The organism is Streptococcus mitis, assembly GCF_002005545.1.
Taxonomy (GTDB): Bacteria; Bacillota; Bacilli; order Lactobacillales; family Streptococcaceae; genus Streptococcus; species Streptococcus mitis_I.
This window is the reverse complement of record NZ_LBMT01000001.1, coordinates 814227-871897: the sequence shown is the minus strand read 5'-3', so window position 1 is coordinate 871897 and position 57671 is coordinate 814227. Positions and strand designations below refer to the sequence as shown.

Here is a 57671-nt window from a genome sequence, read left to right as displayed (position 1 = left end):
TCCGTAATATCGGGTGGTGAAAATGGAATATTGTAATTTGGCATTGATTTGCTCCTTTTATCTGTACTCATTTTCTTATGACTACTTTATTTTAACACTTCAAACACGGTTTGAAACATGATTTTGATGTCTCCAAGGAAACTAAACTCTCGGAGATAGGCGAGGTTATAGCGCATCTTTTCAGGAAGAACATGCTCTACATAGGCTTGGTCAACTGACAAGCCTTTCTCCGTCATTTGACTGATGATGGTGTCCTCATCCTTGTAGTTGATGCTGGCTGGAGAAGTAATTCCTGCTGGCAAAAGCAAGGTCGCCATCATTTCAGGGCTATACTGCTCTGTGTAACGTGGCACTTCAGGTCTTGTCCCAACAAAGGACATCTCACCTTTAAGGACATTGATCAACTGAGGCAGTTCATCCAAACGCACACGGCGGATAAAATTGCCAACCTTGGTAATGCGACTATCGTTAGCAGAAGTCACCAAACTTCCTTTTTTGTCTGCATCCGTCACCATGGTACGGAACTTCCAAATCTTGAACCGACGGTTGTACTGGGTCACGCGCTCTTGCTTGTAAATAACTGGCCCCTTGCTATCCAACTTAATCCAAATGCTCAAGATCAGAAAGATGGGAGAGGTTAGAACTAGTAAGACCAAGGCTAGAACCCAGTCCAAGCAACGCTTGAAAATCAGCGAACCCTTCCTTTTAGAGACAAGCTGGTAGTAAGACTCAACCTCGCTTGATTTCATTTCCACGGGCAAGTCTTCCCATTTCAGCATGCTGTTTCTCCTTTGTTTTTATTATACTATTTGTCAACATTTTTCATTATACCACAAAATGGAAAAGGCGGTGAAAGAAATCTGTAATTTGAAGGATTTCCTTCTTACACTCAATGAAAATCAACGAGTATTAGGCCATGGCTCCTGCCTGCAAGCTATACATCTTGTGATAGGTTCCTCCCAAGGCCAAGAGTTCTTCATGAGTTCCGCTCTCGATAATGCGCCCCTTGTCCAAAACATAGATACAGTTGGCATCTTGGATGGTAGAAAGGCGGTGAGCGATGGCAATGGTTGTCCGTCCCTGTCTCATCTTAGCCAGAGAAGCTTGAACCAAACTTTCTGTTTCAGAGTCAATATTGGCTGTCGCTTCATCCAAAATCAGGATTTTAGGCTGACTGGCGACTGTTCTAGCAAAGGCAAGAAGCTGACGCTGACCAGTAGAGAAGCTCGAACCACGCTCAGACACAGGTGCATCATATCCCTGAGGAAGTTCTTGAATAAAGGAATCTGCATCCACGAAAGTTGCCGCAGCCTGAACCTGCTCATCACTGATTTCTTGGTACATGGCGATATTGGACTTGATTGTTCCATGATAGAGGAAGGGATCCTGCAAGACCAGACCGATGTTTTTTCTCAACTCTTCCTGACTGTAGTTCCTGATATCCACATCATCCAAGAGAACTCGCCCTGACTGGAATTCATAAAAGCGCATAAGGACATTGATAATAGACGATTTCCCAGAACCTGTATGACCCACAAAAGCTATGGTTTCACCCTTGTTAACAGAGAAAGAAATATCATCCAGAATCTGATGTTTACCGTCATATGAGAAACACACATGTTCAAAACGGATATTGCCTTCTTGGACTTTGGATTGCACATTTTTTTGAAGAGGCTCATAGGTCGTCTCGTCAATCAAGGCAAAGACACGGCCAGCAGACACCATAGACGTTTGAAGGGTTGAAAAGTTTTGCGTCACCTCAATCAGGGGATCAAAGAGACGATTGATATACTGGATAAAGGCATACATGGTTCCTGCCGTTATCCCGATAGAAAGGCCACGGTAGCCAAAATAGGCCATTAGAACTGCATATCCTAGGAGTTTAAGCAAACTCATGGCAGGGCGCAAAAAAAGGGCATCCAAGGCTACAGAACGGTTGGCAAAGACCAAGTGTTCTTGGTTGATTTCATCAAACTCTGACTGTAGACGTTTCTCTTGATTAAAGGCCTGGATAATCCTGATTCCTTCGATGTTTTCGGCCAGCTTACTATTGATATCTGACAAGAGACTTCTGGTTTTCTCAATGATTTTCACTGATTTTTTCCGATAGAGATTGACCAAAAGGAAAATCAAGGGGAGAAAGAGCAAGACTAAAGCAGTCAAACGAAAATCCAGCACCAACATAGTATAAAGAGTTGTCAGAAAGATGAAAACTGCTGAGATAAAGCTGGATAAAATTCCCGAAAACATATCACTAATGGTCTCGGTATCATTTGTCAAACGAGAGACAATCGAGCCTGCTGGTGTCTTGTCAAAATAAGACATGCCCAGCTTCTCCATATTGTCAAAGGCATCCCGACGAATATCCCTAACAATACTGTAGGACACCCTCGCAAAAAGAAGATTGCCGACATACTGGACCAGAGTTTGTAGGATATAAAGGCCATAATAGACCAGCAAAACGGTCACAGCGAGTTGGTTGAGATTGCTGAGATACTGGTCGATAAAGTGGGAAGCCACAAGGGGAATGACACTTTTAATGATCGTAGTCGCTAGGAGAAAACTGAGGGCCAAAAAGGTCAGGAGTCCATAAGGCTTGAGATAAGACATCAAGCGCTTCAATACAGTCCATTGTTCTTTCTTATTCTGCATCTTCTTCTCCCTTCATTTCCAGCTGCTGAGACTGGTAGGTTTGGGCATACCAGCCATCCAAAGCTAGCAAGTCTTCGTGCCTGCCTCGTTCGATGATTTGACCATTTTGCAGGACTAAAATCAAATCTGCATGAACAACCGCACTGAGGCGATGGGCTGTGATAATGGTTGTTTTGTCCTTTCGCGTCTCCTTGAGGTTGTCGATAATCGCATACTCCGTCTTGGCATCCACGGCTGACAAAGAATCATCCAAAATCAAGATATCAGGGTCTAAAATCATCGCCCGACTCATGGCCAGACGCTGCTTTTGACCACCAGAAAGACTGACTCCCTTTTCACCAATCAGCGTATCAAATCCCTGAGGCATGGCTACAATGTCTTGGTAAACTTGGGCTAGCTTGGTCGCTTCCTCGACCGCTGAAAGTGGTAAATCAGGATTCCCAAAGCGGATATTGTCTAAGATTGAAGTCGCAAAGAGGAACTGGTCTTGAGGAACATAGCCCATAAGACTACGAAGATCTGTCAGACGATAGTCCCGAATATCGTGACCGTTTAGGTAAATGGTACCCTTATCCACATCGTATTCACGCAAGAGGAGCTTGAGCAAGGACGTTTTCCCAGAGCCTGTCTGCCCGACCAAGCCCAGAGTCTGCCCTTTTTCTAAACTAAAGTGAATATCCGTCAGTGTTTCCTCATTTTCAAAGGCAAAGCTGTCAATAGCGTACTCCAAACGCCCATTTTCGATACCATCTAAAGGAAACTCAGGGTCTTGTACAGGTGATTCCTGAGACAAAAGTTCCTCAATCCGCTGATAGGAAACCTTCCCTCGCTGAGTAATATTAAAGAGGAAACCGATGGCCATAAGAGGCCAAACCAGCATATCCAAGTAGCTGATAAAGGTAACTAGATTCCCAACCGTGATTTGCTCTTTCTGAACCATCAAGGAGCCGACCAAGAGCGTTAAAACATAGGAGGAACCAACAAATAAGAGAACCATAGGGTCAAAGAGACTATCGTATTTCATGGTTTGGAGGTTCTTTTGGAAGGTCAATTCATTGACTGCCTGAAAGGACTTCAACTCGTCCGCCTGATACCCGAAAGACTTGGTCACTTTAATACCTGATACAGACTCCTGCACCTTGTTATTGAGTTCAGAAAAGGCAGCCTGTGATTCGCCAAAAGCCTTGTGGGTCTTTCTCCCTAGACGACTGGTCGCATAAGCCATGAAAGGTAAGGGTAAAATGGCAACTAGGGTCATTTGCCACGAAATGCTAAAGAGCATGGTCAGCAAGGTCACCAAAGCCGTGATAGACGCATCAACTGCAGACATAACACCGCCCCCTGCCAGACGAGTCAAGGCATTGATATCGTTGGTTGCGTGCGCCATCAGGTCCCCCGTCCGATAGGTCTGATAAAAGGCTGGAGACATCTTTGTGAAATGCTCAAATAATCGAGAGCGCATAATCTGTCCCAAACGGTAGGAAGTCCCAAGGATATACATACGCCAAACATAGCGCAGATAGTACATCCCAAAGGCTGCAAGAAGCAAGTAAAATAGGGCAAGAAGGAGGTCCTGCTGGGTTAATTGCCCCGATGTGATGGCATCAATGACCCTCCCCATAACCATTGGGGGAATGAGGTTGAGGACGGAAACCAAGACCAGAGCCACAATCCCGACTAAATAACGGCGTTTTTCTAACTTGAAAAACCACCAAAGTTTTTGAATAATGGACATAACATCCCTTTCTGATTGCAAATAGAAACCTGAGGCCAAGACCCCAGGTTTTTCTTATTCATAGGTTACGACTGTGACCGCACCCTTGTCATACTCAGCGATAAAGATATTGGCTACATTGTCATGCCCTTGCTTGCTGAGGTTATCAAGCAACCACTCTTCGTTACGACCAATCGACTCCAAAACATCGACTTGTATCACACCGTCAGTCACAACTGGATACTTAGGATTTTCATCTCCCATTTGGACCACGATGAGTTGGCCATTTTGCTCCTGCACAGCGCGTTTGACCTGCTTCATCTGGAAAATCCCTTGGCTACGAAGCTTGAGGGCTACTTCCGCTGCAGACAAACCAACTGAACGACAGGCTTCTGGGTCAATCTGACCATTTTTGATGAGGAGAGTTGGCTTACCATCAATCAAGCGTTTGACAAAATGAACATTGTTACTAAGCCACTTGAGGGTCAAAACCAAAATCGTCCACATCATCAAAATCACTGCGTACTGGAGAATGCTAATAGAACTATTGTAAATCACCCCACCGATAATACCACCGAGAACATAGTTCTGAATTTGGTCTGTCGCAGAGTTAGGTGCTAGGTTCCCCTTTCCTGTCACATTGATAACAAAAACAAGCGAGAAAAGACCCAAGGCCAGTTTGATTAAAATTTCCATATAATTGAGTGTCATTTGTTTACCTCCACCAATTCAATAGCGTCTGTTTGATGCAATTCTAATTTCTCTAAAAGATACTTGTCTGGTTGGCTCCCGTTCATGGCACGATAGAAATTTGAACCTACCTTGATAAGTGCTCCATCAGTGGCTGCAGAAGTATTGACATAAACTTCTGATTTATCCACTCCCAAGTCTTTGGAAACAACCTCTATGAAATGAAGTGAAGTTTGAAATTGGTTGTTAGAGGCTTGATTGGTCTGGTATTTTGAGATTGTCACCAAAAGCATGGCCACCAAGGTCAAGGCCAAAATCATGACCAATTCCCGAAACTTAGTCCCCTTTTTATCTCGATAGGCTTTAAAAGCAAAAAATCCTGTGATAGCTAGGAGCACAATCCCAAAGCCAATCATCATTCCATTTTGCTGACTGATTTGGCTAAGTACATAGTCATATGAGTAAAATTTCATTTATTTTCACTCCCTTTCATAAAATCATTCTTAATTATAAACGAAAGAGAGTGATTTTTCAAGCCATACGTTGGGGAAATGGACCTTTTTTTGGTATAATAAAATCTATAATCTGAATGAAAAAGGTAACTTTATGAAACTTATCTCATGGAATATTGATTCCCTCAATGCTGCCCTAACTAGTGACTCAGCTCGTGCCAAATTGTCCCAAGAAGTCCTACAAACCTTGGTCGCTGAAAATGCTGATATCATTGCTATCCAAGAAACCAAGCTTTCTGCCAAAGGGCCTACAAAGAAACACTTGGAAATTTTAGAAGAACTCTTCCCAGGCTACGAAAACACGTGGCGCTCTTCTCAAGAGCCCGCCCGCAAAGGCTACGCTGGTACCATGTTCCTCTATAAGAAAGAACTCACACCCACTGTCACTTTCCCAGAAATCGGTGCCCCTTCTACCATGGACTTGGAAGGTCGTATCATCACTCTAGAATTTGATAAATTTTTCGTGACCCAAGTTTACACTCCAAACGCTGGAGACGGCCTCAAACGCTTGGAAGAACGCCAAGTCTGGGATGTCAAATATGCTGAATACTTGGCTCAACTAGACAAAGAAAAACCAGTCCTTGCGACCGGTGACTACAATGTAGCCCACAATGAAATCGACCTTGCAAATCCTGCCAGCAACCGCCGTTCACCTGGATTTACCGACGAGGAACGTGCTGGATTTACCAACCTCTTGGCAACTGGATTTACGGACACCTTCCGCCACATTCACGGCGATGTTCCAGAACGCTACACTTGGTGGGCACAGCGCAGCAAGACTTCTAAAATCAACAATACAGGCTGGAGAATCGACTACTGGCTGACAAGCAACCGCGTGGCTGACAAGGTGACCAAGTCTGATATGATTGACTCCGGTGCGCGCCAAGACCATACACCGATTGTATTGGAAATTAAACTTTAAGGATTTTCACTATGAACTACAATGCAGTTATTCCCGAGTTTGTTGTAAGTGATTTAGAACAGTCCCGCTCCTTCTACTGCGACTTACTCGGTTTTAGGATTGAATACCAACGGCCAGAAGAAAACTTTCTCTTTCTTTCTCTTGAAGAATGCCAGCTAATGCTAGAGGAAGGAACCCCCGAGGAACTGGCTAACCTTACCTACCCTTTCGGACGCGGTGTCAATATTTCCTTTGGCATTGCAGATGTTCCTCAGCTCCACCAAAAACTGCTGGAAGCTGACTATCCTATCCATCGTCCCCTGACAAAAAGAGAATTTCGAGTAGGAGATAGCTTTATATATCCCCATGAATTTGCGATTTTGGATCCAGATGGCTATTTTTTAAGATTTAGCGAGTAGAATAATAAAAATTGGGAAAAAGTCTTTAAAGTTAGAAAGGCATATTATCAAGTCTTGAAAAATCTTGATAATATGTCTTTTATGATGAAAAAATCTTCTAATACTCTTCGAAAATCAAATTCAAACCACGTCAGCGTTGCCTTACCGTACTCAAGTACAGCCTGCGGCTAGCTTCCTACTTTGCTCTTTGATTTTCATTGAGTACAAATGTTAGCTTACAATTGAAAATTTGTCTATTTTTCTTCATTTTGTTCGCTTTTAAAACCAAAACACTAACGAAATATTTGATTTTTAAAGTTTTTTGGTGTAAAATAAAAACATTGGCACAAGCCTATTTGAAATTGAATATCGTTTTACTTGTTTATGTCGTGAATTGGCACGACGTTTCTACAAGGTGCCGGAACACCTAACAATAAGTAAGTCAGCAGTGAGGTATGGTCGTTTTTGCCATGCCTATTTTGGGGACTTGCTTAGAGATTAAGTAGGTCTTTTTTCTATCCGTTTTACTGGGTAGAAATCTGAAACAAGCAAATGGATTGGCTTTTAGACTTTAGGAGGTCTTATGAAATTATTAGAAGAGCGTATCCTCAAGGATGGGCATATCTTGGGTGACAACATCCTCAAGGTGGATTCCTTTTTAACCCACCAAGTTGACTTTAGCTTGATGCGAGAGATTGGTAAGGTTTTTGCGGAAAAATTTGCTGCTGCTGGTATTACCAAAGTCGTGACCATTGAAGCGTCAGGTATTGCCCCAGCCATTTTTACAGCTGAAGCCTTAAACGTTCCCATGATTTTCGCTAAAAAAGCTAAAAACATCACTATGAATGAAGGCATTTTAACTGCCGAAGTTTACTCCTTTACCAAGCAGGTAACCAGCACCGTTTCTATCGCTGGAAAATTCCTCTCACCAGAGGACAAGGTTTTGATTATCGACGACTTCCTTGCTAATGGCCAAGCTGCTAAAGGCTTGATTCAAATCATCGAACAGGCTGGTGCCACAGTCGAAGCTATCGGTATTGTGATTGAAAAATCCTTCCAAGATGGCCGTGATTTGCTTGAAAAAGCAGGCTACCCTGTTCTATCACTCGCTCGTTTGGCTCGTTTTGAAAATGGTCAAGTCGTATTTAAGGAGGCAGATCTCTAATGCAAACTCAAGAAAAACACTCGCAAGCAGCCGTTCTTGGCTTGCAGCACTTACTAGCCATGTACTCAGGATCCATCCTGGTTCCCATCATGATTGCGACAGCCCTTGGCTATTCGGCTGAGCAGTTAACCTACCTGATTTCTACAGATATCTTCATGTGTGGGGTGGCAACCTTCCTCCAACTCCAACTCAACAAATACTTTGGTATTGGACTCCCAGTCGTTCTAGGAGTTGCTTTCCAGTCGGTCGCTCCCTTGATTATGATTGGGCAAAGCCATGGTAGTGGCGCTATGTTTGGTGCCCTTATCGCATCAGGGATTTACGTGGTTCTTGTTTCAGGCATTTTCTCAAAAGTAGCCAATCTCTTCCCATCTATCGTAACAGGATCTGTTATTACTACGATTGGTTTAACCTTGATTCCTGTCGCTATTGGAAATATGGGAAATAACGTTCCAGAGCCAACTGGTCAAAGTCTCTTGCTTGCCGCTATTACTGTTCTGATTATCCTCTTGATTAACATCTTTACCAAAGGATTTATCAAGTCTATCTCTATTTTGATTGGTTTGGTTGTTGGAACTGCTATTGCTGCTAGCATGGGCTTGGTTGACTTCTCTCCTGTTGCGGCAGCACCACTTGTCCATGTCCCAACTCCACTCTACTTTGGGATGCCAACCTTTGAAATCTCATCTATTGTCATGATGTGTATCATCGCAACAGTGTCTATGGTTGAGTCTACTGGTGTTTATCTAGCCTTGTCTGATATCACAAAAAATCCAATCGACAGCACGCGTCTTCGCAACGGTTACCGCGCAGAAGGTTTGGCCGTACTTCTCGGAGGAATCTTTAACACCTTCCCTTACACAGGATTTTCACAAAACGTTGGTTTGGTTAAATTATCAGGTATCAAGACTCGCCTGCCAATCTACTACGCAGCTGGTTTCCTGGTTCTCCTTGGACTCCTTCCTAAGTTTGGTGCCCTTGCCCAAATCATTCCGAGTCCTGTCCTCGGTGGTGCCATGCTGGTGATGTTTGGTTTTGTATCTATTCAAGGGATGCAAATCCTCGCTCGTGTTGACTTTGCTAATAATGAACATAACTTTCTTATCGCAGCAGTTTCAATCGCTGCAGGTGTCGGACTCAACAACAGTAATCTCTTCATCAGCATGCCGACAGCCTTCCAAATGTTCTTCTCAAACGGAATCGTCGTAGCCAGCCTACTCGCCATTGTCCTCAATGCCGTATTAAATCATAAAAAGAAATAAGAAAAAGAGGTGTACGCCTCTTTTTTATGTTATATCCTCACCTGTCTGTCTTCTGACCGCTGACCTGTGACAAACATGGTGAAGGTTGCTTTGCAGACGTTTCTGCCTTCTTGATTGGTGATATCCACATCCACTACACAGGTTGTGCGACCTTGATGGACACATTCTCCTTTAATGGTCAGCACATCGTCGAGTTTTCCTGCTTTGAGGTAGTTGATAGAAGATTGGAGTGTCACTCCATCAAGTCCCAGAGATATGACCACCAAACCACTGATTTGGTCACAGAGTGTGAAAAGATAACCACCATGGGCATTGCCATAGTAGTTGAGCGACGAGTCCACTACTTTTGTCGTTACTACAACGTGACCATCTCTCATTTGTTCAATTTCGTAATTTTCAAAGGCAGATATAGCGTCAAAATGAAAATCTTTCATCGTTTCCTCCTGATATTTCAAACGACACTATGATACTACTTTTTATAGGACTGTGCAAGGAGAAAGCTCCTAGTCTGGTAAAATTCCTACCTGCTCCACAAAGCGCATAAAGGCTGCCTGTCCTTGTTCCGTCTGCTTGTAGACTCCTGCATCCTCAAGTACACGCGCAAAGATAGCACCCACAGAGTCCTTGACGATTTCAAGGGCTTTTTCTTTATCTGTTAGATCTGGATATTGGGCTCTGAGTTGGTCTGCCCATTCCTGATGATAGTCGGCAACTGCATCACCATCTCCCACGAGATAGCTAGCGACTTGCTCCACTTCTTCTTTCAGACGTGGTGGCAAGATTGCCAAGCCCATGACCTCAATCAAGCCGATATTTTCTTTCTTGATATGTTGGACATCCTTGTGGGGATGATAGATGCCATCAGGATGTTCTGGTGATGTTTGATTATCTCGTAAAACCAAGTCCAACTCAAACTGTCCATCGCGTTTACGGGCAATAGGTGTAATTGTATGATGCGGTATCCCGTCTGTTTCTGCCAAGACTTGCACACTTAAATCTGAGTATTGGCGCCATTCCTGCAAAATCTTGTCAGCTAAGTTGATCAAATCTTCTTTGGAATCCGAAGTCAAACGCAACACTGACATTGGCCACTTGACAATCCCAGCCTTAACCTGCTCAAAACCAGCAAATCGGAAGGTCTCTTGCAAGGGAGCCAATTCCATAGGAAATACGTGTCGGCCGCCCTGATAGTGGTCATGAGTCAGAATAGAGCCCCCCACAATCGGCAGGTCGGCATTAGAGCCAGCAAAATATCCTGGAAACTGCTCTACGATAGCCAGCAAACGTTCAAAACTCTGACGACTAATGGCCATGGGACGATGCCGGCCATCTAAGAAAATACAGTGCTCATTAAAATAAGCATAAGGAGAATACTGGAAGCCCCACTCCTGACCAGCCATTTCAAAACGGATAATCCGGTGATTGCTGCGAGCTGGGTGGTTGATTCGACCATGGTAGCCCTCATTCTCTAGACAAAGCTGACACTGAGGATAATTACTAGCTTGCACCAACTTGGCTGCCGCAATCTCTTTGGGATCCTTTTCAGGCTTAGAGAGGTTGATGGTAATTTCAAGTTCACCGTAATCAGACGGAACACGATAAGCGATATTTTTAGCAATGGCCTTGAGTTTGATGTAGTCATTTTTCTGGCTAAGTTGGTAAAAATCCTCTATCGCTTGCTCAGGAGATTGGGCATAGGTTTCCCAAAAGTCACGATTGACCTGACTCGGACAAGGGGTCACCAAGTCCATCAATTCAGCACCAAGGATTTCACGCGCAGTCTGACTATCCTCAATCGTCTCTAATCGAACGGCTTCCTCAACCAACTGGTCCTTGAGGTCAATCACTTTATCCAGATTGGTCTCAACTTCCAAAACACCATCTCCCACTCGTGCCAAGACACTATTGGTCAGGTAGATTCGATCCATTTCCTCAAATGAACTTTCAGAAATAACATGTGTTACAAATTTATCTACTAAGGTCACCATAAAGCCTCCTTTTGACTAGTCAAGGACGCGAGTGCCACCTGCAACTTCAGCGATATAGAAGCTTGGAGCGTAGCCAACTACTTCCTCGTAGTATTTGCCAACAGCTTCCTTAAAGGCATCAACAGCATCTTTTTGCACCAAAGCAATGGCACAGCCGCCAAAACCTGCTCCTGTCATACGAGCACCGAGAACACCTTCTTGAGCCCAAGCTGTATGAACAAGAGTATCCAATTCCAAGCCAGTTACTTCATAATCATGCTCCAGAGAAACGTGAGAAGCATTCATCAAGCGGCCAAATGTTTCCAAATCACCTGCTTGAAGGGCTGCTTGAGCTTTGAGGGTACGTTGGTTTTCAAGCACAGCATGGCGAGCACGTTTCAAACGATTTTCATCTTTAATCAAATAGCTATATTGGTCAAAGTCCCACTCATCCAATTCACCCAAGGTCTGAATATCTAAGGCAACTTGCAACTCTTCCACTGCTTTTTCACACTCAGCACGACGTTCATTGTATTTAGAGTCCGCCAATTCACGGCGTTTGTTAGTGTTCATGATAACAACGACATTGTCCTTCAAATCAAGTGGCACCAAGTCGTATTCTAAAGTATTGGTATCTAGGTAAATTGCACGTTGGTCAGCTCCCATACCGATGGCAAACTGGTCCATAATGCCAGAGTTGACTCCGATAAAGTTATTTTCTGTTTGTTTTCCAATTTTAACCAAATCGAGACGGTCTAATTTTAAGTCAAAGAGATGCTCTGCCACAACCCCTGTCAAAAGTTCCAAGGATGCTGAAGAAGATAAGCCAGCTCCATTTGGAATATTCCCAAAGACATAAAAATCAAAACCTTTGTCAATCACATGTCCAGCTTCTTGCAAGAAACGAAGGACACCTTTTGGATAGTTGGTCCAGTTATGCTCCTTTTCAAACTTGAGGTCAGCTAAAGGTACTTCGATAATGCCCTTGTCCTCAAAGTTAGCTGAGTAGAAACGTAAAACTTGGTCGTCACGCTTACGAGCTGCACCGTAAGTTCCCAAGGAAATAGCAGCAGGAAAAACGTGCCCACCGTTGTAGTCTGTGTGCTCACCAATCAAGTTGATACGACCTGGTGAAAAGAAGGTTTGGTCTGCTTCTTGACCAAAAACAGCAAGAAAGTCTTTACGAAGAGCTTCAGCAGTAAGATGTTGTGTCATATGATTTCTCCTTTTACTGTCCGTTAAGTCACCTTAACGTGTAATCGTTTTCTTCTATTGTATCCAAGGCTTTTCCCAAGGTCAATCCTTTTTACTAAAATTTTACTAAACTATCGGTAAAAAGAAGAAAAATATGATATACTAACTTACAAGAAGGAGGATTTATGGCTACCTTAAAAGACATTGCACAGCTAGCCTCTGTCTCTATCTCGACCGTATCCCGTGTCCTCAACCGCGACCAGAGCCTATCTGTTACAGAAGAAACCAGACACCGTATTTTAACTGTTGCTGAAGAGTTGGACTACACTAAGCACCTCAAGACAGGCGAGTCCCACAAACCCAAGCAAAAGATTGCCATTATCCAATGGGTCAGCGAACAAGGGGAGCTGGACGACCTCTACTACTACCAGATTCGCCTAGGCATAGAAAAAAGAGCCCAAGAGTTGGACTATGATATCTTGCGCTATTTTAATGACCATCCTTTTACACTGAGCGAGGAAGTCATCGGGATTCTCTGCATCGGAAAGTTTAGCCGAGCTCAGATTTCCACCTTTGAGGAATACCAAAAGCCTCTTGTCTTTCTAGATAGTGATACTCTTTCACTAGGACACACCTGTATTATCACGGACTTTTATACTGCCATGAAACAGGTTGTCGATTATTTCCTCAGTCAAGGGATGAACCGTATCGGGATTCTAACAGGGCTTGAGGAAACAACCGATCAAGAAGAAATCATTGAGGATAAGCGGCTGGAAAATTTTAGGAACTACAGCCAAACAAAAGGGATCTATCATGATGAACTGGTCTTTCAAGGAAGCTTTACCGCCCAGTCTGGCTATGACTTAATGAAAGAGGCTATTCAGAGTTTGGGAGACCAACTGCCACCTGCCTTTTTTGCAGCTAGCGATAGTTTAGCCATCGGTGCCCTCCGTGCCCTCCAAGAAGCTGGAATCAGCCTACCAGACCGTGTCAGCCTCATTTCCTTTAACGACACCAGCCTGACCAAGCAAGTCTATCCTCCCCTCTCTAGCATCACCGTTTATACTGAGGAGATGGGTCGAGCAGGTATGGATATTCTTAACAAGGAAGTACTCCACGGTCGGAAAATCCCTAGCCTGACTATGCTGGGAACCAGACTGACTCTGAGAGAGAGTACAAAGAATGATTAGAATTACAAAACGACCGCTAGCAAGGCTGTTTCTCTAATAATCTCTATGATTCCGCTCCAACTCACACCTTTCGCTTATGTGCTTGGTGACTTTCTAGATCAACATCAACTTCAATGGTAATATTTTGAAAGCCACAATCTTTGAGGAAAATTCGAATAGATTCTTTACAAGTTTCCATATGCTCCATCTCTTTTAAACAAACATGGACAATGGCATTTTTTTCCAAACCATCCATAGTCCAGAGATTAAGCTGATTGATACTAGCGACATGATCCAATTCTGCTAAATCCGTCTTGATCTTCTGGATATCTACTCCTTCTGGCACTGCATCGAGGAATATCTTGAGCGTGCTCCAAAAACGTGGAAGGGTTTTTGACAGAATAAAGAAGGAAATAGCAATAGACAAGAGCGGATCCAAGATATACCAATCGGTAAATCGAAGAACAATGGCCATCAGGATGACAGCCACCCAACCCAAGGTATCTTCCAGAAAGTGCAGGCTGAGAATGGATTCGTTCTTGGTTTGTCCTTTGCGAATGACGAGACTCGCTAGCACATTGATAGTAATCGCAATAATTCCTAACCAGAAAATCCCCTCATCATTGACCGATTGTGGATGAAAGATTTTCGCTATATTTTCCAAAATCACTAGGATGGATCCTGTGATAAGAATCACAGCAGTCACCAGGGCCCCTAAAAGACTAAATCGCTTGTAACCCAAGGTGTAATGCCTATCTTCTTCACGATTGGAGATTGTTTCTAGAAGGGCTGATATGCCAATGGCTATAGCATCTCCCAAGTCATGAACAGAATCAGCGAGAACGGCACTCGAACCAAATATTCCTCCTGCGATAAACTCAACAATAGCATAGCTTAAATTTAAGAAAAAAGCTATCCAAACAGTATATTTTGCCTTCATCTTTCTCATTCCTTTGTTATAATAGATTTATGAACACCTTGTTCATTATCATTATCCACTAAAACTCAAAGAAAGGATAGAAGCAAAAGGTCAGCTTTATTCAGTTCTGAACAATTTGCCTCAAGTGTCTATATGACTAAGATTGACCGCCGTATCAGCAAAACAAAAAAAGCCATCTTTCAAGCTTTTCTACAACTTTTGAACGATAAGGGCTACGAATCCACTACAGTTCAGGATATCATTGAACTCGCAGATGTTGGACGTTCCACCTTTTACTGTCACTATGAGAGCAAGGAACTACTTCTGGACGAGCTTTGCCGCTACCTCTTTCATCATCTCTTTGAAAGAGAGCAACCCATTTCAACTGAGGACTACCTCGCCCACCTCTTTCTTCATTTTCAGAAAAACCAAGACCATATCACCAGTCTGCTATTTTCCAAAAATGACTACTTCCTCCGTCAACTCCATAAAGAGCTAGAACACCATGTCTATCCCATGTTGGCTGATGAGTTAAAAGAAGCCCACACTAATCTGCCTACTTCTTACCTCCAACACTTGGTCGTGTCCAACTTTATCGAGACATTGACCTGGTGGCTCAAAAAAGGACAAGACTTTACATACCAGGAAGTTGTCCAGTTTTATCTAGACCTTCTCATTCCTAAAAATTGAATACAGAGTAGAGCTCAGTTGCCTTATTTCTAGGCTACTGAGTTTTTATCTTTTCAACAATCAAAAAAGCCCAGACAACATTGTCTGAGCGTTCTTCTATATGGTCGTTTAACAAAGTTGAGTTTGACATTTTCAAACTATTTCTTCAACAAACCTTGTTCTTGTAGAAACTCCTTGGCTACTTGTTCTGCTGACTTGCCTTCAACACCGACTTGGTAGTTGAGCTGGCTCATCTGGCTTTCAGTAATTTTACCAGCCAATTTATTGAGAACTGTTTCCAACTCTGGATGTTTCTTGAGGAGAGCTTCTTTCATTAGTGGAGCCCCTTGATAAGGTGGGAAGAGTTGCTTGTCATCTTCCAAAACCTGTAAATCGTAACGTGCCAATTCCGCATCAGTCGAATAGGCATCCGTGATTTGAATATCGCCCGACTGAATAGCCTGATAGCGAAGAGCTGGCTCCATAGTCGCTACATTGAGATTGAGACCGTACATTGATTGCAAGCCCTTATTTCCATCTTCACGGTCATTAAACTCGAGTGTAAAGCCTGCCTTCAACTGCCCTTCCACTTTTTTCAAGTCCGAAATGGTCTTCAAGCCATATTCTTGAGCAATCTTTTTCGGAACAGCTACAGCATAGGTATTTTGATAAGACATGGGTTTGAGATAGGCTAGATGATCCTGTTTAGCAATACCATCACGCGCCACCTGATAAACCTGCTCTGGCTCATGACTCACTTTAGGTGATGGCTGAAGTAAACTTTCAGTCACCGTACCAGTAAATTCAGGATAAATGTCAATATCTCCCTTTTTCAGAGCTTCATAGAGGAAGCTTGTTTTCCCAAAATTTGGTTTAACAGTCGCAGTCATACTGGTATTTTCTTCAATCAGCAACTTATACATATTGGCCAAAATTTCTGGTTCCGGTCCCAATTTCCCAGCAATAACCAAGTTTTCTTTCTCTTTTTGAGCCAAGAGAGCTGGGCTATAAGACAGACCGAGCAATATGGTCACCAAGGCAAAACCAGAAAAAATCGTCCGCAATTTTGCTTTTTCCATCACTTTTAGTAAGAAGTTAAAGGCAATAGCCAGCACTGCAGAAGAAAGGGCCCCAATCAAAATCAGACTGGCATTATTACGGTCAATTCCCAAAAGGATAAAGGAACCCAGCCCCCCTGCACCAATCAAGGCAGCCAAGGTTGCCGTACCGATAATTAAGACCGCTGCCGTCCGAATCCCAGACATCATAACAGGCATAGCAAGTGGAATTTCAAACTTCTTGAGACGCTCCCACCTAGTCATCCCAAAGGCAATCCCAGCCTCCTGCAGACTCGGATCAATTCCCTTGAGTCCAGTGATGGTATTTTGTAAAATCGGAAAAATCGCATAAATCACTAGAGCTGTCAAAGCTGGCAAGGTTCCAATTCCCATCAAGGGGATAAAGAGCCCTAACAAGGCCAGTGACGGGATAGTCTGGAAAATCCCTGCAATCTGCAAGACCCAGTCGGCCAACTTCTCATGATAGCGAAGATAGACAGCCAAGGGAATCGCGATAAAGATAGCTAGCAACAAGGTCAAAAGCGACAACTGCAAATGTTGAGATAGAGCTGTCAACCAATCACTAAAACGATCTTGAAAAGTTGCAATTAAATTAGTCATGAACACTACCTCCAAACAAGTCTGCTACAAAGTCTGTGGCAGGCGCTTTTAAAATTGTCTCGGGATTCGCTACCTGGCGAATCTCCCCATCCTGTAAAACAGCAATACGGTCCGCCAATTTCAAAGCTTCATCCGTATCATGGGTCACAAAAATCGTTGTCATCCCAAACTCTTTATGCAATTCTTTAGTCAGAACCTGCAACTGTTTTCTCGAAATAGCATCAAGAGCCGAAAAAGGCTCATCCATGAGGAGAATCTTAGGCTGACCAATCATAGCACGAACAATACCGACCCGTTGCTGTTCTCCACCAGATAATTCATTAGGAAGTCGATGTCCATACTCAGCTGCTGGTAAACCAACCTTTGCCAAAAGCTCTTCTGTTTTCTGAGCAATTTCTTCCTTAGTCCAACCCTTCATCTCAGGAATCAGGGCAATATTTTCCGCAACCGTTAGATTTGGAAAGAGAGCAATGGCCTGTAAAACATAACCAGTAGAAAGACGAAGTTCACGCTCATCATAGTCTTTGATGCGCTTGCCATCCATATAAATATTTCCATCAGTTGGTTCCAAAAGACGGTTAATCATCTTGATCATGGTCGTCTTACCGGACCCAGATGGCCCAACTAAAACCATAAATTCCCCATTCTCAATCCGTAAATTAACATCTCTCAAGACATCTTTTTCTGTGTAACGTAAAGCTACATTTTTGTATTCAATCATTCTTTGTCCTCATTTAAAACTTCCCTCGATTGGTCAAGTCTTCTACCTTAGGCATGACTTCCTTATTGTCCCAATGCTCCACAATTTTCCCGTTTTCTAGACGGAAGATATCGTACTGGGCATAGGCAACTCAACCAATCCGATTCTGACCATAGCTAACCACATAGTTTCCTTGTCCTAAGAGCTGGAAAACAAAGTCAAAAGTGGCCTTTACTTATAAACAGCTAATTTGCTCCATTTTAAGCCTCATTTTCCTCCTCTTTCAGATTAGCCAAAATTCTTTCTTGAAAGGCTTCAAACTGACGAATTTCTTCCTCTGAAAACCCTTTGTAAAAGATCGTATCCAATTTCTGACTGACACGATGCCCCACTTCTTTCTGGGACTGCCCCAAATCTGTTAAAACTAAATACTTCTTACGCTTGTCTTCTCCGCATGGACTAACAGTTACAAGATTTTGTTCCTCTAATTTTTTTATCATCGTCGTCAGTGTATTATTAGCAAGACCAGTCGCAAGCGCAATATCTGTCGCAGTTGCACAGCCAGTTTCACTATTCCATAAAACCGCTAAAATCTTGCCCTGCTCACTCCGATAAAGAGCTTCAGGGTCTTGGCTAAGTAACTTTTGAAAAATCCGCCCATTCAACAAACGAATATGATGGGCTACCAAATGACTATCTTTCATGACACCTCCTTTTATTTCTACATCGAAACGAATAAAGTAATTGTAACACTCGCCATTCCATCTGTCAACTATTTCGATTTGGAAATAATTTTTCCCAGTAAAAAAACTTCTACCCAAGGTAGAAGATTTCAATCTTATAAAACTTAATCCGTCATGTCAGATACCAAGGTTCGATGCTCCAATGGAACACTGCACATAACTAATAAGAAAATAAAACCTGACTGAATCCAGAAGAGGGCCAAGTCAAAGATTCCGTGTACAGCAACCACTGTAAGGAAAGACAGATAAAGACCGATAATCGGGCGTTTCCCCGACTCCTGACTCATATCCATCATCAAGCGAACAGGAGCAACAGAAGACAAAACTAATAAAATAGTCCCCACAATTCCGTAACTCAGAATCGTATCGATATATAGACTGTGAGCATGTTCATGATAAGGAGCATTTATCCGAGGATACGAGTGCATGTAGGTCAATGGCCCTTCACCCCAGAAAGGATTTTGCTTAAATAAGGCCATCCCAGCATCCCAGATAGAAATTCGTTCTTCCATAGAAGAGTCTAAAGTCCCCATCCGAACTCCTAAATCACTGGAAAAGAGGAAACTCAAGCCAATCGCAAAGACCCCAATACTAAGCCAAAAGGCCTTCCAGTTTTTAATGGTCGTAAAGAGATAAATAATGGCTCCAGCTATAATAGCAGGAAAGGCAGTTCGATTTTGCGTAAAGTTCAAACCAAAGAGATTCACAAAGCCTGCAAACACACAGAATACTTTCAACCAATTCAACTTGGTCGTTGTAAACAGATAGAAGGCGATCATGATACAGAAACAACAAATAATTCCATAATAATTAGGATTAAAGAAGGTCACTTCTGCACGATTCTGATGCCACACCTGCATATTGGGTGAAAGAAAAGCATAGTTGAATTTCTTCACAATTTGGAAATGTTCTAAACTCGCAAAAGCAGCTGACAAGACGCTACCAAACAAGACGAGCTGCAAAATCAATCGAAAGAATTTATGTGATAAAATCGACTGATAATGCAAAAAGAAAACAGTAAATAGAAAAATTCCTACTGAAGCCACAACTCCCATCCAATTTTGTGCAAAAACGGATATAACAGTACTATAGCCAAGAAAAAGAAGCAGCATCGGATGCTCCCCCATTTTCTGAAGAATACTTTTCATGTCTCCTGTGAAAATTAAACTGATAATATATAAACAGAATACAACTACAAAAAGATAAAAGGGTAAAAAGATACTCAGGATAATTCCCAATAAAATCAGCTCTTTACTAGACAACCCTTTCAGCTTTTCAATAAAGCCTATTGATTTCAAAATGAATCCTTTCTCTCCAAATCAGTTGATTCAGATAATAGTAAGCTATCCTATATTGTACCACTTTTTTAGCAATTTGAAAACAAAGGAAACGTTTTCTAAAATAAAAACCCTATTTTATCAACCATATCAAGACTTCAAAATGTTACTTCAATTCCGTTCTCAATTACCCGATAAGTCTGATTTTGCAAATCAATTTCTGCTACTGCTGTTACGGACTTATCTTTATTTTGACGTTTGATTACAATGCTGTGGGCTGTTGGTGTCTCTATCTCAATAGTCCCTTCTAGATCAAAGGCTTCTGAACGGTTTCGGAAAGAAAATAGATTGAGAAGGGCCTTCACCACAGGGCGTTGGACTTCTTCTGCTATTTCCTCATTGCTATAGTAATGACGATTAATATTTCGACCTTCTTTAGTTTCTTCTAATAATTTCAAATCATTCTTGCCTGCTAATAGACCTACATAGTAAACCTGAGGAATGCCTGGGGCAAATGCTTGAATTAAGCGTGCAAGAAAATACTTAACATCATCATCTCCAAGCGCAGAATAATAGGTTGAATTGATTTGGTAGATATCTAAATTGTTATACTCGGCACTGGAGTACTTACGTTTGACATTAGCTCCAACCTTATAGAGTTCATTTGAAGCATAGTCAATCTCCTCATCGGTTAGGATATCCTTGACATCTACTACTCCAATCCCATCATGGGTATCTAGCGTCGTAAATTGCTTCATCGGGCTCATCTTTAACCACTTAGTCAAGCGCTCTATTCTGGAACTGTAAAGAGTATAAAGTGTTACCATTGGAAGAGCAAAATCGTAAACGTAGTAATCATGGTCCGCTATTTTAAACTGAATCGAATAATGTTCATGAATCTCAGGTAAGAGCTCTGTCCCATACTCAGCAGCGATATCTCGAACTTTGTCCAATAAATCCCAAATATCTGGTTCTACAAAGAAATCATTAGTATCCAATTTCTTCACTGCATAAGCAAAGGCATCTAGACGAATCAAATTACACCCATTACTTGCCAAGTGCTGAATGGTCTTACGGATAAATTCCATCGTTACTTTTTTGGTCACATCAAGATCAATCTGCTCCTCACCAAAGGTATTCCACAAATGTTCCACTGACCCATTTTCAAACACAATCTCTTGCTTTGGTGCACGATACTTACGCTTGTAAATTAAATCTACATCAGACTGTGTCGGACGGTTTTCTGGCCAAAACTTATCCCAGTTTAAAAAGAGATCTTTAAATTCACTGGCTTCATGTTTTTCTTGATAGTCCTTATAATACTTGGATTGACGAGAAATATGATTAATCATAAAGTCAAACATAAGATAATATTTCTCACCTAAACGCTTAACATCCTCCCAATCACCAAAAACTGAATCCACTTCGTCGTAGTCAACTGGCGCAAATCCACGATCACCTGTTGATGGGAAAAATGGTAGAAGGTGAACTCCCCCAATAGCATCTCCAAAATGCTCTTCCAAATTCTCATATAAGTCTTTAAGATTATTTCCAAGACTATCTGAATAGGTAATCAACATAGTTTTATTCTGAATTGGCATCATTACTCTCCTTTTTCTAATTGAAGCCAAGTCTCATATGACCTGGCTTCGTAAATCAAATTCATGTTATACTCTTCGAAAATCTCTTCAAACCACGTCAGCTTTATCTGCAACCTCAAAGCTGTGCTTTGAGCAACCTGCGGCTAGCTTCCTAGTTTGCTCTTTGATTTTCATTGAGTATTAAATCTCTGTTTATCATCAAACTAGTACTAATATAGACTGTGATAAACTAAGTACTACTTTCTTGTTTTCTACATAGAATTATCAACAAGTTGAACCCTTCCTCTGTGTCAAAGACTATAGATTCCATGAGTTCTTCTTACTTCACTGCTCCGTTGCTCATGCCTGAAATAATATGTTTTTGGAAGATGAGGTAGACGACAGTAATTGTTACAATTCCCACAATATAGGATGCAAAACTTGGCCCATAGTCATTAAAATACTGACCTTGGTAGTTGTACTGGAAGAGAGGCAGAGTCCACATTTTGGAATCCTTATTCAGAATCAACAGTGGCAACATAAAGTCATTCCAGAACCAGAGAGCATTGATAATCAAAGTTGTAGCATGCATTTGTTTCAGCATTGGAAAGATGATTCGACGGTAAGTTGTAAATCGATCAGCCCCATCAATTTCCGCAGCTTCATCCAAACTATCCGGTACACTGATTTTTATATAACCAACATACAAGAAGAGAGTCTGTGGAATAGCATAAGTTAGATAAAGTAGTACCAACCCCCACATATTTGCCAGGCCGAGTTTGCTCATCATAACTGTGATAGGAATCATAATCACCTGAAATGGAACAAATATCCCTAAGATCAAGAGCGAATACATAATTGCAAAGGCTTTTTTCTTGGACATATTTCGAGCAATGGAATAGGCTGCAGCTGGTATAAAGAAGGCTACTACAATCAATGATAACACCGTAATAACAGCAGAATTCCAGAAATAGCCTCCAATCCCATCCGAAACCAATCGTTCATAATTACTTAACGTAAAAGGATTGGGCAAACCAAAGAAATGATTCATGATATCCTTGGTTGTCTTGAAGGAACTAAAAACCGTTACCAACAAAGGAACAAGTATGAGAATACCACCTACTATCAAGAGGACATACTTCCAAAACTGATTCAATTTTTCTTCTTTTTTCATGTGTAAGACTCCCCTATTAGATTTCAAATTTCTTTGATAGTTTGATTTGGATAAGAGAAACAATTCCAATAATTAAGAATAAAATCAAGGCAATTGCATTCGCATATCCATATTGATTACTCTTGAAGGCATAGTTGTAGACTAAAAGACCAAGAGACGTTGTAGCATTATTTGGGCCACCACTCGTCAAGGCAAAAATTTGGTCAAAGGCAGTCAAACCAGACTTAAGAGCTAGGATAAAAACCATAGAAATCGTTGGCAACAAATATGGTAATTCAATCTTCCAAAAAGTTTGTTTGCTTGTTGCACCATCAATTGATGCTGCCTCCAAAATATCAGATGGAATACTCTGAAGACCAGCAAGAAAGAGAATAATTGGCATTGCTACTCCTTGCCATAGAAGAACAAAAATAGTTGCCACTACCGCTCCGATTGGTGTTCCTAATAGACTTTCTTGTAAAAAACTAATCCCTAAAATTTTTCCAATCGTTGGAAGACCATAGTTGAAGAATTGTTTAAAAATCAAGGAAACTGTCAAACCAGACAAAACTGCTGGGAAAAAGAACCATGCTCTAAAGAAGGTCTGCCCTTTCATCTTAGAATTTAAGGCTCGAGCCACAACCATCCCAATTGTAATCTCTCCAATAATCAATGCCAGGGTTAAAATCAAAGTAAAAGCAATGGCTGTGAAGAATTTCCCATCAATCATCAGCAATTTGTAGTTATTCAGACCGACAAATTTATAATTATAGGTCAATCCAGTCCAGTTAGTCAAACTATAGAAAGCACCTTGTACCATCGGAAAGTAAAAGAAGATAGCTTGTAATGCAAGCGGGATGAGCAAAAAAGTCCAACCCCAGTATTTATTTAAAAATTTTCGAATAGCCATATCATCTTAACTCCTATTCTAGTCCAAATCTGCCTTCATTGGATTAAAGAAAGCATTGAGATTGTTTGCCATATTTTTCAGATTTTTATCCATCAAGTAACCTGCACTTAGATTGAAAAAATCTTCTTCAGAATTCCAGTGTTGGCCCAACCAAACATAATGTTTATCCGTAAATGCTAGTTTAGAAATCTCTGCAAGTGCTGAATCTTCTTTTTCCTGTACACCTTTCACCGCAACTGGTGATCCATCCACATCATAATATGCTTGCATAGCTTTTGGACTAGTCATATAGCTGATAAATTCTTCGCTTTCTTTAGGATGTTTGGTAGTAGCTGAAGTTGATAATGCCATGTCCCCTGCACCAACAGTGACTTCTTTTCCTACTTCTTCTCCTGGGAAGGCAAACATTCCCACATCAAATTTTGGATCCTGTTGATTAATTGCCGCTAATGCCCATGATCCTTGTGGCATCATCAAGGCTTTTTCATTCGAGAATGCTACCACCGCATCATTATAAGAGGCACCACGCCATCCATCTTGAGCATTGTCTGCCAACAAATCTAGTCGTTCTGCATCTGCTTTTAAAATAGCATCATCTGCAGAAATAGCATTTGGTTTTGAAAAGCGAAGATAGTTATTAGCTGCGTCTCCACTGCCTGTAATAGTAATGAGAGAAAGTTGGTGATAACCGTTTAATGTCCATCCTTCGTTGCCTGCAACTGCAAACGGAGAATTCCCACTATCTTTTATCTTTTTAACAATCTCTTGAAACTCTTTAAAAGTCTTCGGTTCCTCAAGTCCTAATTCTTTAAACTTTGTTTTATTGTAATAGATTCCATAAAGGTTAGCAGTTAAAGGTACACTATAAATCTTGTTATTGATTGCATACTTTTCTGCATAGTCATTCTTAATATTCTCAAGATAAGATTTCCCTGTCATATCTGCAAAGTAACCTGCTTTTGCCCACTCCTGAAAATCCATATTTTGAGGATAGATATTAACAATATCTGGAACATCTCCTGATAAAATCCGAGTCTTCAGAACAATGCCAGCTGCCGGAACAGTCGTCAGTTTTACATCAATAGTAGGATGATCCTTTTCAAAATTATCTACAATTTTTTGCAAAGTATCCGCCATTTCGGTCTTCTGGTTAAAAAATTCAATCGTTACCTTTCCATCAGTCGATTGATTATTCTGACCACAAGCTGCTAGGCCTAGTAAACTAGCCCCAGCGACTAAAAGAAAACCTGCTTTCTTATACCATTTCATTGAAAAGCCTCCTTTATAAATTTATACACCTTTATTATAGTCTTCTAAAAATATACTGTCTACTCAAAAAATCTCCTTGGGATAAAATAACAGTTAAACCCGCATACATTAGTTCTGCACCTGAGTAAACTTCGCCATTTTCCTGTAATTCATATAGTCCCACTTCATCCAAATCTTTTAACTTTAAAGTTGTTTCCATGGTCTCTACAACTGACAAAACGCGAACGTAGGTTACAATCGTTTGATTTTTGTAATTAAATTGTACAGCTGCTTCATTGGATGCAGTATCAGGATTAATTAGTCTATACTGTTGTCCTAACTGAACTACTGGTCGTAATTCTTTATACAAGTTCACCTGATTAGCAATCTCAGCTTTCTCTTCAGCTGATAAACTTGTCAAATCAAGCTCAAATCCCAAATTTCCCATCATTGCTACATGACCACGTGTTTCTAATGGTGTCGTTCGCCCCATCTGATGATTCGGTACTGCTGACACATGAACCCCCATAGAAATGGTTGGATAGAGATAGGATGAACCGTATTGAATTGGTAAACGTGCAATAGCATCAGTATTATCACTAGCCCAGACTTGTGGGAAATAACGCATCATACCAAGATCATTTCGTCCACCACCACCAGAGCAGGACTCAAAGAGAATATGGCTGTGCTTTTCTGTCAGATAAGAAACGAGTTCGTAAAGCCCCAACATGTACTGATGAGATTGCATCTGTGTTTCTAGATAAGTAAAGCCATTTCCTAGGTTAGTCATATTACGATTCATATCCCATTTAATGTAATCAATCTCATGATAAGATAGGAGTTCATCTAATACATTTTTCAAGTATTCTACTACCTGAGGATTGGCAAGATTAAGTACTAATTGATTTCTAGAATAGGTATGCTCATAGCCAGGAACCTGAATGGCCCAGTCAGGATATTGACGATACAAGTCGCTATCAACAGAAATCATCTCAGGTTCTAACCAAAGTCCAAACTGCAAACCTCTGTCATGGATTGCTGAAATCAGACTTTCTAGACTTCCACCCAGTTTTTTCTCATTAACAACCCAATCACCTAAAGCACGATTATCATCAAAGCGATTGCCAAACCAACCATCATCTAATACAAAAAGCTCAATTCCAACTTTCTTAGCTTCATCAGCTAGCTCTAACAGCTTTTCTCTCTGAAAGTCAAAGTAAGTAGCTTCCCAGTTATTGATTAGAATTGGACGTTCTTTTTTAGAAAATTTACTTGGCATAATGTGCTTCAGTACAAAATTCTGACTTTCATGACTAACACCAGTTAATCCCTCATCTGAATAGGTCACTAAAGCTACCGGTGTTTCAAAGTATTCCTCAGGGTCTAACTTCCAAGAAAAGTTTTCCGGATTAATCCCAATAGCCAGCCGAACTTCATTCAATTGATTCTTTTGAACAAAAGCTTCAAAGTTTCCACTATACATTAGTTGAATAGCAAACACATTCCCTGCATCCTCTGTGATTCCTTGATCACATAGTAGAAGAGCTGGTGTTTGAGCATGCCCAGAAGCTCCACGGTTCGAACTAATCGAAAAGATTCCTTGTTCTACCTGTTGACGTCTGACAGTCTTTTCACGAGCATAAGCTCCCTGAAGAGTTACGATTTCGTAAGCTGCAGCAGGGAAATCAGCCATAAAAGAAAAGTCCTTATGGATGATAACTTCCTGATTACTATTATTCTCCAATTTGCTGTAACTAGCAATTGTCGCATCATTATCAAAAGCAGTATAATACAAAGTCAGACTAAGTTGAGCCTTAGAATCTTCTAACATTAAGACAAGAGTCTCTGTATCATCCACGCTGTGTGGAGAAGGTAAGCCCTGTGGACCATTCTGACCTTTTAAAATCTTTGCTTCTACAAATCGAAAATCTGTTACTTCAGTTGCATCATGCTGAATCTGTATAGTTGGTTGCCTAAAATCTCCTAAGCCATGTTGTCCAAAAATCTGACGTTGCGTATCCAAACTAAAGGTTCGATTAGTAGCTGTTGGATTTCCTGAAAAGGCATGGTCTCGTTCATAAACACTATTGGAACCTTTATAGTTCTTAATAGTCTTTCCTAAATGTTTCAAAAGTAAGTAGCCATTTCGATTTTCAATAATCAAACTTAGATTTTTACTCTCAACATAAAATAGATTATTCTCTATCCTAACTCCCATTTACTTCACCTCATCACTTTATTGACTCTATTTTATCATCTGAAATCGCTTTCTAAAATAGAAAAATGTCTCAAGAATATGGTAAAATGTTAGGTAGGAGGTAGCACATGTTAGTTTTTTCAGAATACCAGACTGGAACAATCGACCTTTCCCTAAGCTTTTATGGATATGAGGAATGCACACCAAATTACTCTTTTGGTCCAGCCATTCGTGATACATACGTTCTACATTACATTAGTAAAGGACAAGGAAAATTTCATTACAAGGGTAAAATTGTTGATTTAAAAGAAGGAGATTTCTTTCTATTAAAACCAGATGAACTAACCTTTTATCAAGCAGATAGTAAAGAACCTTGGGCCTACTACTGGTTAGGAATCACTGGAGGGAAAGCTCCTGACTATTTTGCTCTTTCTCAAATTTCTGATCAATCCTATCTCATCCAATCTGAAACTTGTCATACCCAGACTACTGCAAAACTCATCTCAGACATTGTCCGCTTCGCTCAGATTACCAAATCAAATGAATTAGCTCAACTCCATATCATGGGACAACTCCATGAACTGATGTTTCATCTGGGAACTATTGCTCCCAATCAGAAGAAAAAGAATATTTCATTGACCCACCAACTCTATCTTGAATGCAAAAGATTAATTGATAGCCACTATCCTCAATCACTTACAATTCAAGATTTAGCAAAAGAACTATCCGTTCACAGAAGCTACTTATCAAGCGTATTCAAAGAATTTAACACCTTATCCCCAAAAGAATACCTACTATACGTTCGAATGTATCGAGCTAAACAACTCCTCGAAAATACCCAAGAGTCAATCAAGGTAATAGCATACTCGGTAGGCTTTTCAGATCCACTACATTTTTCTAAAGCTTATAAACAATACTTTAATCAGACTCCAAGTCAAACAAGAAAAGAATATTCTCAACACCAACTAGTGAGAAAGGAAACACTATGAAATCCTACCAAGCCGTCTACCAAATTCTAGCTAAAGAAATCGATTATATCAGCGGAGAAAAAATTGCAGAAGAACTATCACTAACTCGAACATCAATTTGGAAAGCCATCAAGCGTTTAGAACAAGAAGGCATTGAAATTGATAGTATCAAAAACAAAGGCTATAAACTGGTGAATGGAGACCTTATTCTTCCAGAACTTCTAGAACAAAATCTTCCAATTAAAATCAGTTTTAAACACGAAACAAGATCAACACAACTCGATGCAAAAGAAGCAATTGATTTAGGGAATGAAGCAAACACCCTCTATCTAGCTTCCTATCAAACAGCAGGTCGAGGTCGATTTCAACGTTCTTTCTACTCACCCCAAGGTGGCATTTATATGACACTCCATCTTAAACCAAATCTCCCCTACGACAAATTACCCTCCTACACACTACTTGTAGCCGGAGCTGTCTACAAAGCCATTAAGAACCTAACTTTAATAGATGTCGACATAAAATGGGTCAATGATATCTACCTAAACAATCATAAAATTGGAGGAATTCTCACTGAAGCAATGACCTCTGTAGAAACAGGCCTAGTCACAGATATCATTATTGGAGTAGGAATCAACTTTACTATTAATGATTTCCCACAAGAATTAAAAGAAAAAGCTGCTAGCTTATTTAAAACTACAGCTCCAATAACAAGGAATGAATTAATCATAGAAATCTGGCGTGCTTTCTTCGAAACACCAGCAGAGGAGCTATTATACCTATATAAAAAACAGTCATTCGTTCTTGGAAAAGAAGTTACTTTCACACTAGATCAAAAAGACTACAAGGGACTTGCCAAAGACATCTCAGAAAATGGAAAACTTTTAATTCAATGTGATAACGGAAAAGAAATCTGGCTAAATAGTGGCGAAATTTCTCTCAATAGTTGGAAGTAGTAATAAACTAGCACAACCATAAAATCAACAATATATAAAGATTTTAGCTTTTCTGCAGCCCACTACAGTTGACAAAGAGCGCAAAAAAACTTCAGATAAGTAATCCAATTAAGTTTTACAAATCTGAAGTTTTTATTCTACTATTCTTAAAAATACAAAAAAAGAGAGTTATAAACTCTCAATAAAACGGAGAATAAGGGATTCGAACCCTTGCGCCAGTTACCCGACCTAACGATTTAGCAAACCGTCCTCTTCAGCCTCTTGAGTAATTCTCCAATTAATGGGCACGAGTGGACTCGAACCACCGACCTCACGCTTATCAGGCGTGCGCTCTAACCACCTGAGCTACGCGCCCAAGTTAAAAACTTGGTAATTTGAACAAAGTTCAAAGCGGGTGACGAGAATCGAACTCGCAACAACAGCTTGGAAGGCTGTAGTTTTACCACTAAACTACACCCGCATACATACTATAAGTAAAAATGGCGCGAGACGGAATCGAACCGCCGACACATGGAGCTTCAATCCATTGCTCTACCAACTGAGCTACCGAGCCTTATTGCGGGAGCAGGATTTGAACCTACGACCTTCGGGTTATGAGCCCGACGAGCTACCGAGCTGCTCCATCCCGCGTTAATAAAAAAGGAGGATGTGGGATTCGAACCCACGCACGCTTTTACACGCCTGACGGTTTTCAAGACCGTTCCCTTCAGCCGGACTTGGGTAATCCTCCATACTATTCAAATGGACCTTGTAGGACTTGAACCTACGACCACTCGGTTATGAGCCGAGAGCTCTAACCAGCTGAGCTAAAGGTCCAACAAGATCATTATAGCGGCGAAGGGGATCGAACCCCCGACCTCCCGGGTATGAACCGGACGCTCTAGCCAGCTGAGCTACACCGCCATGAATCGGGAAGACAGGATTCGAACCTGCGACACCTTGGTCCCAAACCAAGTACTCTACCAAGCTGAGCTACTTCCCGAATTAAATAGAAAAATGCACCCTAGAGGAGTCGAACCTCTAACCGCCTGATTCGTAGTCAGGTACTCTATCCAGTTGAGCTAAGGGTGCTCATTATATTATGCCGAGGACCGGAATCGAACCGGTACGATCGTTACCAATCGCAGGATTTTAAGTCCTGTGCGTCTGCCAGTTCCGCCACCCCGGCCTCTCTAAGCGAACGACGGGATTCGAACCCGCGACCCCCACCTTGGCAAGGTGGTGTTCTACCACTGAACTACGTTCGCACTGTTTTCTTCTATCTAAAAATGCCGGCTACATGACTTGAACACGCGACCCTCTGATTACAAATCAGATGCTCTACCAACTGAGCTAAGCCGGCTCATTTATTATATCTTAATGCGGGTTAAGGGACTTGAACCCCCACGCCGTTAAGCGCCAGATCCTAAATCTGGTGCGTCTGCCAATTCCGCCAAACCCGCAGATATGACCCGTACTGGGCTCGAACCAGTGACCCATTGATTAAAAGTCAATTGCTCTACCAACTGAGCTAACGAGTCTAAAATAACTTTCGTTATTTTAAACGGTCCCGACGGGAATCGAACCCGCGATCTTCGCCGTGACAGGGCGACGTGATAACCGCTACACTACGGGACCTTTGGGAGTTAACGGGATCGAACCGCTGACCCTCTGCTTGTAAGGCAGATGCTCTCCCAGCTGAGCTAAACTCCCTAGAGCTAAGCGACTTCCATATCTCACAGGGGGCAACCCCCAACTACTTCCGGCGTTCTAGGGCTTAACTTCTGTGTTCGGCATGGGTACAGGTGTATCTCCTAGGCTATCGTCACTTAACTCTGAGTAATACCTACTCAAAATTGAATATCTATTCAAATCAAGAAAACCTCTCGCTTTCATATTCTCAGTTACTTTGGATAAGTCCTCGAGCTATTAGTATTAGTCCGCTACATGTGTCGCCACACTTCCACTTCTAACCTATCTACCTGATCATCTCTCAGGGCTCTTACTGATATAAAATCATGGGAAATCTCATCTTGAGGTGGGTTTCACACTTAGATGCTTTCAGCGTTTATCCCTTCCCTACATAGCTACCCAGCGATGCCTTTGGCAAGACAACTGGTACACCAGCGGTAAGTCCACTCTGGTCCTCTCGTACTAGGAGCAGATCCTCTCAAATTTCCTACGCCCGCGACGGATAGGGACCGAACTGTCTCACGACGTTCTGAACCCAGCTCGCGTGCCGCTTTAATGGGCGAACAGCCCAACCCTTGGGACCGACTACAGCCCCAGGATGCGACGAGCCGACATCGAGGTGCCAAACCTCCCCGTCGATGTGAACTCTTGGGGGAGATAAGCCTGTTATCCCCAGGGTAGCTTTTATCCGTTGAGCGATGGCCCTTCCATACGGAACCACCGGATCACTAAGCCCGACTTTCGTCCCTGCTCGAGTTGTAGCTCTCGCAGTCAAGCTCCCTTATACCTTTACACTCTGCGAATGATTTCCAACCATTCTGAGGGAACCTTTGGGCGCCTCCGTTACCTTTTAGGAGGCGACCGCCCCAGTCAAACTGCCCGTCAGACACTGTCTCCGATAGGGATCACCTATCCGGGTTAGAGTGGCCATAACACAAGGGTAGTATCCCAACAACGTCTCCTTCGAAACTGGCGTCCCGATCTCTTAGACTCCTACCTATCCTGTACATGTGGTACAGACACTCAATATCAAACTGCAGTAAAGCTCCATGGGGTCTTTCCGTCCTGTCGCGGGTAACCTGCATCTTCACAGGTACTAAAATTTCACCGAGTCTCTCGTTGAGACAGTGCCCAAATCATTACGCCTTTCGTGCGGGTCGGAACTTACCCGACAAGGAATTTCGCTACCTTAGGACCGTTATAGTTACGGCCGCCGTTTACTGGGGCTTCAATTCATACCTTCGCTTGCGCTAAGCACTCCTCTTAACCTTCCAGCACCGGGCAGGCGTCACCCCCTATACATCATCTTACGATTTAGCAGAGAGCTGTGTTTTTGATAAACAGTTGCTTGGGCCTATTCACTGCGGCTGACTTAAAGTCAGCACCCCTTCTCCCGAAGTTACGGGGTCATTTTGCCGAGTTCCTTAACGAGAGTTCTCTCGCTCACCTGAGGCTACTCGCCTCGACTACCTGTGTCGGTTTGCGGTACGGGTAGAGTATGTTTAAACGCTAGAAGCTTTTCTTGGCAGTGTGACGTCACTAACTTCGCTACTAAACTTCGCTCCCCATCACAGCTCAATGTTATAGATATAAGCATTTAACTCATATCACACCTCACTGCTTAGACAGACTCTTCCAATCGTCTGCTTTAGTTAGCCTACTGCGTCCCTCCATCACTACATACTCTAGTACAGGAATATCAACCTGTTGTCCATCGGATACACCTTTCGGTCTCTCCTTAGGTCCCGACTAACCCAGGGCGGACGAGCCTTCCCCTGGAAACCTTAGTCTTACGGTGGACAGGATTCTCACCTGTCTTTCGCTACTCATACCGGCATTCTCACTTCTATGCGTTCCAGCACTCCTCACGGTACACCTTCTTCACACATAGAACGCTCTCCTACCATACCTATAAAGGTATCCACAGCTTCGGTAAATTGTTTTAGCCCCGGTACATTTTCGGCGCAGGGTCACTCGACTAGTGAGCTATTACGCACTCTTTGAATGAATAGCTGCTTCTAAGCTAACATCCTAGTTGTCTGTGCAACCCCACATCCTTTTCCACTTAACAATTATTTTGGGACCTTAGCTGGTGGTCTGGGCTGTTTCCCTTTCGACTACGGATCTTAGCACTCGCAGTCTGACTGCCGACCATAATTCATTGGCATTCGGAGTTTATCTGAGATTGGTAATCCGGGATGGACCCCTCACCCAAACAGTGCTCTACCTCCAAGAATCTTAATGTCGACGCTAGCCCTAAAGCTATTTCGGAGAGAACCAGCTATCTCCAAGTTCGTTTGGAATTTCTCCGCTACCCACAAGTCATCCAAGCACTTTTCAACGTGCCCTGGTTCGGTCCTCCAGTGCGTCTTACCGCACCTTCAACCTGCTCATGGGTAGGTCACATGGTTTCGGGTCTACGTCATGATACTAATTCGCCCTATTCAGACTCGGTTTCCCTACGGCTCCGTCTCTTCAACTTAACCTCGCATCATAACGTAACTCGCCGGTTCATTCTACAAAAGGCACGCTCTCACCCATTAACGGGCTCGAACTTGTTGTAGGCACACGGTTTCAGGTTCTATTTCACTCCCCTCCCGGGGTGCTTTTCACCTTTCCCTCACGGTACTGGTTCACTATCGGTCACTAGGGAGTATTTAGGGTTGGGAGATGGTCCTCCCAGATTCCGACGGGATTTCTCGTGTCCCGCCGTACTCAGGATACTGCTAGGTACAAAGACTATTTTAAATACGAGGCTATTACTCTCTTTGGCTGATCTTCCCAAATCATTCTTCTATAATCTTTGAGTCCACATTGCAGTCCTACAACCCCGAAGAGTAAACTCTTCGGTTTGCCCTTCTGCCGTTTCGCTCGCCGCTACTAAGGCAATCGCTTTTGCTTTCTCTTCCTGCAGCTACTTAGATGTTTCAGTTCACTGCGTCTTCCTCCTCACATCCTTAACAGATGCGGGTAACAGGTAGTACCTGTTGGGTTCCCCCATTCGGAAATCCCTGGATCATCGCTTACTTACAGCTACCCAAGGCATATCGTCGTTTGTCACGTCCTTCTTCGGCTCCTAGTGCCAAGGCATCCACCGTGCGCCCTTATTAACTTAACCTTATTTTTTGACCTTTCAGTCATAAACTCTTATTAATACTACAGCGTTTTCGGTTTATTTTCTTGTTACTATTTGATATAGATATTCAATTTTCAATGTGCATTACTTGGTGATCTCTCACCAATGGAGCCTAGCGGGATCGAACCGCTGACCTCCTGCGTGCAAAGCAGGCGCTCTCCCAGCTGAGCTAAGGCCCCACAAGACCTCTCAAGACTAAACAAGACCAATGCGCAGTTCCTTATCCTTAGAAAGGAGGTGATCCAGCCGCACCTTCCGATACGGCTACCTTGTTACGACTTCACCCCAATCATCTATCCCACCTTAGGCGGCTGGCTCCTTACGGTTACCTCACCGACTTCGGGTGTTACAAACTCTCGTGGTGTGACGGGCGGTGTGTACAAGGCCCGGGAACGTATTCACCGCGGCGTGCTGATCCGCGATTACTAGCGATTCCGACTTCATGTAGGCGAGTTGCAGCCTACAATCCGAACTGAGACTGGCTTTAAGAGATTAGCTTGCCGTCACCGGCTTGCGACTCGTTGTACCAGCCATTGTAGCACGTGTGTAGCCCAGGTCATAAGGGGCATGATGATTTGACGTCATCCCCACCTTCCTCCGGTTTATTACCGGCAGTCTCGCTAGAGTGCCCAACTGAATGATGGCAACTAACAATAGGGGTTGCGCTCGTTGCGGGACTTAACCCAACATCTCACGACACGAGCTGACGACAACCATGCACCACCTGTCACCTCTGTCCCGAAGGAAATCTCTATCTCTAGAGAGGTCAGAGGGATGTCAAGACCTGGTAAGGTTCTTCGCGTTGCTTCGAATTAAACCACATGCTCCACCGCTTGTGCGGGCCCCCGTCAATTCCTTTGAGTTTCAACCTTGCGGTCGTACTCCCCAGGCGGAGTGCTTAATGCGTTAGCTGCGGCACTAAACCCCGGAAAGGGTCTAACACCTAGCACTCATCGTTTACGGCGTGGACTACCAGGGTATCTAATCCTGTTTGCTCCCCACGCTTTCGAGCCTCAGCGTCAGTTACAAGCCAGAGAGCCGCTTTCGCCACCGGTGTTCCTCCATATATCTACGCATTTCACCGCTACACATGGAATTCCACTCTCCCCTCTTGCACTCAAGTTAAACAGTTTCCAAAGCGTACTATGGTTAAGCCACAGCCTTTAACTTCAGACTTATCTAACCGCCTGCGCTCGCTTTACGCCCAATAAATCCGGACAACGCTCGGGACCTACGTATTACCGCGGCTGCTGGCACGTAGTTAGCCGTCCCTTTCTGGTAAGATACCGTCACAGTGTGAACTTTCCACTCTCACACCCGTTCTTCTCTTACAACAGAGCTTTACGATCCGAAAACCTTCTTCACTCACGCGGCGTTGCTCGGTCAGACTTCCGTCCATTGCCGAAGATTCCCTACTGCTGCCTCCCGTAGGAGTCTGGGCCGTGTCTCAGTCCCAGTGTGGCCGATCACCCTCTCAGGTCGGCTATGTATCGTCGCCTTGGTGAGCCGTTACCCCACCAACTAGCTAATACAACGCAGGTCCATCTGGTAGTGATGCAATTGCACCTTTTAAGCAAATGTCATGCAACATCTACTGTTATGCGGTATTAGCTATCGTTTCCAATAGTTATCCCCCGCTACCAGGCAGGTTACCTACGCGTTACTCACCCGTTCGCAACTCATCCAGAGAAGCAAGCTCCTCCTTCAGCGTTCTACTTGCATGTATTAGGCACGCCGCCAGCGTTCGTCCTGAGCCAGGATCAAACTCTCATTAAAAGTTTGAGTTCTCACTCATTTCTGTCACTGACAGATTTATTGTTTTTTTCATTGTTCAGTACTACAACCTTAGTTGTAGTGCCCTGCACATTGGTTCGTCTTGTTCAGTTTTCAAAGGTCTTTGTCACTCGCTTCTCTCAAGTGACAACTATATTAGTATATCACAGTCGCTTTTGCTTGTCAACACTTTTTTGAAACTTTTTTAAAACTTTTTTCATCAAGTGTTTCAACCGCAACATACCATAGTCCGTACGGGATTCGAACCCGTGTTACCGCCGTGAAAAGGCGGTGTCTTAACCCCTTGACCAACGGACCAGAGTTGTTATTTTCAACTCTTACTATTATACCGACTTTTTAAACTTTGTCAACTACTTTTTTAAACTTTTTTTATTAATTTTACAACAGCTTCAGTTCGAGCTGTATGTGGGAACATATCGACCGACTGGATATAATGAAGATCATAGACTTCTACTAAGCGTACCAAATCACGAGCCAAGGTCGAAACATTGCAAGAAATATAAACCATTTTTTCTGGTACATAAGTAAGAATAGTATCTAATAACTTATCATCCAGACCTGTACGTGGTGGGTCCACAATCAGAGCATCTGCTCGGTAGCCTTCCTTGTACCAACGAGGAATAATCTCTTCTGCTGTTCCAGCTTCATAATGCGTATTGTCAAATCCCATTCTTTTAGCATTTCGCTTAGCATCTTCAATAGCTTCTGGAATAATATCCATACCTCTGAGTGTTTTTACTTTCTTTGCAAAGGCAAATCCAATCGTTCCAACTCCACAATAAGCATCAATCAAATGGTCTTCTTTATTTACATCCAAGGCTTTTACCGCCTCGTTATAAAGAACCTCTGTTTGTTCAGGATTTAGTTGATAGAAAGCTCGAGGAGATAGTGAAAATTCATAATCGAGTACACCTTCTTGAATACTCTCTTGTCCCCAGATAATCTCTGTCTTTTCACCATATATTTCACTTGTTTTAGCTGTATTTGTATTTACAGCTACTGTCACAACTTCTGGAAAATCTTTAACTAAATCTTTTACCAGTTTTGTGAAATTAAGCTGGCAGTTTGTAACAATAATAATCTGAACCTGTCCAGTCTTTCTTGCTCGTCGGACCATAATAGTCCTAACACCAAGAACTTTTCTCTCATCGGTGATTGGAATCTGGTGATAAGTAAGTAATTCTGCTAGACGATTAGCAATCACTTGGGTTTCCTTGTCTTGTACCAGGCAGTCTTTCAACTCTACTAAATAGTGAGAGTTTTGTGCATACAGACCTGCCTTGACCTGATTTTTAAATTTTCGAGTCTGAAATTGTAACTTAGCACGGTAGTACTTTGGTTCCTGCATTCCAATAGTTGGACGGATTTCATAGTTTTCATATCCTGCAGGGGCAAATTTTTTCAGCGCTTGGTAAAGTAAGTCCGTCTTGAATTCCAGTTGTTTATCATAATGCAGGTGCATGATTTGGCAGCCTCCGCACTCATTGTAAATAGTACAAGCTGGCACAACTCGGAATTTAGACTTCTTGTTGACCTTTAGTAATTTTGCTTCAACAAAGTTGCGTTTAATAGAAGTAATCTGACAATAGATATCTTCTCCTTTTAGTGCTCCAGGTACAAAAACTAACGTTTTTTGGTAAAAGCCGATTCCCTCGCCATTAATTCCCATGCGCTTGATTTTTAATGGTATTTTTTGTTTCACTTTCAGATTCATACCCCTATCTTATCACATTTTGAGTTATAATAGAACTATGAAAATCACAAAACTTGAAAAGAAAAAAAGACTCTATCTGATGGAGCTTGATAATGGCGACAAATGCTACATTACTGAAGATACTATTGTTCGTTTTATGTTATCAAGAGATAAGGTGATAAGTGAAGAAGAATTGAAAGAGATTCAGGACTTTGCCAAATTTTCTTACGGTAAAAATCTAGCTCTCTACCACCTATCCTTTAAAGCACGTACTGAAAAAGAAGTCAGAGAATATCTGAAAAAATACGATATTGATGAAAACATCGTTTCTCAAGTCATTATTAATCTTAAAGAAGATAAGTGGATTAATGATGGCCAGTACGCTTATGCTATAATCAATGCCAATCAACTTTCAGGAGACAAGGGACCTTATGTACTGACTCAGAAACTAGCACAAAAGGGGATTTCAAAATCTACTATAGAAGAGATACTGAAAGAATTTGATTTTTCTGAAGTTGCTCAACGTGTAGCTAATAAACTATTGAAAAAATATGAGGGAAAACTTCCAGCTCGTGCCTTGCAAGATAAGATTATCCAAAACTTGACCAACAAGGGCTTCTCTTACTCTGATGCTAAAACTGCCTTTGAGCAGTTGGATAGTCAAGTTGATGAAGAAACGACTCAAGAACTCATCTTCAAGGAACTTGATAAGCAATATGCCAAGTATGCCCGAAAATATGAAGGATACGAACTTAAACAGCGTTTAACCCAAGTTTTAGCACGAAAAGGCTACGATTTTTCGGATATAGCGAGCGCTCTCAGAGAATATCTTTAATATTTTCATGTAAAATTCACAGATTTTAGGTAATTTTATGGTACAATAGTAAACGATAAACTTATAAATTGTAGAAAGTTGGTTAGTTATGAAGCTTCCAAAAGAAGGCGACTTTATTACAATTCAAAGTTATAAGCATGATGGGAGTCTCCACCGAACTTGGCGGGACACCATGGTACTAAAAACAACAGAAAACGCCATTATTGGTGTCAACGATCATACACTTGTTACCGAAAGTGATGGTCGTCGTTGGGTCACTCGAGAACCAGCTATTGTTTACTTTCACAAGAAATATTGGTTTAATATCATTGCCATGATTCGTGATAATGGAATTTCCTACTATTGCAATATGGCTAGTCCCTACTATCTGGATGAAGAAGCACTGAAGTATATTGATTATGATTTAGATGTTAAAATTTTTACAGATGGAGAGAAACGTCTCTTGGACGTTGAGGAGTATGAGCGTCACAAACGCAAAATGAATTATTCTGATGACTTGGACTATATTTTAAAAGAACATGTCAAAATTCTTGTTGATTGGATTAACAATGGACGAGGTCCTTTCTCAGAAGCCTATGTAAACATTTGGTACAAGCGCTATGTAGAACTAAAGAATCGGTAAAGTTGTCAAACTAGGGTGAAAGCCCTGGTTTTTTTATTTTAAAAACCCAGTTTTTCAGCTGGGCTTATCCTTATATATCTAATTTTGTAACTGTAAATTTGATGTGAGAATAGTCTTTTTCAACATCCTTATCCAGTAAGAAAGCTGTGGCGTCCTTCTTAACCTGAACCAAATCAATATTCTGAGCCTGGGCTGCATAGACACATCCACAATAACATTGACGGTAGATGTCATACTCTTCACACATCTCTACTGAACGTTTGTAGCCTTGATTTTTCTTGAAATCACTTGGAAGATAATGGGTTGTATAAATTTTTTGCACATCGATTCCGATGCTGTTGATGGTTTGAGAATTCTTATGGGGACTGATGGTCAAAGCTGAGCCAAAGTAGTCAAATCCCAAGTCCATAGCCACTTGCGCTGTTTTATCCAGGCGGTAGTCAAAGCAAACCTTGCAACGGTCGCCACCTTCAGGCTCTTCTTCCAAACCTCGAACCAGTTTACGATATTCGTTAGGTTCATAAGGAGCTTCTAGGTATTGAACGTAATTGCCAGTCCGCTCATTGAAATCACTGACAAACTTTTTAGTCACATAGGCACGCTTATGGTATTCTGCCTTGGGATGGATATTTGAATTAGCAAAATAGATGGTCACGTCTGCATACTGTGTCAGATATTCTAGAGTATAGGTACTGCAAGGGGCACAGCAAACATGCATGAGAATAGTTGGACGTTGCTCATTTTTCTCCCATACTTGTACCATCTTCTGCATGACACGGTCATAATTAATCTTCTGATTGGGGTTCATCTTGCTCAGAATTTCTTCTACATCGATCATGTTCTTCTCCTTTTTCTAATCTTATTTTATCATATAAGTTAGGAGAGCTCAAATCAATTTAGAAGTGAATATCATAAAAAGGAGGGGTAGGCATTCCCTCCTTTTGTGTTTTTTATAAGTTGTTTTCTATAGAAAGCTTACATCATGCCACCCATCATGCTTGGATCCATGGCTGGAGCTGGGGCTGCTGGTTCTGGTTTATTGGCTACAACTGCTTCCGTAGTCAAAATCAAGCTGGCTACAGATGCTGCATTTTGTAAGGCTGAACGACTCACTTTAACTGGGTCGATAATCCCTTGATCAATCATGTTAACCCACTCACCAGTTGCTGCGTTGAATCCTGTAGCAACTTCAGCATTTTTCAAACGATCGATAACGATAGATCCTTCAAATCCTGCATTGTGGGCAATTTGACGAACAGGTTCTTCCAAGGCACGGAGAACAATATTGCGCCCTGTCGCTTCATCTCCTGTCAATTCCAAATCAGCCACGGCTGGGATAACATTTACAAGGGCTGTTCCACCACCTGCAACGATTCCTTCTTCAACAGCTGCACGAGTAGCGTTGAGGGCATCTTCGATGCGAAGTTTCATTTCTTTCAACTCAGTTTCAGTTGCGGCTCCGACCTTAATAACCGCTACACCACCTGACAATTTGGCCAAGCGTTCTTGCAATTTTTCACGGTCAAATTCAGAAGTTGTGGTTTCGATTTGAGACTTGATAACTGCAACACGGTGTGAAATCGCTTCAGGATTTCCCGCACCTTCTACGATAACCGTGCTATCTTTGTCCACAGTTACTCTCGCTGCTTGACCAAGGGCTTCAATTGTCGCGTCTTTCAACTCAAGACCAAGATCTTCTGTGATAACTGTTCCACCTGTCAAGATGGCGATATCTTCAAGCATCGCTTTACGACGGTCACCGAAGCCAGGAGCTTTGACAGCTACCACGTTGAAAGTTCCACGAATCTTGTTCAAAACAAGAGTAGGAAGAGCCTCGCCATCCACATCATCTGCAATAATCAAGAGAGGACGATTGCTTTGGAGAATACTTTCTAGGAGTGGCAAGATTTCTTGGATATTTGAAATCTTCTTATCAGTAATCAAAATGTATGGATTTTCGAGGTCAGCTACCATTTTTTCGCTATCTGTTACCATATACTGTGAAAGATAACCACGGTCAAACTGCATTCCTTCCACAACTTCAAGTTCTGTTTCCATACCACGTGATTCTTCGATAGTAATGACTCCATCTTTGCCAACTTTTTCCATAGCTTCAGAGATGTACTCACCAACTTTTTCAGAACGAGAAGAGACGGCGGCAACCTGAGCGATGGCTTCTTTGTTGGCAACAGGAATAGCATTGTTTTTCAAGGCTTCAACTGCTGCTGCAACTGCTGTTTCAATCCCACGACGAATGCCGATTGGATTTGCACCTGCTGTGACGTTTTTGATTCCTTCACGGACGATTGCTTGGGTCAAAACAGTTGCAGTTGTAGTCCCATCACCTGCAATATCATTGGTTTTTGAAGCTACTTCTGATACCAATTTGGCACCCATATTTTCAAAATGGTCTTCCAATTCGATTTCTTTAGCAATGGTCACCCCGTCATTGGTAATCAAAGGTGAGCCAAATGATTTTTCCAACACAACATTACGACCTTTTGGTCCCAAAGTTACTTTAACAGTATCTGCAAGGATATCGACACCACGGACCATGGCTGAACGAGCATCAGATGAAAATTTAATTTCTTTTGACATACTTACTTTCTCCTTCTATTCTTCAATGATAGCCAAGATGTTAGCTTCGCCAACGATGATGTACTTCTCATCACCATCTTTGACATCAAGACCTGCGTGGGCTTCAACTAAGACACGGTCTCCAGTCTTAACACTTGGAGCAACCAAGTCACCGTTCAAGGTACGAACACCTTGTCCAGTAGCCACAACTTTGGCTGTTTTAGTTTTTTCTTGTGCTGAACCTGCGAGGACAAAACCTCCAACAGTTTGTTCTTTTTCTTCTACTTTTAAGACCACACGGTCCCCTAATGGTTTCAACATCTGTTTTCCTCCATGATGAACTACATATTATTAGCACTCTTTATATCTGAGTGCTAATTTATAGTTCTATTGTATCACTTGGTCAGAAATAGTCAAGGAAAAAGTCTAACTTTCTCAAGATAAAAAGCCTGAGACCAACTCAGACTTTTCAATGTTTAAAACGGCAATTCCTCCTCTTCCAAAACCAAATCCGCCAAATCTTGGCCTGCATTATTTTCACGCATGGCACGTTGGGCACGACTTTCCAGAAGTTGGAATCCTGTCACAAGTACTTCGGTCACATAATTCATTTGACCATTTTTCTCAAAACGACGGGTACGTAATTCTCCATCCACTGAAATGAGACTACCTTTAGTTGCGTAGCTAGCCAAGCTTTCTGCTAGTCTGCCCCAAAGGACCATATTGACAAAATCAGCTTCGCGTTCACCGTTTTGGTCTTTGTAACGACGATTTACAGCGATAGTTGCTCGCGCTACTGACTTGTCATTGTTGGTTTTATGCAATTCTGGTGTAGACGTTAAACGTCCAATCATGATAACTTTATTATACATATTTTTTCCTCCTACTTATCTATTCGTAGGAAATCAAAAAAAGTTACAGAAATTTGTAACTTTTCGAGAAAATTTTTTACTTTTTATGAACCATAAATCCTGTCGCCTGTTGATTGGCCATAATGGTCATATCTGTAATCTGCACACGACGAGGTTGACTGGTCACATAGACTACTGTGTCTGCAACATCCTGAGCTTGCAAGGCCTCAATTCCCTGATAAACCGTCGCAGCCCGCTCTTTGTCACCATGAAAACGTACCGTTGAAAAATCTGTTTCGACAATTCCAGGCTGAATGGTTGTAACCTTGATATCCGTTGCGATGGTATCAATTCGCAGTCCATCCGAAAAGGTCTTAACCGCTGCCTTGGTAGCTGAATAAACAGCAGCACCCGCATAGGCGTAGATTCCTGCGGTTGACCCCATGTTGATGATATGTCCTTGATTGGCTTTTACCATTGCTGGCAAGAAAGAGCGAGTGACTGCCATCAAACCTTTGACATTGGTATCCAGCATGGTCAACATATCCAGCTCTTCATAGTCTTGATAGGGAGCCAAGCCAAGAGCCAGTCCGGCGTTATTAACCAAAATGTCAATCTTCCCTATCGTTTCTAGAATATCAGAGCAGACAGTCTTTACCATGGTCATATCCGTGACATCTAGCGGAAAAGTCCAAACTGTTTGATTTGGAAAGACTTCTGCAAACTCCGACTTAAGAGCTTCTAGTCTATCTGTCCGTCGTCCAGTTAGAACGACATTCTCACCCTGCTCCAAATAAGCACGCGCAATTGCTTCACCAATACCTGATGTCGCTCCTGTAATCACAACATTTTTTGCCATCTTATTTCCTTCTAGCTGGTCTATCAGATACTAACAACTTCTTAGGCAGTCCAGTGCTTAGCTGGATCAAATGGAGTCCCGACAACTTGGTCTTCTGATAATTCAATAATACCACGTTTTTGCGGAGCATTTGGCAAATGCAATTCACGAGGGCTACACATCATGCCAAAACTCTTTTCGCCACGAAGCTCACCTGGGAAAATAAGATTGCCTTTGGGCATCATAGCTCCTGGAAGAGCTACAATGGTTTTCAATCCCACACGCGCATTGGGAGCCCCTGCTACGATTTGCACTGTCTTGTCACTTGCGACTGCAACTTGGCAGATGTTGAGGTGGTCACTATCTGGATGAGCTACCATCTCGACAATTTCACCAACAACAAACTTAGGTTCCTTGTCATTGACAATTTCTTCTGTAAAACCTTCTGCCTGCAACTCTTGGTTTAAACGTGCTACTTGCTCATCTGACAAAAAGACTTGACCGCGCTCTGCAATTTCAAACAAATTTGAAACTTCAAAAATATTCCAAGCAACTGTTTCTCCAGTTTCTTTGAGGAAAACACGAGCCACCTTGCCTTTGCGCTCCACGTCCAGTTTGACATCTCCGCTATTTTTCGCGATGACCATAAGGACATCGCCGACATGTTCTTTGTTATATGTAAAAATCATTGTTTCTATTTTCTCCTATTTCAATCCTGCTAAAAAGTCATTAATTTGTTGCTTGCTTTTACGATCGCGATTAACAAAACGGCCGATTTCCTTGTCCTTTTCTAGTACAACAAGGCTGGGGATTCCATATACATCCCAGAGTTTGGCCAAATCCATATACTGGTCTCTATCCACTCGAATAAAGGTAAACTCTGGATTGGTCTCCTCAATTTCTGGTAAGGCAGGATAGATATAACGACAATCGCCACACCAGTCTGCTACAAAAAGAAAGACTTTCTTCCCATCTTTTTCCACTAAAGATGCTAATTCTTCTAAACTTGCTGGTTGTATCATAAGACTTCCTCCTCATAGACTAGGTCTTCATTTTCATAGACAAAGGTATAATGACGGCCATCCTCAAAAATGACGCCACCAACCAAGCTCTCTAGACTGCTTTCATAAACTTGAACATATAGGGTCGCAATTTCCCCCATGTCTGAAAAATGGTCTCGCACAATTGCTGTCAATTCTTCCTGAGTCTTCATGAGCTTACGGTCATCTGCAACTTTTTTCGTAGCAAGGGCAAGGCTACCAATACCAAGCAGAGCCAAGCCTGCCATCCACATTTTTTTAGCTTTCATACCATTCATTTTAACACAAAAAAGGCTTTAGGACAAATGAGGAAGCAGCAGAAAAGCAAGTAAAAAGCCTCTTCCTTTAAGGAAAAGGACTTCTTATACTCAATGAAAATCAAAGAGTAAACTAGGAAGCTAGCCGCAGGTTGCTCAAAACAGCGTTTTGAGGTTGTGGATGAAGCTGACGTGGTTTGAAGAGATTTTCGAAGAGTATGATTCTTATTGCCAGGCGCCTGAGTTGCCAACGTAGTAACCATCAGGTGTGTAAGTATTACGAAGCATCTTACCTGATGAAGCTAGATAATACCACTTGCCATTATCTTTGACCCAATCATTCGCTAGCATGGCACCAGAAGAACTTACATAATACCATTCTCCCTTGTCATAAACCCAAGTGCTTTCTTTCATGGCTCCTGAAGTTGATAAATAGTACCACTTGCCTTGATCGTAAAGCCAGTCACTCGCAATCATGGCTCCTGATGATTTAAAGGCATACCAGTTGCTACCTTGATAAAGCCAAGTTTGATTGAACATGACTCCTTTATCATTCATAAAGTACCAAGTTTCCTTGTCTTTAACCCAAGCATTCTGTACTAATTGACCTTGTTTTTGATAGTACCAGTTTTGGTTTGATTTTAACCAGCTTTCTGCTTTTACAATCGGATAAAGTTCTTTGAAAGATCCTCCATCATCATATTTATGACTGATAGATTTTAGTTTTTCTAGTTTCAACTCGTCATTGTCATAATTTGCCCAAGCAAAAACTTTTTGACCATTAACAGTCTCTGGTAAAGTGGCAGTGTAAGTCTTGGTTTGATAATCCCATTTAGCATCGAGGTAAGTGTATTGATTATTTGATTCTTCAATACGATAGTAACCTCTCTTTCCACTATCATTATGAATATCATCCACAACTTTCGTTGACCAGGTCTTCACTTCGTTTCCGCTCTTGGCCTCTACCTTGATATCTCCTCTATAGCCATATGGAACATAGAAATTCAGGTAACGCCCTTCTTCCCCGATCATAGACTTGTCCTTTTCTTGACCTAGGAAATTGACAGTCTGATCTTGACCATTGAGACTAACTGTCCACTCGATTTTCTCGGTTTTTGGCAAATCCAAGACTTTGATATCCACTTCATGACCATTGTTAAACCGAAGAATCTTGCCATCTTGATACTGCACTCCACACTTAACAACCCATTCTTCTTTAAGCTCAAATGCCTGCCCTGAATGAGGAAAAGTCAGTAAAGCTAGGCCTGCTAGAGACAAACCAAATAATGTGATTTTTTTCATTGTAAATCCTCCTTAGGATTTTTTATGTTAATTATATCACTATGTTTTTATTTTGCAAATCTTATCCTAAATATGCAAGCAAAAAACCTCTGAGATTCTTCTCAAAGGTTCTGATTTTGCTAATTACTGTTCTCAACTGCTGCAGTGACAAAGGCAGTGTAGAGTTCTTCTGGGCGGTTTGGACGACTTGAAAGTTCAGGGTGATATTGACACGCTACAAAGAATTTATTTTCAGGAATTTCCACAATTTCGACCAAACGATTGTCTGGAGAAACACCTGAGAAGACAAAACCTGCTGCCTCAAACTGCTCACGGAAGGCATTGTTAAACTCATAACGGTGACGGTGACGACGTTGCACCACTTCTTGATTGTGATAAGCAGCCGCTGCCTTAGAACCACGTTTCAACTTAGATGGATAAAGTCCCAAGCGAAGTGTTCCCCCCATATCCTCAACATCAATCTGATCACGCATGATATCAATGATAGGGTATTTTGTTTCTGGTGCAAGCTCTGCAGAATTGGCACCTTCAAGACCCAAAACGTGACGAGCAAACTCGATACAAGTCAACTGCATTCCCAAGCAGACACCCAACATTGGAACATCATTCTCACGCGCATAGCGGATGGCTTGGATTTTCCCTTCCGTACCACGTTGGCCAAAACCACCGGGTACGATGATTCCGTCCGCATCAGACAAAAGCTCTGCCACATTCTCTGCTGTAACATCATTGGCATTGATCCAATTGATCTTAACTTCTGCGTCGTTGGCATAACCAGAGTGTTTCAAGGCTTCAACCACAGAAATGTAGGCATCTTGCAACTCAACATACTTACCGACAAGGGAAATTTTAACTTGTTTCTTGAGGTTCATGACCTTGTCCACCATAGCTGACCACTCTGTCATATCCGCTACTGGTGCGTCTAATTTCAAATGGTCACAGACAATTTGATCCATACCTTGAGCCTGCAAGTTCAATGGAATTTGGTAAAGGTGTTCAACATCCAACGATTCGATAACGGCTTCTGGTGCCACATCACAGAACTGGGCCAGTTTGTTTTTAATTCCTTGACCAGCTGGCTCTTCTGTACGAATAACCAACATATTTGGTTGGATTCCCAATCCACGCAATTCTTTTACAGAGTGTTGGGTTGGTTTGGTCTTCATTTCACCAGCAGCCTTGAGGTATGGAAGCAAGGTTGTATGGATGTACATGACATTATCCGCACCCACATCTGCCTTCATCTGACGAAGGGCCTCTAGGAATGGCAAGGACTCGATATCCCCAACAGTTCCGCCGACCTCTGTGATAATGACATCAGAGTCTGTCGTTAGAGCGGCACGCTTAATTTTTTCTTTCAAAGCATCTGTGATATGAGGAATAACCTGAACAGTTGCCCCAAGGTATTCTCCACGACGTTCCTTACGAAGAACTTCACTGTAAATTTTACCAGTTGTCACGTTGGAATATTTGTTAAGATTGATATCGATGAAACGTTCATAGTGACCCAAGTCCAAATCTGTCTCAGCTCCGTCATCTGTCACAAAAACTTCCCCGTGCTGGTAAGGACTCATAGTTCCCGGATCAATATTGATATAAGGGTCAAATTTTTGAATGGTTACTTTGAGACCACGATTTTTCAAGAGACGGCCCAGACTCGCTGCGACAATCCCTTTCCCAATAGACGACACCACACCACCAGTTACAAAAATATATTTCGTAGACATAGATTCCTCTTTCTAAAATGCTCAAGGCCCTGTTAACTACGAGGGGACATAGAAAACAAGACCCTACTAATAAGAATAATCTGGGACGACTGCACCAGATTCACAACCAAAATACAAGAAGATAACTTCTTGAAAAAACAAAAATAGCTCCCTAAGAACTAGGGAGCCCCGACCTCTAAAAGAGGTGCCCGAACAATATGATACCTAAAAATAGGATAATTGTCAATAGCTAACTTTTATTCCTCGATGTTTTCAGTATCATCATCTGAAAACTCGTCGTCTTCTTCGTTGAGATCCACGTCTTCACCCAAGTCATCTGGGGCGATTTCGTTGATTTCTGCATCGTAAGCTTCCACTTCATTTTTCTCATCATCTGGATTTTCATCATCATATGAAAGAGCTGGATCTGCTTCGTATGCATCTTCGTCTTCTGGATCATCTGCATTGTAGTCAATGGCATCTGAATCACCATCCATGAAGGCATTGACGCGTTTTTTCTTAGCTTTTGGTGCTACTTCATCGTCGTCATTTTCTTCAAGAGCGATGATTTCTTCGTCGATTTCGTCCACACCATACCATGAACGAAGGCCCCATTTATTGTCTCCAAGTGAGATGAAGCTACCGTCAAAGTTCAACTCTGTGTAGAACAAAGGCAAGGCTTCACGGATATCGCTGTTTGATGTTCCAAGGTAGTTTTGAATTTCGTTTACAAGATCGCTAAAATGCATCTCATGATCGCGACCACGAAGTTCCAAGATAGCACGCGCTACCTCAATCATAGATAGTTCACTTTTTTCTTGCCCAGCAAATACTTCTAATTCCAAAGCGTTTCTCCTCATTTATACTACTATCGCCAGAGTAAACAGACTCTGACCTCATTTTATCATTTACTCTTTATTTTACGATAATTTTGCGGAATAGTCAAAGGTTAAGGGGGAGAAAGTGACAGGACTTTTTATTTCTTTGCTACCCAGCCGATGGTGTCGTGAGGGGAGATGTAGGAACAAATTGACTGAGTTTACTGTGTAGTAAGCTGATTTCTAAAAAAATTATTGTTCCAATAGACTTTCCTGTATATCGATAAGTTTATCTGCATCAAATTCACTATACTTAAATATCGATGCGATAATAATCTGATTGTATCTAAAATCTGTATTCAAAATATTAAACATGTCCTCAATATTCTTTTGATCAACCTCTCTCCCGCTAGGAGAATCAAGCACTATTGGGAGGGTAATCCCTAAGTATTTTTGAATTTCCGTTATATATGCCATTTTATAGCAAAATACTAATTTATGTAACACCGTTCCACTTAGGGATTTCAAATCTGAGGTAAATACAAAATTTTTATCTATATTCAAATATTCTTCAACACCTAACTTTGTAGCAAATTTTAAAATGTTATCAAAAAGATTTTGATTAGTATCATCACGTAAAGAAATTTTTATATAATTTTCAAGTTCTTTCTTTCGTTTCTTTAACCTTCGAATTTCATCCTCAATAATTTCTCTGGGTGCCACTATAAGTTGTAAACGTTGCTCAAATAATTTAATAGGATTCTCAACTCTGACAAGGTATTGAGAATTTTCAATTTCTTGTTTGAGTTCAATTTCTCTTTTGGATAATTTATCAATTTCTTGATTTAAATGAAATATTCGTAAATCAATTATTTTTTGTATATCATCAAAACCTAAAATGTTATCTCTACTTAGTTCAACTATTTCCCCTGTCGAGCATCGCACACTCAACCCCAGGCTCTCGATATATGAAAGATAGCCTTCATTTTTTGTAGCAAGTTCTTTCAAAGTTGATAATTTTTTTAATAACTCGTTTTTATTACTCCTAACAATCAAAATGTCTTTTTCTATATCTGAGCTCTTATTGCTTTGGAAATTACTTTGTTCCATTAGGTTAAAATTCTCACTCTGAAATAATACAATCTTTTGTAGCTCTTTAAGTCGCTTTAATTCAGATGTTATTTTTTCTACTTCTATTTTTAAATTAGCTATATCTTTTTCTGATATGCCCTCTATTAAAGTTTCAACCTTAAATTTTATTCCTCCAATGACTGTCCCTCTATTTAGTAATGTCCACCCCTTATCTTGATCTAAATATATACACCCTAGAAGACTTTCTAGAACATTAATATTATTAGTTTCAAATACTTTACCCAAAATATAATATAAATCTCTTGGCAATTCTAAGTTTTCTGTGACACCTTCTATTTCAAGCAAAATATTATTATCTCTGCGACTTAAAATAATCTCTTTTTCAGTTTCAAGGACTAGTTTAGTTTGTAATTTTGAAAATCTAATTTTTTTCGTAGACGGTATTGGATATCCCATTGCATAAAATAATAAGCGTAACAATGTTGATTTTCCCACGCTATTGATATCACTATGAATTTCTGTTTTTTCACCAAACTCAAATAGTTTTGATTCATATCCATTAATAACCTTTAATAACTTAAATTTCATATACTTAACCCCTTTTTGACACTATTTATGTCTGAATATGAAGATAGGATTTGAAACAATATCACTTTTGTTAAATCATCTAAAAAATCGTTAGGTATTACATCTTCCAAATTTAAAATGTCATCCCTATATTTACTGTAGTATTCATTGATGAAACTAATCTCGGTATCTCTTCTTGTAGTACAACTAATAGAAAACCTATTGTATTCAGATATTACTGATGTAATAAGCTCAAAATCTAATGACTTCTTAAAAATTAACTCTGAAAAATCCGTCTTTAAACGTTCTTCACTAATTTGAGGAATATCAAAAATTTCATATACAGTATTCTCCTCAATATTAATACTGTAAAGAATAATCAACCAACCAAATTCTTGTATAGTTAAATCAACTCTTTTAGAAGCATTATTTTTAAATTCATTTTGTAAATAAGCAAAAATTCTATTTGCCTTGTAACCTTTCAGTCCAATACCATTTAAACAATTGATTACTTTCTCTTTAATAAATCGATAACGAGTCTCATCATCATCTTCAGAAAATTCAACTTTTAAAATAAAAAGTTTCTCTTTTAATTTATTTTTATCAAATATAACTTCAGATTTATCAATAATAGAATCGATTTTCTTTCGATGGCCATCAGGGAGATTCCTATAGCTTCTCTTGACTCTATTACCTTCGAATAAATTATTTTTTTTATTTGCCCTTATAGGTATTTCAATATTGTTTCCGTAAATCACTTCACTATATTCCTCATTAACTTTACTTACAGCATTAATTAAAGAATTAATTGCATTAGTCAAATGTTGAGTAGTTGTAGATTTTGAATAAGGATTTTCTTGTGATTTGGCTTGTATATAAATTGGCTCTTTATTGCGAAAGTAAATTTCAATATCCTCTGTGGTACCCTCTACCTTAAATTTTTCAACTTGTCTAAGATCTTGGTCCATCACCAAATATAATGCTAGATTGTATTGAAAATCCCATCCAAATGCAGAAGCTGTGGCATTTGTATCCTTATTCCTATCAGTCATTAAAAATCGTCCCTCTAAAATATTCTTAATCATTATTATATCAAAAAAACACGGCATTACACCGTGTTTTGATAGATTAATATTATTTTTTTAAGGCATTAATAATGTTTCTTGTAAGTTTTTTACCCGCACCTTGATTTTTGGGATGAGTCCGTAAATATGCGTGGACTTTAGTACCAGTATCAGAACGAGTATATCCATTTGTATTGACAATTTTGTTTTGTAAGATTTTCTGTAGAATTCCCATTTTACTTACCCTAAAAATTTCAAATTAATTTCTTCATCTCATCAATACGTGCGACGGTCGCGTCGTACTTAGCTTGATAGTCGGCTTGTTTGTCGCGTTCTTTTTGGACGACTTCTGGTTTGGCGTTGGCTACGAAGCGTTCGTTAGAGAGCTTCTTACCGACCATGTCCAGTTCTTTTTGCCATTTAGCAAGTTCCTTGTCGAGACGGGCCAGTTCTTCTTCGACATTGAGGAGGTCTGCCAGTGGCAGGTAGATTTCTGCTCCTGTGATGACGCTTGACATAGCAAGTTCAGGCGCAGGAATATTTGACGCGATTTCCAAGTGTTCTGGATTTGTGAAGCGTTTGATGTAGTTGACGTTGCTGTTAAAGAAGGCTTCCAAGTCGCTATCGCTTGTCTTAACAAGGATGGTGATTGGCTTGCTTGGGGCTACGTTTACTTCAGCACGCGCATTACGAACGGCACGGATCAAGTCTTTGAGGCTTTCCACACCAGTATGAGCCGCAAGGTCCTCAAAGGCTGGGTTAACAGTTGGGTATTCTGCTGTCACGATAGAACCTTCTGAGATTTGTCCAAAGATTTCCTCTGTCACGAATGGCATGATTGGGTGAAGGAGACGAAGGATCTTGTCCAGAGTGTAAAGGAGAACAGAACGTGTGATGACTTTCTCTTCTTCGTTGTCGCTATAAAGGACTTCCTTAGTCAATTCAACGTACCAGTCCGCAAATTCATCCCAGATGAAGTTGTAGAGGATGTGTCCAGCCACACCAAACTCAAACTTGTCAAAGTTTTCAGTAACTTTACCGATAGTTTCATTGAGGTTGTGGAGAATCCAGCGGTCTGTGACATTTCCAGCTTCCTTGTTGACCACTTTTTCGACATTGGCAGTTGCTTGCTCAAGGGTCAAACCTTCATTATTCATGAGGATATAACGAGAGATGTTCCAGATTTTGTTAATAAAGTTCCATGAAGCATCCATTTTCTCATAAGAGAAACGCACGTCTTGCCCTGGTGCAGAACCGTTTGAAAGGAACCAACGAAGGCTATCTGTTCCGTACTTATCAATAACATCCATTGGATCAATCCCGTTACCGAGAGATTTCGACATCTTGCGTCCTTGCTCATCACGAATGAGACCATGAATCAAGGCATTTTTAAATGGCGACTTTCCAGTAAATTCCAAACCTTGGAAAATCATTCGAGATACCCAGAACGGGATAATATCATAACCAGTCACCAAAGTTGATGTTGGATAATAACGTTTGAAGTCTTCTGAGTCGACATCCGGCCAGCCCATGGTAGAGAATGGCCAAAGAGCCGAACTGAACCACGTATCCAAGACATCTTCGTCCTGAGTCCAACCGTCACCTTCTGGAGCTTCTTCGCCGACATATATTTCACCCTCAGCATTGTACCAAGCAGGGATTTGGTGACCCCACCAAAGCTGACGAGAGATTACCCAGTCGTGGACATTTTCCATCCATTGGAGGAAGGTATCGTTGAAACGAGGTGGGTAGAACTCTACCTTGTCCTCTGTGTCTTGGTTGGCAATAGCATTTTTGGCCAATTGGTCCATCTTGACGAACCACTGAGTAGACAAGCGTGGTTCAACCACAACACCTGTACGCTCTGAGTGACCAACACTGTGGACACGTTTTTCGATTTTAACAAGGGCACCGATTTCTTCCAGTTTAGCAACGACTGCCTTACGAGCTTCAAAACGGTCCATGCCTGCAAATTCGAAGGCAAGCTCGTTCATAGTTCCGTCGTCGTTCATGACGTTGACTTGTGGCAAGTTGTGGCGTTGACCAACCAAGAAGTCGTTTGGATCGTGGGCAGGCGTGATTTTCACGACACCAGTACCAAATTCAGGATCTGCGTGCTCGTCTCCAACGATCGGGATTAATTTATTAGCAATTGGAAGGATGACATTTTTACCAATCAAGTCCTTGTAGCGTGGGTCTTCTGGGTTGACTGCAACGGCAACGTCCCCAAACATGGTTTCAGGACGAGTGGTCGCAACTTCAAGGGAGCGTGAACCGTCTTCCAGCATGTAATTCATGTGGTAGAAGGCACCTTCAACGTCCTTGTGGATAACCTCGATATCAGAAAGAGCTGTGCGAGCTGCTGGGTCCCAGTTAATGATAAACTCACCACGGTAGATCCAGCCTTTCTTGTAAAGGTCCACGAAGACCTTGCGAACGGCTTTTGACAAACCTTCGTCAAGAGTGAAACGCTCACGAGAGTAGTCTACAGAGAGCCCCATCTTGCCCCATTGTTCCTTGATAGTAGTGGCATATTCGTCTTTCCATTCCCAAACCTTATCGAGGAATTTTTCGCGACCGAGGTCATAACGCGTAATGCCTTCACCACGCAAGCGCTCCTCAACCTTAGCCTGAGTCGCAATCCCCGCATGGTCCATCCCCGGAAGCCAAAGCGTATCGAAACCTTGCATGCGTTTTTGACGGATGATAATATCCTGCAAAGTCGTATCCCAAGCGTGACCAAGGTGAAGCTTACCAGTTACATTTGGTGGTGGAATGACGATTGAATAAGGCTTAGCCTTTTGATCGCCTGAAGGCTTGAAAACATCAGCGTCAAGCCATTTTTGGTAACGACCAGCCTCAACCTCGGCTGGATTGTATTTAGGTGAAAGTTCTTTAGACATGTGTTTGTCCTTTCTCTATTTTGTTCATTTTATTTTGAATTTGCTTAGCAGCTTCTTTTGCAGTCAAACTCGTATTATTTATTTTAAAGTAATGGTGCAACTCATTCGGTTGATGTTGAGAATTTAATTGAAGTGTCTCAGCGGTCTCTAAAATTTCTCTTTCAGATACCTCAATATGTCGTTTTAAGGGTTTGTGTTTTAATCGATTCTCCGTTCGATTTCGACGTAAACGCTCTTCAAGACTTGTTTCCAACTCAACAAACAGAATCTCTTGATGAAAGTTATCCAATAAATCCTGAATTTGCTTTAAATACATCAGCTGGTACTGATTTGAAAAATCAATTACGTCAGTTAAAATTACTGATCGCTGATTTCTTGCACTTGCTCCAAGGAAAGAAAAGGTCATTCCACGAACAAATTCCCACATCTCCTCTGTATAATCCTGATAGATTTCTAGTGCAAAATCGATGGCTTGATGGTTATAAAAGAGGGTAGCATCTGTCAGTCGAGATAACTCTTGACCAATCGTCATTTTCCCAGAAGCCGGAGCCCCAATGATGAAAAGATGCATCAAATTACCTCCCACTCACTCCTCAGCAAGCCATATGTCAGGCTGTCACAGCGATTTCCTTGAACATCTTTACGGTCTCGGATACGGGCTTCGAGGGTAAAGCCAAGCTTTTCCGCGACTCGTTGACTTTGGATATTATAACCAAAACAAGTCAGTTCAATCTTGTGAAGATCCAAATCTTTAAAGGCTAAGTCAATCAAGGCAAACGCTGCTTCTGGTACATAGCCTCGACCCCAATAGTTTGGATGCAAGGTATAGCCAAGCTCTAGCACATCATCCGCATGGCGATGGTTGAAATCAACAGAACCAATGACTTTATCGGTTCCTTTGACGACAATCCCATAGCCAGCTGGGAGATTTTCCTTTTGATTGCGTTCGGGAAGGATATACTCTAGATAGTAAACCTCATCTTCAAAAGTTTTGACTGGAGGAAAGCCTGCTGGATAGGCGACCTCTGGGAGACTAGCGTAGGCATGGATATCCTCAGCATCTGCCACAGTACGGACTCGTAAAACGAGACGTTCTGTTTCTAATCGTTCTGGTAATTCAGCTCTTGACATCCTTCTTCCTCGCTTTCTTTATGAAGCTCCCCATAGGGTCAACACGGTTATCTAAATAGCGATAAACGCGCTGGTGACCGTCCCCCATAAAGTAAGTCGGTGAAAAACGGTCATTTTTAAAATGCCCTTTCTCATCCAAGAGATCTGGATCAGCAAGTCGCTCGATAATCTTGGCAAAAATATGACAGATTCCATCTTCCTCGATAATCCGATCTACCTGACAGTCCAATACGACTGGACAAGCCTCTAAAATCGGTGCCTGAGTCCGTTCAGAAATCTCGTAGTCTAGCCCCAGGTGTTTCAATTTTTCTCGATGACTGATAAAACCAGCCTGCTCCATCTCGAACATGAGATTTTCATCAGGGATATTCACGGTGAACTGTTGATAATGCTTAATCTGCTCAGTCGCATTTTCTTCAGCACCAACACCAATGACTAGCCAATCTCCCAAGCTATAAGAGGAGCTACAGGTCGTAATATTGTGTCAAAAATTCTGGTCCTGATACCCCAAAATGAAGATAGGAAAGCCATAGTAGAGTTTACTTGTTTTAAAAGATTGCTTCATAACAACCTCCTTTTACTAAGACGCAAAAGAAAATCCCTGCCATCTACATGACAGGGACGAATGTATTTATCCGCGGTACCACCCAATTTCGGGCAGTTGCCCGCAACTCTTGTCTTCTTGTTCCTCCTTTATAACGTCGTAAGCTCACTTTGGCGTACTTGAGTACAGTATGCAACTCGATGCCTAGTCCTAAACGGAAACAAAAAGACACTTTTATTTCAATTTTTCATCCATTAGCAACCAGTTTTGACACATTTGTGGACTTCTCAGCGCCGCCACTTTCTGTAAAATGTGGGATTCAAAACACCTCTAATGGATCTATTGTAGCAAGATTTTGACGGAAATGCAAGGCACAAGAAAGATTACTTGAACTTGATGCCATTTTCTTTCAATTTCTTGATGGTAGCTGGGCCGATTCCTTTCAAAGCAAGGAGTTCTTTTTCAGTCCAGTTTTTGAAATCTGAAGCAGACTTGATGCCTTCATCATAGAAGGTTTTGGCACGATCAAGTGGAAGCCCACCCAAGTTTGCTGCAAAATCTTCTACAGAATTGGCTACTTTTTGAGCTTGCTCTTTGGTAGCTTCTACTGCTTGTTCAACCTTTTTAGAAACAGCCTTACCAGCTTGGCTTGCTGACTGTTCTGCACGTTTTACGACTTTTTTTGTCTCTTCTACAACCTTAGTCACAGTACTTGAAAAAGCACCTGCACGACGGAGGCTATTTCGTAATTGTTTTTTACGATTGAGTTTCTTTGACATGATAAAATCCTTTCAATAAAAAACCCCTGCTCTGACAAGGATTTAATATAAATATTCTATCAAGATTTTAGTAAAAAATCAAGAATCTATCTCGTTTAATAATTTCGCGTAACTTCTCAAAGTAACTTCCAGCTCTCTCCCAAAACTGGAAGTTAGTCTCAGACGACGAATTATGCTAGAATTAAGCCTGAGACTTTTCGTGAGGAGGCACCTCATGACGAAAAAACAAAAACATCTCACTCTAGAAGACCGTATTGACATCCAAACTGGAATCAGCCAACAGGAGACTTTCCGTTCCATCGCTGAGAAGATGGGAAAAGACCCGTCAACGATTTCAAAGGAAATCAAGCGCAATCGCATCATTCATCCAACATCCGTCAAATCTGATTGCACGGATTGCCCTCTTCTCAAAAAAGCTCCTTATGTCTGTAACAACTGTCCAAAAAAGAGGACGGATTGTGGGTTTAACCGCTATCTTTACTACGCGAAAAAGGCACAGGAACAGTACGAGACTATGTTGAGGGAGTCCAGAGAGGGCATTCCCCTAAACAAGGAAAGTTTTTATCAGATGGACAAGGTCTTAACCCTAGGCATCCAGAAGAAACAAAGCATCTACCATATCATTCAGACACATAACCTACCTGTGTCGAAAGCTACGGTGTATCGGCATGCCAAGCTGGGATATCTGACAGCCAAGCCCATTGATTTTCCTCGGATGGTCACGTTCAAGGAACGCAGAAAATCCAGAAAAGTAGCTATTCCCAAAGAGCTAAAAATTGGGCGAACCTACCAAGATTTCCAAGAGTTACGAGAAACAGATGATTTCTTCAAATGGTTGGAAATGGACACGGTCATCGGCAGACCTGGTGGAAAGCTACTGCTCACCTTCAACGTTTCCTTCTGCAATTTCCTCTTCGCCTTGCTTTTGGACAACAAGACTGCTCTGGAGGTCGCCACTAAATTCGCAGCTTTGAAAGAAAGAGTCATGGACGGAGGGGTTGCGTTCCATCAGCTGTTCCCTGTCATTCTAACGGACAACGGCTCTGAGTTCTCCTATGTGGAGGAGCTTGAGAGAGACATTGATGGGAAGTCTCACCTCTACTTCTGCGACCCTAGCCGTCCTGACCAGAAGGGGCGGATTGAGAAGAACCATACGGTTTTGCGAGCCATTCTGCCCAAGGGCACTTCCTTTGACCAGCTGACTCAGAAAGACGTCAATCTAGTCATTTCCCATGTCAATTCCTTGAAACGAGAAGAGTTTCAAGGAAAATCTGCTTACGACGTCTTCACCTTCACCTTTGGCGAGGACATCGCCGCTCTTCTGGGTTGCCAATTTGTCAAACCAGAAGACACACACTTATCACCTGATTTATTGAAATAAAGGGAATTTTCCACTCTAACTACACATCTTATCACCATCGAAAAGTCTCAAACTAAACGCTAGCAACTGGAAGTTACTCTAAGACGACTCTGTTTTAGGGCTATTTGTCGTGCACTTTTTTCTGTGTCTTTTCGCTTTTGAACCCTTATATATCAAGAAAAAGAAAACCAGCGGAAGTTAGTCTAATACGGATTTCCACTGATTTCACGCGTTTTTCTCATACTAAAAGCTAGGTTGGGGGAAACTGGAAGTTAGTTTTAGAAGTTACCTTTAATAATTTCGCTCACCGAATAAGCCATCTGGCAAATCATGGAATCCCTTGCCTGCCTTGAAGTTTTCAAACTTACCAAGCAAGAACTGATAAGCATCCAAGCGGCTTTCGTAGCGAATCATGGCATCTTTGGCACGCTCGTCTTGGTCTTCTTCGTAGACTTTTTGGCTTTCCTTGTG

49 protein-coding genes, 19 tRNA genes, 3 rRNA genes, 2 pseudogenes and 1 riboswitch (2 of these 74 cut by a window edge) are annotated in these 57671 nt (G+C 41.6%); of the genes and pseudogenes, 11 read left to right on the top strand and 62 right to left on the bottom strand.

The window, feature by feature from the left end; genetic code table 11:
• The 6 genes from QS39_RS04590 to QS39_RS04565 form a co-directional block, all read right to left on the bottom strand.
• A protein-coding gene (locus QS39_RS04590) for a DegT/DnrJ/EryC1/StrS family aminotransferase (protein ID WP_180375003.1) crosses the window boundary here: on the bottom strand, positions 1–44 show its 5' end (the start). 1186 nt of this gene lie to the left of the window's left edge; the window shows 44 of its 1230 coding nt (coding positions 1–44); it begins with the start codon at positions 42–44; its stop codon lies beyond the left edge, outside the window.
• A gap of 42 nt (positions 45–86) precedes the next feature.
• Positions 87–779, bottom strand: coding sequence for a sugar transferase (locus QS39_RS04585; RefSeq protein ID WP_077804752.1), 693 nt, complete (start codon positions 777–779; stop codon positions 87–89).
• A 130-nt stretch (positions 780–909) separates the two neighbouring features.
• Entirely contained in the window at positions 910–2652 is a 1743-nt protein-coding gene (locus QS39_RS04580) for an ABC transporter ATP-binding protein (RefSeq protein ID WP_077804751.1), read from the bottom strand.
• Positions 2642–4387, bottom strand: a complete 1746-nt coding sequence (locus tag QS39_RS04575; RefSeq protein ID WP_077804750.1) for an ABC transporter ATP-binding protein — start codon at positions 4385–4387, stop codon at positions 2642–2644. Before QS39_RS04575 ends, QS39_RS04580 begins: the two co-directional genes overlap by 11 nt.
• Before the next feature lie 54 nt (positions 4388–4441).
• A complete protein-coding gene (locus QS39_RS04570) occupies positions 4442–5077 on the bottom strand; it encodes a DUF421 domain-containing protein (protein WP_000174458.1) in 636 nt (211 codons plus the stop codon).
• Positions 5074–5529 carry a DUF3290 family protein gene (locus tag QS39_RS04565; RefSeq protein WP_000675343.1) on the bottom strand — a complete coding sequence of 152 codons (456 nt, stop codon included), beginning with the start codon at positions 5527–5529 and terminating at the stop codon, positions 5074–5076. The genes QS39_RS04570 and QS39_RS04565 overlap by 4 nt, the downstream gene beginning before the upstream one ends.
• A gap of 133 nt (positions 5530–5662) precedes the next feature.
• Between QS39_RS04565 and QS39_RS04560 the strand changes: the two genes are divergently transcribed.
• From QS39_RS04560 to QS39_RS04545, 4 genes are all read left to right on the top strand, one after another.
• Positions 5663–6490 carry an exodeoxyribonuclease III gene (locus QS39_RS04560; RefSeq protein ID WP_077805519.1) on the top strand — a complete coding sequence of 276 codons (828 nt, stop codon included), beginning with the start codon at positions 5663–5665 and terminating at the stop codon, positions 6488–6490.
• A gap of 11 nt (positions 6491–6501) precedes the next feature.
• Complete coding sequence (locus QS39_RS04555) at positions 6502–6888, top strand: bleomycin resistance protein (protein WP_077804749.1); 387 nt, start codon at positions 6502–6504, stop codon at positions 6886–6888.
• Positions 6889–7225: 337 nt separating this feature from the next.
• Positions 7226–7321: riboswitch (purine riboswitch) on the top strand.
• 129 nt (positions 7322–7450) lie between these two features.
• Positions 7451–8032, top strand: coding sequence for a xanthine phosphoribosyltransferase (locus tag QS39_RS04550; RefSeq protein WP_077804748.1), 582 nt, complete (start codon positions 7451–7453; stop codon positions 8030–8032).
• The gene (locus QS39_RS04545; RefSeq protein WP_077804747.1) at positions 8032–9294 is read left to right on the top strand and encodes a nucleobase:cation symporter-2 family protein; all 1263 of its coding nucleotides are present in this window, start codon (positions 8032–8034) and stop codon (positions 9292–9294) included. Before QS39_RS04550 ends, QS39_RS04545 begins: the two co-directional genes overlap by 1 nt.
• Before the next feature lie 29 nt (positions 9295–9323).
• Here the strand turns inward: QS39_RS04545 and QS39_RS04540 are convergent, their stop codons facing one another.
• From QS39_RS04540 to QS39_RS04530, 3 genes are all read right to left on the bottom strand, one after another.
• Complete coding sequence (locus QS39_RS04540) at positions 9324–9728, bottom strand: PaaI family thioesterase (protein WP_000651223.1); 405 nt, start codon at positions 9726–9728, stop codon at positions 9324–9326.
• Between the two features lie 69 nt (positions 9729–9797).
• Positions 9798–11279 carry a UDP-glucose--hexose-1-phosphate uridylyltransferase gene (locus QS39_RS04535; protein ID WP_077805518.1) on the bottom strand — a complete coding sequence of 494 codons (1482 nt, stop codon included), beginning with the start codon at positions 11277–11279 and terminating at the stop codon, positions 9798–9800.
• An 18-nt stretch (positions 11280–11297) separates the two neighbouring features.
• The gene (locus tag QS39_RS04530) at positions 11298–12476 is read right to left on the bottom strand and encodes a galactokinase (RefSeq protein ID WP_077804746.1); all 1179 of its coding nucleotides are present in this window, start codon (positions 12474–12476) and stop codon (positions 11298–11300) included.
• Between the two features lie 164 nt (positions 12477–12640).
• Here QS39_RS04530 and galR point away from each other — a divergent pair, with 164 nt between their 5' ends.
• The gene (galR, locus tag QS39_RS04525; RefSeq protein WP_077804745.1) at positions 12641–13645 is read left to right on the top strand and encodes a DNA-binding transcriptional regulator GalR; all 1005 of its coding nucleotides are present in this window, start codon (positions 12641–12643) and stop codon (positions 13643–13645) included.
• Positions 13646–13706: 61 nt separating this feature from the next.
• On the opposite strand, the gene QS39_RS04520 is transcribed toward galR, so the two are convergent.
• A complete protein-coding gene (locus tag QS39_RS04520) occupies positions 13707–14564 on the bottom strand; it encodes a cation diffusion facilitator family transporter (RefSeq protein WP_180375002.1) in 858 nt (285 codons plus the stop codon).
• A 132-nt stretch (positions 14565–14696) separates the two neighbouring features.
• Here QS39_RS04520 and QS39_RS04515 point away from each other — a divergent pair, with 132 nt between their 5' ends.
• Complete coding sequence (locus QS39_RS04515; protein ID WP_033676414.1) at positions 14697–15233, top strand: TetR/AcrR family transcriptional regulator; 537 nt, start codon at positions 14697–14699, stop codon at positions 15231–15233.
• A gap of 137 nt (positions 15234–15370) precedes the next feature.
• On the opposite strand, the gene QS39_RS04510 is transcribed toward QS39_RS04515, so the two are convergent.
• From QS39_RS04510 to QS39_RS04465, 10 genes and pseudogenes are all read right to left on the bottom strand, one after another.
• Positions 15371–16891 (bottom strand): ABC transporter permease/substrate-binding protein, encoded by a 1521-nt coding sequence (locus tag QS39_RS04510; protein ID WP_033684815.1) that lies wholly within the window; start codon positions 16889–16891, stop codon positions 15371–15373.
• Positions 16884–17612 (bottom strand): ATP-binding cassette domain-containing protein, encoded by a 729-nt coding sequence (locus QS39_RS04505; protein ID WP_033679753.1) that lies wholly within the window; start codon positions 17610–17612, stop codon positions 16884–16886. Before QS39_RS04505 ends, QS39_RS04510 begins: the two co-directional genes overlap by 8 nt.
• A 13-nt stretch (positions 17613–17625) precedes the next feature.
• A pseudogene (locus QS39_RS10995) lies at positions 17626–17817 on the bottom strand (nuclear transport factor 2 family protein); the annotation flags it as partial.
• 34 nt (positions 17818–17851) lie between these two features.
• Positions 17852–18295: a MarR family winged helix-turn-helix transcriptional regulator gene (locus tag QS39_RS04500; RefSeq protein WP_033676408.1), complete on the bottom strand. Its 444-nt coding sequence runs from the start codon at positions 18293–18295 to the stop codon at positions 17852–17854.
• 143 nt (positions 18296–18438) lie between these two features.
• Positions 18439–19632, bottom strand: coding sequence for an O-antigen ligase family protein (locus QS39_RS04495; protein ID WP_004242420.1), 1194 nt, complete (start codon positions 19630–19632; stop codon positions 18439–18441).
• Positions 19633–19769: 137 nt separating this feature from the next.
• Complete coding sequence (gene gtfA / locus QS39_RS04490; protein WP_077804743.1) at positions 19770–21212, bottom strand: sucrose phosphorylase; 1443 nt, start codon at positions 21210–21212, stop codon at positions 19770–19772.
• A 319-nt stretch (positions 21213–21531) separates the two neighbouring features.
• On the bottom strand, positions 21532–22365 hold the full coding sequence (locus tag QS39_RS04480; protein WP_077804742.1) for a carbohydrate ABC transporter permease: 834 nt from the start codon (positions 22363–22365) through the stop codon (positions 21532–21534).
• A 16-nt stretch (positions 22366–22381) separates the two neighbouring features.
• Positions 22382–23254: a carbohydrate ABC transporter permease gene (locus QS39_RS04475; RefSeq protein WP_001007686.1), complete on the bottom strand. Its 873-nt coding sequence runs from the start codon at positions 23252–23254 to the stop codon at positions 22382–22384.
• Positions 23255–23272: 18 nt separating this feature from the next.
• Positions 23273–24523: an extracellular solute-binding protein gene (locus tag QS39_RS04470; RefSeq protein WP_077804741.1), complete on the bottom strand. Its 1251-nt coding sequence runs from the start codon at positions 24521–24523 to the stop codon at positions 23273–23275.
• A gap of 34 nt (positions 24524–24557) precedes the next feature.
• Positions 24558–26720, bottom strand: a complete 2163-nt coding sequence (locus tag QS39_RS04465; RefSeq protein WP_077804740.1) for an alpha-galactosidase — start codon at positions 26718–26720, stop codon at positions 24558–24560.
• Between the two features lie 107 nt (positions 26721–26827).
• On the opposite strand from QS39_RS04465, the gene QS39_RS04460 reads away from it, so the two are divergent.
• On the top strand, positions 26828–27688 hold the full coding sequence (locus QS39_RS04460) for an AraC family transcriptional regulator (RefSeq protein WP_077804739.1): 861 nt from the start codon (positions 26828–26830) through the stop codon (positions 27686–27688).
• Complete coding sequence (gene birA / locus QS39_RS04455) at positions 27685–28620, top strand: bifunctional biotin--[acetyl-CoA-carboxylase] ligase/biotin operon repressor BirA (RefSeq protein ID WP_077804738.1); 936 nt, start codon at positions 27685–27687, stop codon at positions 28618–28620. Before QS39_RS04460 ends, birA begins: the two co-directional genes overlap by 4 nt.
• A gap of 187 nt (positions 28621–28807) precedes the next feature.
• Here birA and QS39_RS04450 read toward each other — a convergent pair.
• The 23 genes from QS39_RS04450 to rlmD all read right to left on the bottom strand — a co-directional run bounded on the left by QS39_RS04450 (position 28808) and on the right by rlmD (position 36935).
• Positions 28808–28895: transfer RNA gene (locus QS39_RS04450), tRNA-Ser, on the bottom strand.
• Between the two features lie 6 nt (positions 28896–28901).
• Positions 28902–28975: transfer RNA gene (locus QS39_RS04445), tRNA-Ile, on the bottom strand.
• A 34-nt stretch (positions 28976–29009) separates the two neighbouring features.
• Positions 29010–29080: transfer RNA gene (locus tag QS39_RS04440), tRNA-Gly, on the bottom strand.
• A gap of 20 nt (positions 29081–29100) precedes the next feature.
• Positions 29101–29173 (bottom strand) — tRNA-Phe (locus QS39_RS04435).
• Positions 29174–29176: 3 nt separating this feature from the next.
• Positions 29177–29250: transfer RNA gene (locus QS39_RS04430), tRNA-Met, on the bottom strand.
• A gap of 10 nt (positions 29251–29260) precedes the next feature.
• Positions 29261–29350, bottom strand: a tRNA-Ser gene (locus QS39_RS04425).
• Between the two features lie 12 nt (positions 29351–29362).
• A tRNA-Ile gene (locus tag QS39_RS04420) sits at positions 29363–29436 on the bottom strand.
• Positions 29437–29449: 13 nt separating this feature from the next.
• A tRNA-Met gene (locus tag QS39_RS04415) sits at positions 29450–29523 on the bottom strand.
• Positions 29524–29528: 5 nt separating this feature from the next.
• Positions 29529–29602: transfer RNA gene (locus tag QS39_RS04410), tRNA-Pro, on the bottom strand.
• A 15-nt stretch (positions 29603–29617) separates the two neighbouring features.
• A tRNA-Arg gene (locus QS39_RS04405) sits at positions 29618–29691 on the bottom strand.
• An 11-nt stretch (positions 29692–29702) separates the two neighbouring features.
• Positions 29703–29788, bottom strand: a tRNA-Leu gene (locus QS39_RS04400).
• Between the two features lie 7 nt (positions 29789–29795).
• Positions 29796–29867: transfer RNA gene (locus QS39_RS04395), tRNA-Gly, on the bottom strand.
• Positions 29868–29889: 22 nt separating this feature from the next.
• Positions 29890–29962: transfer RNA gene (locus QS39_RS04390), tRNA-Thr, on the bottom strand.
• An 18-nt stretch (positions 29963–29980) separates the two neighbouring features.
• Positions 29981–30062: transfer RNA gene (locus QS39_RS04385), tRNA-Leu, on the bottom strand.
• Between the two features lie 5 nt (positions 30063–30067).
• A tRNA-Lys gene (locus tag QS39_RS04380) sits at positions 30068–30140 on the bottom strand.
• Positions 30141–30164: 24 nt separating this feature from the next.
• Positions 30165–30237: transfer RNA gene (locus QS39_RS04375), tRNA-Asp, on the bottom strand.
• Positions 30238–30239: 2 nt separating this feature from the next.
• Positions 30240–30312 (bottom strand) — tRNA-Val (locus tag QS39_RS04370).
• A 4-nt stretch (positions 30313–30316) separates the two neighbouring features.
• Positions 30317–30432 (bottom strand): 5S ribosomal RNA (gene rrf / locus QS39_RS04365).
• A 76-nt stretch (positions 30433–30508) separates the two neighbouring features.
• Positions 30509–33409 (bottom strand): 23S ribosomal RNA (locus tag QS39_RS04360).
• Between the two features lie 124 nt (positions 33410–33533).
• A tRNA-Ala gene (locus tag QS39_RS04355) sits at positions 33534–33606 on the bottom strand.
• 51 nt (positions 33607–33657) lie between these two features.
• Positions 33658–35203, bottom strand: a 16S ribosomal RNA gene (locus QS39_RS04350).
• The 16S, 23S and 5S rRNA genes sit together here with 19 tRNA genes alongside, the layout of an rRNA operon.
• 243 nt (positions 35204–35446) lie before the next feature.
• A tRNA-Glu gene (locus tag QS39_RS04340) sits at positions 35447–35518 on the bottom strand.
• Positions 35519–35579: 61 nt separating this feature from the next.
• Complete coding sequence (gene rlmD / locus QS39_RS04335) at positions 35580–36935, bottom strand: 23S rRNA (uracil(1939)-C(5))-methyltransferase RlmD (protein ID WP_077804737.1); 1356 nt, start codon at positions 36933–36935, stop codon at positions 35580–35582.
• 37 nt (positions 36936–36972) lie between these two features.
• Here rlmD and recX point away from each other — a divergent pair, with 37 nt between their 5' ends.
• The gene (gene recX / locus QS39_RS04330) at positions 36973–37749 is read left to right on the top strand and encodes a recombination regulator RecX (protein WP_077804736.1); all 777 of its coding nucleotides are present in this window, start codon (positions 36973–36975) and stop codon (positions 37747–37749) included.
• Between the two features lie 88 nt (positions 37750–37837).
• Entirely contained in the window at positions 37838–38371 is a 534-nt protein-coding gene (gene ntdP / locus QS39_RS04325; protein ID WP_000775316.1) for a nucleoside tri-diphosphate phosphatase, read from the top strand.
• A gap of 70 nt (positions 38372–38441) precedes the next feature.
• Here the strand turns inward: ntdP and QS39_RS04320 are convergent, their stop codons facing one another.
• The 18 genes and pseudogenes from QS39_RS04320 to QS39_RS04230 all read right to left on the bottom strand — a co-directional run bounded on the left by QS39_RS04320 (position 38442) and on the right by QS39_RS04230 (position 55840).
• Positions 38442–39209 (bottom strand): epoxyqueuosine reductase QueH, encoded by a 768-nt coding sequence (locus QS39_RS04320; RefSeq protein WP_077804735.1) that lies wholly within the window; start codon positions 39207–39209, stop codon positions 38442–38444.
• A gap of 137 nt (positions 39210–39346) precedes the next feature.
• A complete protein-coding gene (gene groL, locus QS39_RS04315) occupies positions 39347–40969 on the bottom strand; it encodes a chaperonin GroEL (protein WP_077804734.1) in 1623 nt (540 codons plus the stop codon).
• Between the two features lie 15 nt (positions 40970–40984).
• Complete coding sequence (gene groES / locus QS39_RS04310; protein WP_077804733.1) at positions 40985–41269, bottom strand: co-chaperone GroES; 285 nt, start codon at positions 41267–41269, stop codon at positions 40985–40987.
• Between the two features lie 155 nt (positions 41270–41424).
• On the bottom strand, positions 41425–41820 hold the full coding sequence (locus tag QS39_RS04305) for a single-stranded DNA-binding protein (protein WP_000282465.1): 396 nt from the start codon (positions 41818–41820) through the stop codon (positions 41425–41427).
• 76 nt (positions 41821–41896) lie between these two features.
• Positions 41897–42658, bottom strand: coding sequence for an SDR family NAD(P)-dependent oxidoreductase (locus QS39_RS04300; protein ID WP_077804732.1), 762 nt, complete (start codon positions 42656–42658; stop codon positions 41897–41899).
• Positions 42659–42699: 41 nt separating this feature from the next.
• A complete protein-coding gene (gene ytpR / locus QS39_RS04295) occupies positions 42700–43326 on the bottom strand; it encodes a YtpR family tRNA-binding protein (RefSeq protein WP_077804731.1) in 627 nt (208 codons plus the stop codon).
• Between the two features lie 15 nt (positions 43327–43341).
• Entirely contained in the window at positions 43342–43659 is a 318-nt protein-coding gene (locus tag QS39_RS04290) for a thioredoxin family protein (RefSeq protein WP_000615777.1), read from the bottom strand.
• Positions 43656–43955: a DUF4651 domain-containing protein gene (locus tag QS39_RS04285; RefSeq protein ID WP_001013971.1), complete on the bottom strand. Its 300-nt coding sequence runs from the start codon at positions 43953–43955 to the stop codon at positions 43656–43658. The genes QS39_RS04290 and QS39_RS04285 overlap by 4 nt, the downstream gene beginning before the upstream one ends.
• 204 nt (positions 43956–44159) lie before the next feature.
• Positions 44160–45236 carry an N-acetylmuramoyl-L-alanine amidase family protein gene (locus QS39_RS04275; protein WP_180375001.1) on the bottom strand — a complete coding sequence of 359 codons (1077 nt, stop codon included), beginning with the start codon at positions 45234–45236 and terminating at the stop codon, positions 44160–44162.
• 119 nt (positions 45237–45355) lie between these two features.
• The gene (locus QS39_RS04270; RefSeq protein ID WP_000105246.1) at positions 45356–46963 is read right to left on the bottom strand and encodes a CTP synthase; all 1608 of its coding nucleotides are present in this window, start codon (positions 46961–46963) and stop codon (positions 45356–45358) included.
• Between the two features lie 236 nt (positions 46964–47199).
• On the bottom strand, positions 47200–47787 hold the full coding sequence (rpoE, locus tag QS39_RS04265) for a DNA-directed RNA polymerase subunit delta (RefSeq protein WP_000418409.1): 588 nt from the start codon (positions 47785–47787) through the stop codon (positions 47200–47202).
• A 225-nt stretch (positions 47788–48012) separates the two neighbouring features.
• Positions 48013–49440, bottom strand: coding sequence for a hypothetical protein (locus QS39_RS04260; RefSeq protein ID WP_077804729.1), 1428 nt, complete (start codon positions 49438–49440; stop codon positions 48013–48015).
• Positions 49437–50504, bottom strand: a complete 1068-nt coding sequence (locus QS39_RS04255; protein ID WP_142761242.1) for a hypothetical protein — start codon at positions 50502–50504, stop codon at positions 49437–49439. The genes QS39_RS04260 and QS39_RS04255 overlap by 4 nt, the downstream gene beginning before the upstream one ends.
• A gap of 233 nt (positions 50505–50737) precedes the next feature.
• A complete protein-coding gene (locus QS39_RS04250) occupies positions 50738–53386 on the bottom strand; it encodes a valine--tRNA ligase (RefSeq protein ID WP_077804727.1) in 2649 nt (882 codons plus the stop codon).
• Entirely contained in the window at positions 53379–53957 is a 579-nt protein-coding gene (locus QS39_RS04245; protein ID WP_077804726.1) for an AAA family ATPase, read from the bottom strand. The genes QS39_RS04250 and QS39_RS04245 overlap by 8 nt, the downstream gene beginning before the upstream one ends.
• Positions 53957–54517, bottom strand: coding sequence for a GNAT family N-acetyltransferase (locus tag QS39_RS04240; RefSeq protein ID WP_077804725.1), 561 nt, complete (start codon positions 54515–54517; stop codon positions 53957–53959). The genes QS39_RS04245 and QS39_RS04240 overlap by 1 nt, the downstream gene beginning before the upstream one ends.
• A pseudogene (locus QS39_RS04235) lies at positions 54504–55082 on the bottom strand (flavin reductase family protein). Before QS39_RS04235 ends, QS39_RS04240 begins: the two are co-directional and overlap by 14 nt.
• A 362-nt stretch (positions 55083–55444) precedes the next feature.
• Complete coding sequence (locus QS39_RS04230; RefSeq protein ID WP_000038635.1) at positions 55445–55840, bottom strand: helix-hairpin-helix domain-containing protein; 396 nt, start codon at positions 55838–55840, stop codon at positions 55445–55447.
• A gap of 214 nt (positions 55841–56054) precedes the next feature.
• On the opposite strand from QS39_RS04230, the gene QS39_RS04225 reads away from it, so the two are divergent.
• Positions 56055–57221: an IS30-like element ISSmi1 family transposase gene (locus tag QS39_RS04225; protein ID WP_077804689.1), complete on the top strand. Its 1167-nt coding sequence runs from the start codon at positions 56055–56057 to the stop codon at positions 57219–57221.
• Positions 57222–57491: 270 nt separating this feature from the next.
• Here QS39_RS04225 and QS39_RS04220 read toward each other — a convergent pair whose 3' ends face one another.
• Positions 57492–57671, bottom strand: partial view of a DUF1912 family protein gene (locus QS39_RS04220; protein ID WP_000119706.1) — the 3' portion only. Its footprint extends 75 nt past the window's final position; only the last 180 of its 255 coding nucleotides appear in the window; the start codon falls outside the window, past its right edge; it ends in the stop codon at positions 57492–57494.

What these genes read in the sequence shown, in the direction of transcription:
- QS39_RS04475 (WP_001007686.1), bottom strand. Translation starts at nt 23,254, where the DNA reads ATGGCTATTCGAAAATTTTTAAATAAATACTGGGGTTGGACTTTTTTG.
- QS39_RS04245 (WP_077804726.1), bottom strand. Translation starts at nt 53,957, where the DNA reads ATGCATCTTTTCATCATTGGGGCTCCGGCTTCTGGGAAAATGACGATT.
- QS39_RS04275 (WP_180375001.1), bottom strand. Translation starts at nt 45,236, where the DNA reads ATGAAAAAAATCACATTATTTGGTTTGTCTCTAGCAGGCCTAGCTTTA.
- QS39_RS04300 (WP_077804732.1), bottom strand. Translation starts at nt 42,658, where the DNA reads ATGGCAAAAAATGTTGTGATTACAGGAGCGACATCAGGTATTGGTGAA.
- QS39_RS04530 (WP_077804746.1), bottom strand. Translation starts at nt 12,476, where the DNA reads ATGACACAACATCTTACTGCTGAAGCTCTTCGTAAAGACTTTCTTGCT.
- QS39_RS04505 (WP_033679753.1), bottom strand. Translation starts at nt 17,612, where the DNA reads ATGATTGAATACAAAAATGTAGCTTTACGTTACACAGAAAAAGATGTC.
- QS39_RS04305 (WP_000282465.1), bottom strand. Translation starts at nt 41,820, where the DNA reads ATGTATAATAAAGTTATCATGATTGGACGTTTAACGTCTACACCAGAA.
- QS39_RS04585 (WP_077804752.1), bottom strand. Translation starts at nt 779, where the DNA reads ATGCTGAAATGGGAAGACTTGCCCGTGGAAATGAAATCAAGCGAGGTT.
- QS39_RS04550 (WP_077804748.1), top strand. Translation starts at nt 7,451, where the DNA reads ATGAAATTATTAGAAGAGCGTATCCTCAAGGATGGGCATATCTTGGGT.
- QS39_RS04230 (WP_000038635.1), bottom strand. Translation starts at nt 55,840, where the DNA reads ATGTCAAAGAAACTCAATCGTAAAAAACAATTACGAAATAGCCTCCGT.
- recX (WP_077804736.1), top strand. Translation starts at nt 36,973, where the DNA reads ATGAAAATCACAAAACTTGAAAAGAAAAAAAGACTCTATCTGATGGAG.
- groL (WP_077804734.1), bottom strand. Translation starts at nt 40,969, where the DNA reads ATGTCAAAAGAAATTAAATTTTCATCTGATGCTCGTTCAGCCATGGTC.
- QS39_RS04565 (WP_000675343.1), bottom strand. Translation starts at nt 5,529, where the DNA reads ATGAAATTTTACTCATATGACTATGTACTTAGCCAAATCAGTCAGCAA.
- rlmD (WP_077804737.1), bottom strand. Translation starts at nt 36,935, where the DNA reads ATGAATCTGAAAGTGAAACAAAAAATACCATTAAAAATCAAGCGCATG.
- QS39_RS04580 (WP_077804751.1), bottom strand. Translation starts at nt 2,652, where the DNA reads ATGCAGAATAAGAAAGAACAATGGACTGTATTGAAGCGCTTGATGTCT.
- QS39_RS04255 (WP_142761242.1), bottom strand. Translation starts at nt 50,504, where the DNA reads ATGATTAAGAATATTTTAGAGGGACGATTTTTAATGACTGATAGGAAT.
- QS39_RS04250 (WP_077804727.1), bottom strand. Translation starts at nt 53,386, where the DNA reads ATGTCTAAAGAACTTTCACCTAAATACAATCCAGCCGAGGTTGAGGCT.
- QS39_RS04480 (WP_077804742.1), bottom strand. Translation starts at nt 22,365, where the DNA reads ATGAAAAAAGAAGAAAAATTGAATCAGTTTTGGAAGTATGTCCTCTTG.
- QS39_RS04460 (WP_077804739.1), top strand. Translation starts at nt 26,828, where the DNA reads ATGTTAGTTTTTTCAGAATACCAGACTGGAACAATCGACCTTTCCCTA.
- QS39_RS04540 (WP_000651223.1), bottom strand. Translation starts at nt 9,728, where the DNA reads ATGAAAGATTTTCATTTTGACGCTATATCTGCCTTTGAAAATTACGAA.
- QS39_RS04470 (WP_077804741.1), bottom strand. Translation starts at nt 24,523, where the DNA reads ATGAAATGGTATAAGAAAGCAGGTTTTCTTTTAGTCGCTGGGGCTAGT.
- QS39_RS04520 (WP_180375002.1), bottom strand. Translation starts at nt 14,564, where the DNA reads ATGAAGGCAAAATATACTGTTTGGATAGCTTTTTTCTTAAATTTAAGC.
- QS39_RS04500 (WP_033676408.1), bottom strand. Translation starts at nt 18,295, where the DNA reads ATGAAAGATAGTCATTTGGTAGCCCATCATATTCGTTTGTTGAATGGG.
- QS39_RS04285 (WP_001013971.1), bottom strand. Translation starts at nt 43,955, where the DNA reads ATGAATGGTATGAAAGCTAAAAAAATGTGGATGGCAGGCTTGGCTCTG.
- QS39_RS04225 (WP_077804689.1), top strand. Translation starts at nt 56,055, where the DNA reads ATGACGAAAAAACAAAAACATCTCACTCTAGAAGACCGTATTGACATC.
- QS39_RS04260 (WP_077804729.1), bottom strand. Translation starts at nt 49,440, where the DNA reads ATGAAATTTAAGTTATTAAAGGTTATTAATGGATATGAATCAAAACTA.
- QS39_RS04510 (WP_033684815.1), bottom strand. Translation starts at nt 16,891, where the DNA reads ATGACTAATTTAATTGCAACTTTTCAAGATCGTTTTAGTGATTGGTTG.
- QS39_RS04320 (WP_077804735.1), bottom strand. Translation starts at nt 39,209, where the DNA reads ATGATCGATGTAGAAGAAATTCTGAGCAAGATGAACCCCAATCAGAAG.
- QS39_RS04270 (WP_000105246.1), bottom strand. Translation starts at nt 46,963, where the DNA reads ATGTCTACGAAATATATTTTTGTAACTGGTGGTGTGGTGTCGTCTATT.
- QS39_RS04555 (WP_077804749.1), top strand. Translation starts at nt 6,502, where the DNA reads ATGAACTACAATGCAGTTATTCCCGAGTTTGTTGTAAGTGATTTAGAA.
- groES (WP_077804733.1), bottom strand. Translation starts at nt 41,269, where the DNA reads ATGTTGAAACCATTAGGGGACCGTGTGGTCTTAAAAGTAGAAGAAAAA.
- ytpR (WP_077804731.1), bottom strand. Translation starts at nt 43,326, where the DNA reads ATGATTTTTACATATAACAAAGAACATGTCGGCGATGTCCTTATGGTC.
- QS39_RS04465 (WP_077804740.1), bottom strand. Translation starts at nt 26,720, where the DNA reads ATGGGAGTTAGGATAGAGAATAATCTATTTTATGTTGAGAGTAAAAAT.
- QS39_RS04515 (WP_033676414.1), top strand. Translation starts at nt 14,697, where the DNA reads ATGACTAAGATTGACCGCCGTATCAGCAAAACAAAAAAAGCCATCTTT.
- QS39_RS04560 (WP_077805519.1), top strand. Translation starts at nt 5,663, where the DNA reads ATGAAACTTATCTCATGGAATATTGATTCCCTCAATGCTGCCCTAACT.
- ntdP (WP_000775316.1), top strand. Translation starts at nt 37,838, where the DNA reads ATGAAGCTTCCAAAAGAAGGCGACTTTATTACAATTCAAAGTTATAAG.
- QS39_RS04570 (WP_000174458.1), bottom strand. Translation starts at nt 5,077, where the DNA reads ATGACACTCAATTATATGGAAATTTTAATCAAACTGGCCTTGGGTCTT.
- galR (WP_077804745.1), top strand. Translation starts at nt 12,641, where the DNA reads ATGGCTACCTTAAAAGACATTGCACAGCTAGCCTCTGTCTCTATCTCG.
- birA (WP_077804738.1), top strand. Translation starts at nt 27,685, where the DNA reads ATGAAATCCTACCAAGCCGTCTACCAAATTCTAGCTAAAGAAATCGAT.
- QS39_RS04240 (WP_077804725.1), bottom strand. Translation starts at nt 54,517, where the DNA reads ATGTCAAGAGCTGAATTACCAGAACGATTAGAAACAGAACGTCTCGTT.
- QS39_RS04575 (WP_077804750.1), bottom strand. Translation starts at nt 4,387, where the DNA reads ATGTCCATTATTCAAAAACTTTGGTGGTTTTTCAAGTTAGAAAAACGC.
- QS39_RS04290 (WP_000615777.1), bottom strand. Translation starts at nt 43,659, where the DNA reads ATGATACAACCAGCAAGTTTAGAAGAATTAGCATCTTTAGTGGAAAAA.
- QS39_RS04545 (WP_077804747.1), top strand. Translation starts at nt 8,032, where the DNA reads ATGCAAACTCAAGAAAAACACTCGCAAGCAGCCGTTCTTGGCTTGCAG.
- gtfA (WP_077804743.1), bottom strand. Translation starts at nt 21,212, where the DNA reads ATGCCAATTCAGAATAAAACTATGTTGATTACCTATTCAGATAGTCTT.